At 41.5% G+C, this 53,178-nt stretch carries 48 protein-coding genes, 1 pseudogene and 2 CRISPR repeat arrays; of the genes and pseudogenes, 27 read left to right on the top strand and 22 right to left on the bottom strand.

The genetic code is table 11. From position 1 onward, the window contains the following. Nucleotides 1-39 precede the first annotated feature (39 nt). The 6 genes from H6G73_RS19965 to H6G73_RS19940 all read right to left on the bottom strand — a co-directional run bounded on the left by H6G73_RS19965 (nt 40) and on the right by H6G73_RS19940 (nt 5,430). On the bottom strand, nt 40-1,029 hold the full coding sequence (locus tag H6G73_RS19965) for a phosphate/phosphite/phosphonate ABC transporter substrate-binding protein (protein ID WP_190607642.1): 990 nt from the start codon (nt 1,027-1,029) through the stop codon (nt 40-42). A gap of 44 nt (nt 1,030-1,073) precedes the next feature. Further along, complete coding sequence (locus H6G73_RS19960) at nt 1,074-3,191, bottom strand: NERD domain-containing protein (RefSeq protein ID WP_190607640.1); 2,118 nt, start codon at nt 3,189-3,191, stop codon at nt 1,074-1,076. Nucleotides 3,192-3,504: 313 nt separating this feature from the next. Further along, a complete protein-coding gene (locus H6G73_RS19955) occupies nt 3,505-4,101 on the bottom strand; it encodes a hypothetical protein (protein WP_190607639.1) in 597 nt (198 codons plus the stop codon). Continuing rightward, complete coding sequence (locus tag H6G73_RS19950) at nt 4,101-4,850, bottom strand: hypothetical protein (RefSeq protein WP_190607637.1); 750 nt, start codon at nt 4,848-4,850, stop codon at nt 4,101-4,103. Before H6G73_RS19950 ends, H6G73_RS19955 begins: the two co-directional genes overlap by 1 nt. Before the next feature lie 31 nt (nt 4,851-4,881). After that, entirely contained in the window at nt 4,882-5,196 is a 315-nt protein-coding gene (locus H6G73_RS19945; RefSeq protein WP_190607635.1) for a hypothetical protein, read from the bottom strand. A gap of 3 nt (nt 5,197-5,199) precedes the next feature. After that, a complete protein-coding gene (locus H6G73_RS19940) occupies nt 5,200-5,430 on the bottom strand; it encodes a helix-turn-helix domain-containing protein (RefSeq protein WP_190607633.1) in 231 nt (76 codons plus the stop codon). Between the two features lie 431 nt (nt 5,431-5,861). On the opposite strand from H6G73_RS19940, the gene H6G73_RS19935 reads away from it, so the two are divergent. The 4 genes from H6G73_RS19935 (at nt 5,862) to H6G73_RS19920 (ending at nt 11,358) form a co-directional block, all read left to right on the top strand. Beyond that, entirely contained in the window at nt 5,862-6,245 is a 384-nt protein-coding gene (locus H6G73_RS19935) for a hypothetical protein (RefSeq protein ID WP_190607653.1), read from the top strand. Between the two features lie 417 nt (nt 6,246-6,662). Beyond that, nucleotides 6,663-9,389 carry a calcium-binding protein gene (locus H6G73_RS19930; protein WP_190607631.1) on the top strand — a complete coding sequence of 909 codons (2,727 nt, stop codon included), beginning with the start codon at nt 6,663-6,665 and terminating at the stop codon, nt 9,387-9,389. 418 nt (nt 9,390-9,807) lie between these two features. After that, entirely contained in the window at nt 9,808-10,359 is a 552-nt protein-coding gene (locus H6G73_RS19925) for a hypothetical protein (RefSeq protein ID WP_190607629.1), read from the top strand. 177 nt (nt 10,360-10,536) lie between these two features. Then, nucleotides 10,537-11,358 carry a DUF4351 domain-containing protein gene (locus H6G73_RS19920; protein WP_190607627.1) on the top strand — a complete coding sequence of 274 codons (822 nt, stop codon included), beginning with the start codon at nt 10,537-10,539 and terminating at the stop codon, nt 11,356-11,358. A 34-nt stretch (nt 11,359-11,392) separates the two neighbouring features. On the opposite strand, the gene H6G73_RS19915 is transcribed toward H6G73_RS19920, so the two are convergent. Then, entirely contained in the window at nt 11,393-12,358 is a 966-nt protein-coding gene (locus tag H6G73_RS19915) for a tyrosine-type recombinase/integrase (RefSeq protein WP_190607625.1), read from the bottom strand. A 130-nt stretch (nt 12,359-12,488) separates the two neighbouring features. Between H6G73_RS19915 and H6G73_RS19910 the strand changes: the two genes are divergently transcribed. Further along, nucleotides 12,489-12,842: a hypothetical protein gene (locus H6G73_RS19910; RefSeq protein ID WP_190607624.1), complete on the top strand. Its 354-nt coding sequence runs from the start codon at nt 12,489-12,491 to the stop codon at nt 12,840-12,842. 81 nt (nt 12,843-12,923) lie between these two features. Here the strand turns inward: H6G73_RS19910 and H6G73_RS19905 are convergent, their stop codons facing one another. The 3 genes from H6G73_RS19905 to H6G73_RS19895 form a co-directional block, all read right to left on the bottom strand. Continuing rightward, nucleotides 12,924-13,133 (bottom strand): hypothetical protein, encoded by a 210-nt coding sequence (locus tag H6G73_RS19905; RefSeq protein ID WP_190607622.1) that lies wholly within the window; start codon nt 13,131-13,133, stop codon nt 12,924-12,926. Nucleotides 13,134-13,188: 55 nt separating this feature from the next. Beyond that, complete coding sequence (locus H6G73_RS19900; RefSeq protein ID WP_190607621.1) at nt 13,189-13,641, bottom strand: hypothetical protein; 453 nt, start codon at nt 13,639-13,641, stop codon at nt 13,189-13,191. Between the two features lie 62 nt (nt 13,642-13,703). Beyond that, the gene (locus tag H6G73_RS19895; protein WP_190607619.1) at nt 13,704-14,351 is read right to left on the bottom strand and encodes a pilus assembly FimT family protein; all 648 of its coding nucleotides are present in this window, start codon (nt 14,349-14,351) and stop codon (nt 13,704-13,706) included. 522 nt (nt 14,352-14,873) lie between these two features. Between H6G73_RS19895 and cas3g the strand changes: the two genes are divergently transcribed. From cas3g to csb2, 4 genes are read left to right on the top strand one after another with little or no spacing between them, the layout of a single operon-like run. Next, complete coding sequence (gene cas3g, locus H6G73_RS19890) at nt 14,874-17,249, top strand: type I-G CRISPR-associated helicase/endonuclease Cas3g (protein ID WP_190607618.1); 2,376 nt, start codon at nt 14,874-14,876, stop codon at nt 17,247-17,249. Next, complete coding sequence (gene cas8g1, locus H6G73_RS19885; RefSeq protein ID WP_190607616.1) at nt 17,242-19,395, top strand: type I-G CRISPR-associated protein Cas8g1/Csx17; 2,154 nt, start codon at nt 17,242-17,244, stop codon at nt 19,393-19,395. Before cas3g ends, cas8g1 begins: the two co-directional genes overlap by 8 nt. 3 nt (nt 19,396-19,398) lie before the next feature. Further along, nucleotides 19,399-20,361: a type I-G CRISPR-associated RAMP protein Csb1/Cas7g gene (gene cas7g, locus H6G73_RS19880; protein WP_190607614.1), complete on the top strand. Its 963-nt coding sequence runs from the start codon at nt 19,399-19,401 to the stop codon at nt 20,359-20,361. After that, nucleotides 20,358-22,043 carry a type I-G CRISPR-associated protein Csb2 gene (csb2, locus tag H6G73_RS19875; protein ID WP_190607613.1) on the top strand — a complete coding sequence of 562 codons (1,686 nt, stop codon included), beginning with the start codon at nt 20,358-20,360 and terminating at the stop codon, nt 22,041-22,043. Before cas7g ends, csb2 begins: the two co-directional genes overlap by 4 nt. A gap of 250 nt (nt 22,044-22,293) precedes the next feature. Next, nucleotides 22,294-26,626: a CRISPR direct-repeat array (repeat unit 37 nt; unit sequence GCGATTCTGCCCGTAAAAGGTGCAGCCCCTTTGAAGC). A gap of 1,170 nt (nt 26,627-27,796) precedes the next feature. On the opposite strand, the gene H6G73_RS19870 is transcribed toward csb2, so the two are convergent. From H6G73_RS19870 to H6G73_RS19860, 3 genes are all read right to left on the bottom strand, one after another. Next, nucleotides 27,797-29,428 (bottom strand): hypothetical protein, encoded by a 1,632-nt coding sequence (locus H6G73_RS19870; protein ID WP_199317785.1) that lies wholly within the window; start codon nt 29,426-29,428, stop codon nt 27,797-27,799. Between the two features lie 49 nt (nt 29,429-29,477). Beyond that, nucleotides 29,478-30,671 (bottom strand): O-antigen ligase family protein, encoded by a 1,194-nt coding sequence (locus H6G73_RS19865; protein ID WP_313948682.1) that lies wholly within the window; start codon nt 30,669-30,671, stop codon nt 29,478-29,480. A 126-nt stretch (nt 30,672-30,797) separates the two neighbouring features. Then, nucleotides 30,798-31,427 (bottom strand): hypothetical protein, encoded by a 630-nt coding sequence (locus tag H6G73_RS19860; RefSeq protein ID WP_190607609.1) that lies wholly within the window; start codon nt 31,425-31,427, stop codon nt 30,798-30,800. A gap of 63 nt (nt 31,428-31,490) precedes the next feature. Here H6G73_RS19860 and H6G73_RS19855 point away from each other — a divergent pair, with 63 nt between their 5' ends. Further along, the gene (locus H6G73_RS19855) at nt 31,491-32,042 is read left to right on the top strand and encodes a thermonuclease family protein (protein ID WP_199317784.1); all 552 of its coding nucleotides are present in this window, start codon (nt 31,491-31,493) and stop codon (nt 32,040-32,042) included. A 1,028-nt stretch (nt 32,043-33,070) separates the two neighbouring features. Here the strand turns inward: H6G73_RS19855 and H6G73_RS19850 are convergent. Then, nucleotides 33,071-33,223, bottom strand: coding sequence for a hypothetical protein (locus H6G73_RS19850; protein ID WP_190607607.1), 153 nt, complete (start codon nt 33,221-33,223; stop codon nt 33,071-33,073). 170 nt (nt 33,224-33,393) lie between these two features. Continuing rightward, nucleotides 33,394-33,843, bottom strand: coding sequence for a hypothetical protein (locus H6G73_RS19845; RefSeq protein WP_190607606.1), 450 nt, complete (start codon nt 33,841-33,843; stop codon nt 33,394-33,396). 184 nt (nt 33,844-34,027) lie between these two features. On the opposite strand from H6G73_RS19845, the gene H6G73_RS19840 reads away from it, so the two are divergent. The 4 genes from H6G73_RS19840 to H6G73_RS19825 all read left to right on the top strand — a co-directional run bounded on the left by H6G73_RS19840 (nt 34,028) and on the right by H6G73_RS19825 (nt 36,332). Beyond that, nucleotides 34,028-34,228 carry a hypothetical protein gene (locus H6G73_RS19840; protein ID WP_190607604.1) on the top strand — a complete coding sequence of 67 codons (201 nt, stop codon included), beginning with the start codon at nt 34,028-34,030 and terminating at the stop codon, nt 34,226-34,228. A 78-nt stretch (nt 34,229-34,306) separates the two neighbouring features. Continuing rightward, the gene (locus H6G73_RS19835) at nt 34,307-35,107 is read left to right on the top strand and encodes an antirestriction protein ArdA (protein ID WP_190607602.1); all 801 of its coding nucleotides are present in this window, start codon (nt 34,307-34,309) and stop codon (nt 35,105-35,107) included. A 161-nt stretch (nt 35,108-35,268) separates the two neighbouring features. Beyond that, the gene (locus tag H6G73_RS19830) at nt 35,269-35,982 is read left to right on the top strand and encodes a hypothetical protein (protein WP_190607600.1); all 714 of its coding nucleotides are present in this window, start codon (nt 35,269-35,271) and stop codon (nt 35,980-35,982) included. Between the two features lie 116 nt (nt 35,983-36,098). Then, nucleotides 36,099-36,332, top strand: coding sequence for a hypothetical protein (locus H6G73_RS19825; RefSeq protein ID WP_190607599.1), 234 nt, complete (start codon nt 36,099-36,101; stop codon nt 36,330-36,332). A gap of 40 nt (nt 36,333-36,372) precedes the next feature. On the opposite strand, the gene H6G73_RS19820 is transcribed toward H6G73_RS19825, so the two are convergent. The 4 genes from H6G73_RS19820 to H6G73_RS19805 all read right to left on the bottom strand — a co-directional run bounded on the left by H6G73_RS19820 (nt 36,373) and on the right by H6G73_RS19805 (nt 38,829). Next, nucleotides 36,373-36,867 (bottom strand): hypothetical protein, encoded by a 495-nt coding sequence (locus H6G73_RS19820; RefSeq protein WP_190607597.1) that lies wholly within the window; start codon nt 36,865-36,867, stop codon nt 36,373-36,375. Between the two features lie 219 nt (nt 36,868-37,086). After that, nucleotides 37,087-37,296 (bottom strand): hypothetical protein, encoded by a 210-nt coding sequence (locus H6G73_RS19815; protein ID WP_190607595.1) that lies wholly within the window; start codon nt 37,294-37,296, stop codon nt 37,087-37,089. Nucleotides 37,297-38,109: 813 nt separating this feature from the next. Next, a complete protein-coding gene (locus tag H6G73_RS19810; RefSeq protein ID WP_190607593.1) occupies nt 38,110-38,400 on the bottom strand; it encodes a hypothetical protein in 291 nt (96 codons plus the stop codon). A gap of 57 nt (nt 38,401-38,457) precedes the next feature. Next, on the bottom strand, nt 38,458-38,829 hold the full coding sequence (locus H6G73_RS19805; protein WP_190607592.1) for a helix-turn-helix domain-containing protein: 372 nt from the start codon (nt 38,827-38,829) through the stop codon (nt 38,458-38,460). A gap of 254 nt (nt 38,830-39,083) precedes the next feature. Here H6G73_RS19805 and H6G73_RS19800 point away from each other — a divergent pair, with 254 nt between their 5' ends. From H6G73_RS19800 to H6G73_RS19770, 7 genes and pseudogenes are all read left to right on the top strand, one after another. After that, nucleotides 39,084-39,878 (top strand): hypothetical protein, encoded by a 795-nt coding sequence (locus H6G73_RS19800; protein ID WP_190607590.1) that lies wholly within the window; start codon nt 39,084-39,086, stop codon nt 39,876-39,878. Further along, a complete protein-coding gene (locus H6G73_RS19795; protein ID WP_199317783.1) occupies nt 39,875-40,369 on the top strand; it encodes a hypothetical protein in 495 nt (164 codons plus the stop codon). The genes H6G73_RS19800 and H6G73_RS19795 overlap by 4 nt, the downstream gene beginning before the upstream one ends. Before the next feature lie 138 nt (nt 40,370-40,507). After that, nucleotides 40,508-41,044, top strand: a pseudogene (locus H6G73_RS25180) (DNA cytosine methyltransferase); the annotation flags it as partial. Further along, nucleotides 40,944-42,011 carry a hypothetical protein gene (locus H6G73_RS24560; RefSeq protein ID WP_390840496.1) on the top strand — a complete coding sequence of 356 codons (1,068 nt, stop codon included), beginning with the start codon at nt 40,944-40,946 and terminating at the stop codon, nt 42,009-42,011. The pseudogene H6G73_RS25180 and the gene H6G73_RS24560, both read left to right, overlap by 101 nt. A gap of 64 nt (nt 42,012-42,075) precedes the next feature. Next, nucleotides 42,076-42,279 carry a hypothetical protein gene (locus H6G73_RS19780; RefSeq protein WP_190607587.1) on the top strand — a complete coding sequence of 68 codons (204 nt, stop codon included), beginning with the start codon at nt 42,076-42,078 and terminating at the stop codon, nt 42,277-42,279. Between the two features lie 117 nt (nt 42,280-42,396). After that, the gene (locus H6G73_RS24555) at nt 42,397-43,071 is read left to right on the top strand and encodes an HAD hydrolase-like protein (protein ID WP_242034252.1); all 675 of its coding nucleotides are present in this window, start codon (nt 42,397-42,399) and stop codon (nt 43,069-43,071) included. Between the two features lie 192 nt (nt 43,072-43,263). Further along, nucleotides 43,264-43,614, top strand: a complete 351-nt coding sequence (locus H6G73_RS19770; protein ID WP_190607585.1) for a hypothetical protein — start codon at nt 43,264-43,266, stop codon at nt 43,612-43,614. Nucleotides 43,615-43,758: 144 nt separating this feature from the next. Here H6G73_RS19770 and H6G73_RS19765 read toward each other — a convergent pair whose 3' ends face one another. Next, on the bottom strand, nt 43,759-44,088 hold the full coding sequence (locus tag H6G73_RS19765) for a CopG family transcriptional regulator (RefSeq protein WP_190607584.1): 330 nt from the start codon (nt 44,086-44,088) through the stop codon (nt 43,759-43,761). After that, complete coding sequence (locus H6G73_RS19760) at nt 44,085-44,729, bottom strand: AAA family ATPase (RefSeq protein WP_190607582.1); 645 nt, start codon at nt 44,727-44,729, stop codon at nt 44,085-44,087. The genes H6G73_RS19765 and H6G73_RS19760 overlap by 4 nt, the downstream gene beginning before the upstream one ends. Nucleotides 44,730-45,117: 388 nt before the next feature. Between H6G73_RS19760 and H6G73_RS19755 the strand changes: the two genes are divergently transcribed. From H6G73_RS19755 to H6G73_RS19735, 6 genes are all read left to right on the top strand, one after another. Further along, complete coding sequence (locus H6G73_RS19755; protein WP_242034251.1) at nt 45,118-45,522, top strand: hypothetical protein; 405 nt, start codon at nt 45,118-45,120, stop codon at nt 45,520-45,522. 11 nt (nt 45,523-45,533) lie between these two features. Continuing rightward, nucleotides 45,534-46,493, top strand: a complete 960-nt coding sequence (locus H6G73_RS19750; protein ID WP_190607581.1) for an ATP-binding protein — start codon at nt 45,534-45,536, stop codon at nt 46,491-46,493. Beyond that, nucleotides 46,493-47,536 (top strand): metal-dependent hydrolase, encoded by a 1,044-nt coding sequence (locus H6G73_RS19745; protein WP_190607579.1) that lies wholly within the window; start codon nt 46,493-46,495, stop codon nt 47,534-47,536. The genes H6G73_RS19750 and H6G73_RS19745 overlap by 1 nt, the downstream gene beginning before the upstream one ends. Before the next feature lie 69 nt (nt 47,537-47,605). Further along, the gene (locus H6G73_RS19740) at nt 47,606-48,688 is read left to right on the top strand and encodes an ATP-binding protein (RefSeq protein ID WP_190607577.1); all 1,083 of its coding nucleotides are present in this window, start codon (nt 47,606-47,608) and stop codon (nt 48,686-48,688) included. A gap of 37 nt (nt 48,689-48,725) precedes the next feature. Further along, nucleotides 48,726-49,904 carry a hypothetical protein gene (locus H6G73_RS24550; protein ID WP_242034250.1) on the top strand — a complete coding sequence of 393 codons (1,179 nt, stop codon included), beginning with the start codon at nt 48,726-48,728 and terminating at the stop codon, nt 49,902-49,904. Beyond that, entirely contained in the window at nt 49,813-50,829 is a 1,017-nt protein-coding gene (locus H6G73_RS19735; RefSeq protein WP_242034249.1) for a hypothetical protein, read from the top strand. Before H6G73_RS24550 ends, H6G73_RS19735 begins: the two co-directional genes overlap by 92 nt. 218 nt (nt 50,830-51,047) lie before the next feature. Here the strand turns inward: H6G73_RS19735 and H6G73_RS19730 are convergent, their stop codons facing one another. After that, nucleotides 51,048-51,524, bottom strand: coding sequence for a hypothetical protein (locus H6G73_RS19730; RefSeq protein WP_190607574.1), 477 nt, complete (start codon nt 51,522-51,524; stop codon nt 51,048-51,050). A 208-nt stretch (nt 51,525-51,732) separates the two neighbouring features. Then, nucleotides 51,733-52,981: a CRISPR direct-repeat array (repeat unit 36 nt; unit sequence GTGCTCAACGCCTCACGGCATCATAGGTTACTTCAC). Nucleotides 52,982-53,178: the final 197 nt, after the last annotated feature.

The following is a 53,178-nucleotide window of genomic DNA, read 5'->3' as shown; positions in this document are numbered from 1 at the left end:
AAAGGAATTTATAATCACAACTTAACTAATATATTTTAATTATTCGCCCAAAATTACCATATTTTGGGCTATTTTTATCTGATTTTTCTTAACATTCAACATTTCTGCATCAGGACAATAAAAATTAACAGAAGCTACAGAATTTTCTTTGGGAAATTTTGCACATTTTAAAACTTGCTCGGTTCTTTCAGAAATTTTAATTAACTGTGAATAATCAGCTTCTTCCCCAGCACCATAATTAGCATCTTTTCTAATGTTAGCTGGGGCGTTTAATAATACTTGTATAATTGTTTGACGGTCAGATTCAGAAAGGTTAGGAGACAAATAAACATTACCGCCAGGGATTTGTTTACTAAGATGAATAATCCTTAAATCTTTGTCATCCTTAACAGCTATATATGCCGCAGCACCTATATCAGCTTTTCCAGTTTTTACTAATTCTCTGATTTTAGATGATTTATGACCCATATTTACTTTCAGGGTTTTACCATATAAATCATAAGAAGCCATATAAAAACTAGATGCTGAATTAAAATCACCCATAGCAATAGTATGTGTTGGTTTTAAATCATTTAGAGATTTAATAGGACTATTAGCTTTTGTAAATAACGTAGCTTGGTAATATGGGGGACTATTGGGAAACATTCGGGCTGCAAAGGTATAACCATTATTTTTAGCAGCTATGGAAAGCATTGGTGATTGAGGAAAGGAAATATCCCACTCCTTATTAAGCATTCTTTTTCGAGCTTCTTCATAAGAAAGTTTTTCATCACCATCAATAACTATTTGGACTTTATTACCAAATTGCTGTTTAAGATAATCAGCTAATCCTTGATAGTATTTTGGAGGGCTGAGAATACCAATAGTTAAAGTGGTGGCTTGTAATTGTAATTCTGTACTGCCAGAAGCAGAAGATGTTGGGGAAGGTGTAGGTTTTGGGGGTTCTGTAGGACTACAACTGAATAAACCTAAGACTCCAACAAGTACAAGAAAGTTTATGAAATACCGACTGTTTCGATTTTTCAACATGAAAAATACCAAATATATGGTTAAAATTTTTAATTTAATCTGTGCTAATTCCAAGAGTTAGCTTGATTTTCTAGTGCCTGAATAGTAGTGGTTAAATTATCTAGTGTTGTGACTCTGTAAAATCTACTTATGTTGGACTGAATTCTATCATCAATACATGAACCATTTGGAAATACAACAACACCATATACAGGCTTTCTGGAAATACCTAGACTTCTATTGCTCATTACAGAATCACAGTAGGATTTTACCTGTTGGTAAGGATTTCTACCCCAGCATGACAAAATATTTAATCTTCTTCCTACCTTTTCACAAACCCATCCAGAGTTTCGTACATTATCAATAGGCTTAATTATTCCGGTATAAGATTTAGCTTCTAACACAATACAGCTTTTATTGGTTACAAGAAGAAAATCAGTAAACCTACTTCCCTGGTGACCACTTGCTACATCAAACTGTGTTTCAAGTCTGCTATCAGTAAAATTCTGTTTCAATAATTCCTGAATAGCAATTTCAAAGTCATTTAAAGGATGTCTACCCATATCTTCTTTAGCACGCGCAATTTCTTCAACTAAAGCCTCAGACTCGGCTTTTGCCTGTTCAGCACGCTTTTCTAGTAGCTTTTCTCTCTGTTCATATTCTCTGAGTGAATTTTGTAAACTTTCTAATTGAGTTTGAAGTTCTCGTTCCCTAGAATTTTGTTCATTTATTTGCTGTTCTAATCTTTGTACAGTTTCCTGGTAATTTTTTTCGTTTCTATGTAACTCTTCTAGTTGAGATTTAGCTAAACTACGGGCATTTTCAATTTCATTTATTTGTTGTTGTAAGTCCTGTAATTCATTATCTTTCTGTTCATTTTGTTGACTAGCTTGTAATTGTTTATTGTGAATAACTTGTAATTTTTGTGTTAATTGTTTTATATGATGCTCATATTCTTGTTTATGCTGTAAATTTTGTTGTGATTGTGCTTGAGCTTCTTTGAGTTCCTTTTGTAATTGGATAAAGTTAGCATTTGCTGATAAATTAGTGATTGAGGTCTTGAGTTTAATAATTTCACTTGCTAATTTCTTATTGGTAATATGCAAATTATTAGTTTCTTTTTCAAGTTCGCTACGCTCATCATCTCTTTGTTTTCGGAGCAATTGAAGTTCACTGACTCTTTCAGCTAATTGAATTTGTAAAATTTGGTTATTATTGATTAAATTTTGATTTCTTTCTTCTATTAACTCCAATTCCTGTTGAGCTAATTCAGCCTTTGTTTGAGCTAATTCAAGTTCCTGCTGTGCTTTTTCTTCCCTTTCTTTAGTTAACTCCAATTCCTGTTGAGCTAATTCAGCCTTTGTTTGAGCTAATTCAAGTTCCTGCTGTGCTTTTTCTTCCCTTTCTTTAGTTAACTCCAATTCCTGTTGAGTTAATTCAGCCTTTGTTTGAGCTAATTCAACTTCCTGTTGTGCTTTTTCTTCCCCAACCCGTTTTCTATAAAGAATAAACTCCAAACCACTCCAAATAAGCAAAGTAGCCCCAAAACAAGCTATGAGACTTGTGGTGTAAGTTTGAATCCTACTACTTCCAGAAAAAGGATTACTTATCAGTGTAATCAAATCCTCTTGAAATGTTGGCCTAACACCCCGAACATAGTAAACTCTGCCTATAACGCGACCTTGATTAGTAAAATTGGTAGCACTGCGTTCAGTAGCTCTGGAGTTGCTATAAGTCCACTGTGCAAAAATAGGTGGAGGATCAAGCAACACATCGTAAGGATGATTTTTTAATTGTTGTGGGTCGAGTGCTGCTTTCCAAGATAAGGATTTACCAGAGTCTTTACCAGAATAAGCAATAATTTTCTGTCCACTAGCATCTGTGACAATTAGCCCAAATAAACTATAATTACTATCTAATGTACGCTGTACTTCCTGGGGTTGCTTTTTGATTAAAGCGTAGGAAAGTTTAGTAGGTAATGTATGAGATAAAATATTAAAATCAACAGTTTGTACACGGAATATTGTTTGATTCCAATAACTGTTGTAACGGTCAAAAGTGACTGCACCACCAATACCAAAACTAACTAATCCTGTTGCCGTTAGTCTCGCCAATACTTTGACAATTGCGCCTTTGCTTTTACTGACTATTTGATTTGTTTGGGTATTTTTTATCTTAGACATTTGATGCTCCTGAAATTAATTAATAAATTAAAAATGTAGATGTTGCGATTACTTGATTCCGCTTAACTTTATTTCCCCTAAGAATTGACTGCTAATTCCTTAATTAATGAATTTACATTGAAATAACCAATATGCCATTACTTTTTTACCTCAAGAATTTAGCGAGATAGGGCAGGGCGATCGCATCCTCTTATCCCTTAAAAATTTAGTAGAGCAGTATAGCAATCCTACCCAATCTTGAAAAAATACGTAAATAAAAATCCTTTGAGGCCGCTTGAACTCTAACGTATTATTTAAGATTGCTATATCTATATTAGTAATCCACTGTTGAATAGCCATTTTTCAGTTCAAAACCAGGCTTATTCTGCAATGCCTCATCAATTAAGGTATCGTATTTATTGATATTTTCTGGTTTTAACCCTCTTAAATAACCAGAATTAATCGCACCACTTAGCCCAAGTTTAAAGTAATTAGAATTTACTAGTCTGCCTTGGTAAAATTCTTCGACTAACAAATCAAAGCGTCCCACTTGCCTAAAGCGAACTGTACTGCTTCTTTGCGTAACAAGTTGTACAGTCTCTCCTTTTATAGTTCTTTGTATAATGCTTCTCACTTCTCCTTTAAAATCAAATGTACCTCTATATCTATAACTTCTTGTGAAATTAATTGTTTTCCCTCCTCCGCCAAAAATTGGCATCATTAACATCAGAAAACTAGCAACTTGATTAATTGTTTTTTCTTCTATATATTTTTTTTCTTCTTCACTTAAATGTGGTGCTAGTTCATCCAACTTATCAATTGGATAACGAGGTTGAGCAATTGCTGGATAAAATAAAAGGCTAATCCAGACTTGACAAAATATTATTGAACTCAGGCTTATATAGGCAATTTTTTTTAAGTTAGTATTCATTATTTTTCACCTATTTTTGTTCTACGTGCATCAATAATAATAGTGCCATAAATATTGGTATCTTTCCCACCGCTTAATTGTAAAGCTCTTTTAATTTTTTCTTCTGAAGAGTTCATTATGGGACTATCCTCAAGTAAAAGAATTTGATCTCTTACGATAGGCGACATTGACATAGCTGTGAAAGTATTATTAAATCTTTGACGATCTCCTCCAAATTCATTGGTTATAAAAATTACTACTTTATGTCCTCTATTAACCACTGAGATTGCATACTGGGCAATATCTAAAATTTTGGCATCAGAAATTTTCAGTTTTGAATATTTTTGTAAGTCCAAGCATAAATCTTGAGAAAAAGGACATTTAGAGTTAATATTTATCCTCTGAAAAAAATATTTTACTGGCACAACTAATATTTTGCCCTTAGAAATATTTCCTTGAATATATGCTTCACTATCTTTAGTTTGATACCAAGTAACGATTGTATCTTGTTGTTTTGGCGATAATGTTCTAATGTAATCAGTTACTTTCCAGGCATCAGTTGATGATAAAGATTTTAAATCTATAGAAATAGGAAAACCTGTTTGGGCTGATAGCTCTAAGGCATTTCTTACAATTTGTCTAGCACTGAATTTTGATTTTGGTTTCTGTTGTTTAAAAGAATTGTGCAAGTCCGCATAACTGGTTTTATTATTTTGAGCATTACTTGAATTAGGTAATAATGTAATTACTATTAAACTAATAGCTAACACTGCTGCCTGGATTCCTTTAAATGTCTTGTAACTAATCTTCATTGCATTCTTTTTTTGAAAGTTTACTAACGTTCTTGAGAATAGCGATCGCTCTCATGCGACTACTAGCAAAAGTCCAATCATCAGGATGTAGTTGAAATAGTAATACTTGCAAACCGCCGTTATCCTGGTCAGCAATGAGGTATGAATCATAAATAGCCTCAGTGCTACGGGCTGGGAGGTGTAAATCTTCAATATTTAAAAGTTGAGCAACAGCGTTATAACCCAGCTTTTGAAACAGGGCTGCAATTTTGTCAGGACTACCAATAGTTTTTAAATCATCTAATTGCAATAAACGCTCTGGCATTTTTTAATTACCTAAATACTTCTCTAGCAGTTCCTTACCCTGTTCCCCCATCTCCTCAAGCCTCTGCTGAATTAATTTCATAGCAATTGGTGAAGGTTGAGAACGTCCATTTTCCCAGCGATTAATAGTGCTATAGGTGACACCTAAACTAGCTGCAAATTGTTCTTGTGTCAGTCCAGTCAGCAGCCTCAGTTCCCGAATCAGCCCCCCAACGGGTTGTTTGACTTTTAACATCTGGGTTGCCTGATGTAGCAAGTGATATATCAACTAACATATTAAATTCACTTAAACACAGTTGTAAATAGAGAGGCTAGCTTATGTTTTGTTTAGTTTCTTTGTTTAACAAAGAATTAATGTAATAAAACTTCAGTAAATACCCCAGCGAATACAATATGCTCAGGCAATCACAGCAACTGAGTTGAATATTGTTGTTTCGTGTTAGATTCACAACAAAGTCATACAAGCACCAAATATAGAAGGTTTCAATATTTCCTTACTTCTTTGCTATGCAGCTATGTTATACCGTAAATATACAGGGTTGCCTCTTTATCAAAACTTCACGTTATATTTGAAAATTCTTAGAGGAAACCAAATTTACCTCTGTGCAAATGATTGCGGAAAGCGATCGCCTAGCTAACCTGTTGACTTATATAAAAATTGATATTATGCCTAAAATACCCGAATGTAGTCGCTGTCTCCTTTATTCACACAATCCCCACCTTGTCTGCGCTGTTCATCCTGATGGTGTGACTGGTGATAGTTGCATGGATTTTAGAGAAGACCCCAAGGCCGAACCTGTAGAACTGTGGCAACCAGAGGGCGCAAGATATATTGGTGATGAACTGGTGCTGGAATGCACCTTTTACAACGGTGAAGAAATCATTCAACCGAAGCAACGCTGGACACGAGAAGAACAATTAGAGTTGATTGACTGGCATCCATTATTTACCGGGAAATGTCCCCAGTGCGGCGCGGAATTCATTCGTGATTATGTCTCGCGGGTGCATTGGGATTGTGACCAGTGCGGCTGGATGGACGATACTATTTGATTCATGGGGAATTTACCAGTAAACGATTGACAGTAAATCAGAGTAAAAACGTATTCACATAAAACATAAATATTGTAGGCAGATTAAATCAAGCGCAGCAAACAGAAAATTTATTCTCTTCACTTTGTCGGTCAATAATTTACCAACAACTTTCAGGTAAAACCTCTGCTGCTATTCACAAAGTTGCAGATGGAATAATTCTTAGGGGAAATTTTTATTGGGCGATCGCTACACAGATATGTCTGTTGCTCTCCTAAATTAACTTTATGTATAGCGTATTTAAATTTACTATAAATTTATTAAGATACATTAAGAATTTCCAGACCAATCAATTTAATATAAAATCAAGCGTTTCTGCTCGTATAGTTCGCAATCCTGCGAAAGATAATATTTCACGACCTTTTTAAAAGAATTCACATGGCTAATTTATTGGGCAGCAACATTAACGATATCCTGAACGGTACTATTAGCAACGATAGTATCTTTGCCTTTGATGGTAATGACGCTTTGAATGGTAGTGATGGTGATGACTACCTTGATGGAGGAAATGGTAATGACACTCTTAACGGAGGAAATGGCAATGATACCCTCGTAGGTGCTGATGGAAATGACCTGTTTCAAGGAAGCAGCGGGAATGATACTGTAAATGGTGGTCTAGGCAGCGATACTGCTGATTACAGTCAACTAAATACAAGCATCACTCTCAGACCGACAGGGGTTTTGAATAAAGGTGTTTTTGGTACAGATCAACTGGTAGGAATAGAGAGAATTATTGCTAATTCTAGTGTTGCAAATAACACGATTGATGCCTCTACAGCAGTTGGCGCATCTATTACTGTCAATCTACAAACCCAATCTTTAGCTGTAAATGGTGTTCCTGGTGTTGGATCATTTACTGTGGTGAACTTTGATGATGTCAAAGGTACAAATTTAAATGACACCATCACTGGAGACAGCCAGAATAACCTTCTATCTGGCAATGATGGAAATGACCTGTTTCAAGGAAGCAGCGGGAATGATACTGTAAATGGTGGTCTAGGCAGTGATACTGCTGATTACAGTCAACTAAATACAAGCATCACTCTCAGACCGACAGGGGTTTTGAATAAAGGTGTTTTTGGTACAGATCAACTGGTAGGAATAGAGAGAATTATTGCTAATTCTAGTGTTGCAAATAACACGATTGATGCCTCTACAGCAGTTGGCGCATCTATTACTGTCAATCTACAAACCCAATCTTTAGCTGTAAATGGTGTTCCTGGTGTTGGATCATTTACTGTGGTGAACTTTAATAATGTAAAGGGTACTGCAAATGCTGATGTCATTATTGGTAACAATCTAGGAAATGAACTCATTGGTGGTGCTGGCGATGATGCCCTTTATGGCGAAGGAGGAGATGATCGTCTAATCGGTGAAGATGGTAATGACACAGTTGTTGACGGTGATGGAAACGATACCGTTTTCGGTAGTAACGGTAACGATACAATCGTCGTCGGTACTGGTAACAACTCCATTGATGGAGGGGCTGGTATAGATATCGTCAACTATATCAATTCTGCTGATCCTATGCGAATTGATTTACTAAATGGAGCAACTACATCTTTTATCAATCTCGCTCGACGTGATACCTTACTCAACATTGAGAATGCAGTTGGAACAGTAGGAAATGATACATTTGTTGGAAATGCCAGCAATAACACGCTTGTAGGAGATCGTGGTAACGACACTTTTATTTCCAGCACTGGTATTGATACGTTTGAAGGTGGTGAAGGCTCAGACAGCGCAGACTACAGCAATCTAGGACAAGCCATTACCTTGCTGACTCAAGGAGAACTATCTAAAGGAACATCTGGAAGAGATAAGTTAATCGGTGTGGAGCGCATTGTTGGATCTGTTGGTCAGGCAAATGCGATTGATGCATCTGCTGCAACAGGTAATGTTTCAATTGTAGCTGATCTTATAGGCAATCGTCTTACAGTCAACAATGTTCCAAATCTTGTTCCCCTCACTGTAGAGAACTTCACTCAAGTAACAGGAACTATCAATGCTGACACAATTTTTGGGAACAGTGTCAATAATGTGTTGAGTGGTAATGGAGGAAACGATTCAATTTTTGGTGCAGGCGGTAGCGATCAAATCTTTGGCAATGATGGTGACGATACACTTAACGGCAATGATGGCAATGACTTTCTGTATGGAAATGCTGGTAGTGATCGCATTTTTGGCGATGTAGGTAATGATTTGCTCAATGGTGGCGCAGGTAATGATAGTCTGTATGGCAATAGTGAGGATGACTCACTCTTTGGCGATGTAGGTAATGATTTACTCAATGGTGGCGCAGGTAGTGATAGTCTGTATGGCAATAGTGAGGATGACTCACTCTTTGGCGATGTAGGTAATGATTTACTCAATGGTGGCGCAGGTAGTGATAGTCTGTATGGCAATAGCGAGAATGACTCACTCTTTGGCGATATAGGTAATGATTTACTCAATGGTGGCGCAGGTAGTGATAGTCTGTATGGCAATAGTGAGGATGACTCACTCTTTGGCGATGTAGGTAATGATTTACTCAATGGTGGCGCAGGTAGTGATAGTCTGTATGGCAATAGCGAGAATGACTCACTCTTTGGCGATATAGGTAATGATTTACTCAATGGTGGCGCAGGTAGTGATAGTCTGTATGGCAATAGTGAGGATGACTCACTCTTTGGCGATGTAGGTAATGATTTACTCAATGGTGGCGCAGGTAATGATAGTCTGTATGGCAATAGCGAGAATGACTCACTCTTTGGCGATGTAGGTAATGATTTGCTCAATGGTGGCGCAGGTAGTGATAGTCTGTATGGCAATAGCGAGAATGACTCACTCTTTGGCGATGTAGGTAATGATTTACTCAATGGTGGTACTGGAGCAGATACATTTGTCTTCAACTCACTATTTGAAGGTATTGACATCATAAAAGACTTTAACCAGATAGATGGTGACAAAATCCAAGTTTCTAGAGTTGGATTTGGTGCTTCCTCCCTCAGCCAGTTTAGTTACAACAACATTACTGGTGCGTTATCCTTCCAGAGTAATCAATTCGCTACTATTGAAAACAAGCCTCTTAACTTCGCTGTCTTACTAGATATTGTGCTGGTTTAATAGCTTGTTGTATAGCAATCATATTGGGGATTGAGCCAAGATGTGCGACGTAAAAGTTGTGCATAGAGGCAGTAGCCCATTTTACTGAGGGGCCGTTTTCTGCTGAGGTTCCTTCCCCTCAGTCCCTACATAAAAGGGTCACATCAGTAGTCAGTAATGAATATGGCTCCTTAGCCGACGTTAACAACTATGGAAATTAAGGATAAAAAGGATTGTCATAAAATGATTTGCTGTACTTCTTTGTACGCAACAGTATGATAGATAATGAGAAAACAAGCTTTGTCAAATCCCATCCTATTTTTTTGTGCTTATCTCGAAAACATTGCATTGATGCACTCGGCTCAACTATTAAAACCTCTCCTTAAAATTCTTGGGGGAAACTTTGGGTTTATAATGGTCGATATCAATTATAGATATCATGACTATCAACAAGACCCCACCCAGCGAAATGATTCGCGTGCCTACTGTACTAATTCCCGTAGTACGCCAATTAGCAAAAATCCACCGCGAAGGACACACAACTGCACTGCTGCAAGCATTACAGGAATTGATAGCACAATTTGATAGCAGTGCGGAACTGGGAGCAACCACCGAATTACAGCAGGTAGAGGAGAAACTAGAATCGCTGGAAACCCACCTTTCCCAACAAGATGAACTGCTGGCCTCTAAGTTGGAAATCGTTGCTAAACACTTAGAGAAAATAGAGCGATCGCTTGCTTCTGGCAAATACAGTAACAACAGACCCCGGCGTTCAGGGTATCCATATCAGTATCAACAAGCAGTAGAAATCAGCGCCTTCCCCAATGACAATTTAGCTCAGAGATTAGGCGTTACCCCCCATAGTTTAACTACAGAGCGGGAAACCAAGAGTGAACAGGAATTTATTAGCTGGTCTAGGAATCGTGACCCAAGTGGGTTGGGGTGGAAATTTCAGCCTAAAGATGGGTTGTATTATCCGGTGAGGCAGTAGAAATTAGCTAGGTGCTAATCGTACCATTTATTTCATTTAAACAAAGACTCAAAGCTTGCTTTAAACCCACTTAATGCTCATCATCAATGATGATTAATTAATAAAATTAACGCTCTTTATTTTACCTAATACCAGTATAATATCTATTAAATAACTATCTTTAAATTAATTACTAAATTGAGCTACGATAACGCTTGTAAATTTTTATCTGAACAGTATCCCGCCGAATTTATCCGGTGGTTGTTGGCAACAGAACCACAGCAAGTAGAAATTCTAAAAACCGAACTAACATTAGAACCAATTCGCGCTGATTCTGTAACTTTCCTGAAAGCAGATAACCGAATCATGCACTTGGAATTTCAAACCTTACCTAAATCCAAAACTCCACTGAATTTTCGCATGTTGGATTATTCTGTGAGGTTGAAGCGCCAATATAAATCTCCTGTAACCCAGGTGTTGATATTTTTACAAGAAACTGATAACAAAGTAGCTTTTACTGAAGAATTTAGAGATGAAACAACTATACATCACTACCGTGTGATTAGGATGTGGGAACAAGACTCAGCAATGTTTTTGCAGAATTCAGCATTATTACCACTTGCTCCACTGACCCGCACCGATTCACCGTCTAAATTACTAGGGCAGGTTGCTGAAAAAATTGCTAAAATTCCTAACAGGGATGAAAGACAGAATATAGCAGGGTGTGCAGAGATTCTAGCAGGTTTAAAATTTGAAAAAGATGTTATTCGTCAATTTTTACGTGAGGATATTATGCAAGAGTCAGTAATTTATCAGGATATTTTACAAAAGGGCAAAAAAGAAGAGGCTATAATATGGATTAGCAGTTTTCTAAATTATCGCTTTGGTGAAATTAATTCATCACTAATAGAAGAAATTCAGGTTTTGCCCTTACCAAAGTTAGAAGCCATGAGAAATGTTTTATTTGATTTTTCTACCTTAGCAGATTTACAAGCTTGGCTAAAAGAACAAGGAGATTAATTGTCAGTTGTTAATTGCTAAGTGAGATGTCCTTCTATTTTCTTCTCGGCACACTAATAAACTGCACCGCTTGACGCTTGGTTTCTTCACCCCGACGGTCATATCTTGATGTTAACTCTGGTGAAGTGTGACCCGCTAACCGTTGCACTGTGACAATATCTACACCAGAATCTAACAACTCAGATATAAAAGTTCTGCGGAAATCATGGGCTGAGAAATTCTCTACTCCAGATTCTTGACCACGCTTGTCTAAAATAAATAATACCGCTTGGGGTGTCAGCCGTCTCAAAGTCACCGCCCCAGCTTTATTGATATGGCATAACAAGGGGCCTGGCTCCCTACCGCGCACTTCCAACCAATCTTGCACCGCTGTCAAGGCTGCATCTGGTAGGTAAACTGTGCGGTCTTTACCCCCCTTAGCTGCATATATTTTGACGCTGCTAGAGTGCAAGTCACTCAAATTTAACTTCACCACTTCCCCCCGGCGCAAACCTGCACCCCGCAAAATAGCTATTAATGCCGCATCTCTGTAACCAATAGGGGTAGGGTCAGCAAAACATACTTGCATTAAGGCATTAATTTCTCCTGCTGATAAACAACGCCCCTGTAACTCCTTGGAAACTTTGACATTAGCAATATCCACCGCGCGGGCGAAGTCTCTCGCATCCATGAATTCCAGCCGCAAAGCTTCTTTCAAAACCCTCCTTAGTGCAGCCAGCATTTTATTGGCCGTAGCTGGTGCGTATCTCTCCATTAGTATACTACGTAATGCTGCTGTGTGCTTATATCTGAGCGCAGCCCAATCAAGAGTAAGCGCATCGCACTGATTACTGGTTAAGGTTCGAGCGATCGCATCAAGAGCTTGTCTCATTGCCGGACGAGAACCGGGGGACAGGCTGGAAAGATACACGGCGGCGGGGTGTTCAGTCAGAGGTAGGGGAGCAGTTAAGGCTAGGGAACTGACTGCACTTATTTCACCTATTTCGGTAGACTCACTCATTTACTTATCTGAATGCACCTTCTGGCAAGTTATATTCTGATAAGTAATATTTTACCGCTATCCCTTACGAAAATTTTGCCCCCTAATCACCGCTGGTTTTACACTATGAACAATTGCGTTCCTCACCCTCATGAAAATCTTAAATTTCTTCAAACCCAAACCAGCCCAACCAACTATCGACAGCTACGGGCAATCAAGCAGTGGTGTTGAGCCAGAACAGATGCAATTGGTAATGGAATGGTTGTTTGCAAGTCTTTTGAATGCGGGTTACTTTGGTAAGTCCCATCTAATTTGGCATAACAGCGATCGCCTAGACCCCAGCCTAGAGCAAACGATTAAAAAAGTGATGAAGCGGGACGAGCCAGTTTTTTTGTACCGCTGTGGTGCTAGTGTGTCACCACTACCCACTGGGTATTACTGGCGGATGATGGACGAACACCCATCTATGAGGATCTATCAACTAGAAGTTAAGCCAGAACGTTGATGATATTATCTCTGCAAGAATACAACTACAGCGATCGCTCTGCCAATTCCCCTAGTTGCACCAGTAACGATAGCAACTTTTTTACTCATTTTCCCATACCTGCATAAATTTCTCCCATTCCTCATCAGTTTCTGGGGGTTTATTCTGCACCATTCCCACAATGCGCGTTAACTTCCTGGCCTCTTGTTGAGTTTCACCGAGTGCCATCAGTTCAAGTTCTAAATCGGGTTCATAGCCCTGTGCTACTAGCTGGGCATATTCGGTATCTGTCATGTTGAGGTCGTGAATCATCGTTTCCCTTAAGAATTTTGCGGGGTTGTGGGGCGATCGCTAAATCAAAACCAAACTAATCTTGAGATTTCCAAGTCCGCAGTTTAGTTAGTGTAGGTTTATTAACATTTGCAAAATTGAGCCGATATTCGTTCATAGGTACACGCGAACCATTACCTTCACGAGTTACAACAATAAATGCTGTTTTATTGCGCGTATCTTTGGCAACTTTGTCAATGAAATTAAACTGTATGGGTTTTAACTCATTTAAAGTCCGTGGCTTTTTGAATCCTGGTTGAGAAAGACAAAAAATTACTCCGCCGTCTAGATATCTACCTGCATAAAACCAATAACTCTGTCCTTTGGATTGAAAATTTGATTGATAGAAAACAGTAAACCTATCATCTTCTTTTAATGATTGATTTTGTTGACAATTGTTGTCAATGTATTTTTCTTGGGCATAACTAGGAATTGAAAAACCCAAGGTTAAACTTAGAGTTAATATGGCTAATAATCTTTTTGTTTTCATAATTGTCTGTGTTTTGGATATAATTGGGTGATACAAACTCTCCACGATTCTTTGCACCACCGCTATTTACACTGATCATCTTTTTCTATTCGCATCCCTCCAATCAAACTTTCTATAATCACGCAACGTCTCAAGGTGCTAGCTTGATTAGTTCCTGACTTAGGTGAAGATACCATAATAATTAATGGTGTTACAGGGTCATTACCATTTATTTTTGACAAAGCTCCTAAATAATCAAAGGTAATTCTTCCAGATCCAGCTTGAGTATCGCGCACTTTTTTATCTGCAAAAGCTTTATTTTCAGATTCTATATTAGTGTATAAAAGAACTTGTTTGGGTTTGATTTCAATGTTTCTACCCAAATTTTGCCAACCAGAAATAGGGCGATTGTTGGTAGGATAAACTAAAAATTGGGGAATATTATTCTCTATTTTAAACTCAGCACTATAGCTAGTTTTGGTTCTTTTGGCTTCTGTTTGTGCAGTGCGGAGAGCAGACAAAATTCCATCATTAACTTGACCTAAACGCTGTCTATTACTGAAACCTAACCAGCTAGGGGCAATAATTGCTGATAACACACCAATCAGCAATACCGCAGTGAGAACTTCCAATAAGGTAAAGCCAATATCAAGGTTGTAGGGCTGATTTTTTTTAAAATAACTTATTAACAAGCTTCCTACATACTTAGGCTTGCCATCATTAGCAGTCATGAGCTAATCCTCTGATTGATAATTTTTAGCGAGATAAATAACCTTGTACTTCAATAATGACACTAGCTGTGGGGAAAAAGCATCTTGGCTTTTGCTGTATTTGGGCATCCGCCGAGGTATGTGCAAATTGGGACACGTTGTAAACAAATGTTACGGAACGTAGTTTAGTGATTTACTAACTTGCCCAAAAATGGTATAGGGACATTCAAATTTTTACACACTAAAATCAATTGTTCGCGCTATTCAGTCCTTATGAGAAGGTACTGCAAACTACCGAGAACGAAGCGTTAGCGTAGCTGCTTAGTCAGAGTTTACCTAAACTCCGTTCCTTATGAAAGACGCTCTTGCAGAAGTTGATCTATAAAAGAATATTTATGTATACTGGATTATGTGAAATGTATTCTAAGTATTATAAATAGTAACTTAGAATATATTAATTTTATTTTGTTACGGTCAAATAAAAGCATTCTGTGCATAGATACAAAGTGTCAAGATGCATAAATTAAATTTAATAATGCTGTTATGGCTAATTTTGCTGACTGGTTTCTAAGGATTACTGATAAACCACCGTTCCCCTATCAGGAGCATCTTGCTACAAAATCAGAGTTACCTCTCCTGTTAGATGTGATTACAGGTGCAGGTAAAACAGCAGCAGTTGTTTTGGCTTGGCTTTGGCGGAGAAGATTTCATCCAGACCAAACAATTCGGCAAAAAACTCCAAGACGACTGGTTTACTGTTTACCCATGCGAACCTTAGTTGAGCAAACCTATGCAGAGGTGGAAAGGTGGCGACAAAAGACTCTCTTAAATGATGAAGTGGAGCTTCATTTGCTTATGGGAGGAGCCGTCAGTCAGCGTTGGGACATCTATCCAGAAAAGGACTGCATTTTGATTGGCACTCAAGACCAGCTACTTAGTCGCGCTCTTAACCGTGGCTATGGTATGAGCCGTTACCGCTGGCCCGTTCATTTTGCACTATTGAACAATGATTGTCTTTGGGTAATGGATGAAGTACAGCTAATGGGAGCAGGGTTAAGAACGTCAGCACAACTTCAGGGGTTTAGAGAAGAGTTTAAGACTTACGGAACAGCTAAGTCATTGTGGATGAGTGCAACTCTGAACTCAGAAATCCTACAAACGGTGAACTATCAGCCCGACTTCAGTCAAGTCCAGAAGTTAAGTGAGGAAGATAAAATCCATCCAGTTCTACAACAGAGGATAGAGGCTAAAAAACAGCTAATAAAAGCCAAAACAATGCTAGCTAGTAATGAAAAAGACTATGCCAAAGCATTTGCTCTGGAAGTAGTTCAAGCCCATACCCCCGGTACATTGACATTAGTAATTTGTAACCGAGTCAGTCGTGCCCAGGCAGTTTATCAGGAGTTAGAGAAACAGAAGCTAGTAGAAGCTCCGCTATTGTTAATCCATTCACGCTTTCGAGGGCAGGAACGTGAGGAACTGAATAAAAAATTGTATGGGTTCCGTTCCGGTATCCTCGTTGCTACTCAAGCTGTTGAAGCTGGTGTAGATATCTCCGCTCAAATTTTGTTTACAGAATTAGCTCCTTGGTCATCCTTAGTTCAACGGATGGGTAGGTGTAACCGTTATGGAGAGTGTTCTGATCATGCCACAGTGTACTGGGTTGATATTGATTTAAATAAGAAAGAATCTGCCAGTCCATACGAAAAAGAGGAATTGGCAGAAGCGCGAGAGTTACTGATTTCTTTAGAAGATGTTGGGCCCAAATCTCTAACAACCATTAGAGTCAAATCACCAGAAGTTGATGGTTTAATTCCTCGCAAGCATGATCTGTTACAACTGTTCGATACTTCAACAGACCTAGCTGGTCATGACATTGATATCTCTTCATTCATTCGGGAAACCAATGAGACGGATGTTGTGATCGCATGGCGTAATTGGGAGGGCAATCGGCCAGAACCTGAAAGTGGTGCTTTATTACAAAAAGAACTCTGTCGTGTCAGCATCTATCAAGCGAGGAAATTGCTGGAGAATCTCAAAAAACAGCAACGTTTCGCTTGGGTTTGGGATGGGCTACAAGGAAAATGGGTAAGAGCTACAAGCCTGTATCCAGGAATGTCCTTACTACTACATTGCTCGGATGGTGGCTATTCTGTAACTCTGGGTTTTACTGGAGACACCAAGGATCTGCCAGAGCCAGTGAAAGCAGAGGTAATTGAAGCTGATCTGGATGGTGGAGATTCACTTACCGATTTGCTTGGGGCATATATTACCTTGGCAGATCATTCACAAGATGTTGCGAATGAAGTCAGAAGACTTTGCGAAAATCTTTCAGAGTATGATCTAACCACAGATTTACTAGCAAGGGCAGGACAGTGGCATGATTTGGGCAAAGCCCATGAAGTTTTTCAGGAAATGCTAACTCGTAATCGTCCTGATTTAACTGGTAATGAATATTGGGCAAAATCTGACCACAAGTGTCAAATGAAACGAGAACGTCAAGGGTTCCGCCATGAGTTAGTAAGTGCTTTGGTGGCATTACAACAGGGAGAGTCGTTTCTGTTAACTTATTTAGTTGCAGCACACCACGGCAAGATTCGCTTGAGTATCCAAGCACGTCCCCAAGAGTTCAAGCCACCAGAACCAAACAGAAAGTATGCGCTGGGAGTGTGGGATGGTGATGATTTCCCTGCGATTAATTTGGGTAATGGTGTAGATATAGAAGCGCAAAAATTGTCTCTAGCTTGTATGGAAATGGGAGAGCATGAATCTGAGGCATCTTGGACAGGACAAGCGATCACTCTTTTAGAAGAACATGGGCCTTTTCAACTGGCATTCCTAGAAACCATTATTCGTGTTGCTGACTGGTGTGCTTCTGCTAGATATGCTCCTGACATTTTTAGGAGAACTGATGCCTGAAATTATTCCTTTGCCAGGTTGCACGGCAGAACCCTTATCCAACTACCTGAAAGCCTTGGGTGTATTACGATTGGTCGTTGAACAAAAGAAAGACCCCGTAGCTAAAGGTTGCTGGCGCAATAATGCGTTTGCATTAATTACCAACTTGTCCAAAGATGAGCTAGTAGAGTTCTTTTTGCAGGATTATCAACCTAGCCCATTAGTTGCTCCTTGGAACGGTAGCACTGGTTTTTATCCAAAGGATAATAAGAAAACAATAGAAGCTATCCTCTACTCGCAAACCGAGCGATTGGCAGACTACCGAGAAACTGTTCATAACGCCCAAAAGCAGGTAGATAATCTCAAGCTTACTGTCCAACCCAAGGACAAAGATGAGAAAAGGAAGTTGCTAACCAAACTGCGGAATAACCTGCCAGACCGAGCCGTCAAATGGCTAGATAGTTGTACGCTGATTAGTTCTGAAGAATTAAAATTTCCCCCTTTAACTGGTACAGGAGGAAACGACGGTAACTTTGAGTTTAGTCGCACTTTCATGCAGCAGTTACAGGAGCTATTCGACTTTCAATCAGGGACACCAAAGGAGAACGCAGACTTACTGCTGCAAGCTGCCCTCTTTGATGTCACAGTTCCTGGACTATCTTTTGCTGGAAAAATTGGACAGTTCAACCCTATCGCCGCAGGGGGAGCCAACGCAGCACCAGGCTATGATGCGGACTCTAGAGTTAACCCCTGGGATTATGTACTGATGCTTGAAGGTATCATGCTGTTTACTAGCGGTGCAACTCGTCGCTACGAGCAGTCAGAAGCAGCAGACTTTGCCTATCCTTTCACAGTTCGTCCTTCCAATATAGGGTATGGCAGTGCTGCTGATGGCGATGAAGCCAGAGCAGAACTGTGGACACCCCTCTGGTCAGCACCAACAGGTTTAAAGGAATTGGAACTGTTATTTAATGAGGGACGGGTAAAAGTAGGAGGGCGGACAGCACGCGATGGTCTAGACTTTGCCAGAGCAATTTCCAGTCAGGGAGAACAACGGGGAATTAATGAGTTTATTCGCTATAGCTTCCAAGTTCGCAATGGTCTTTCATACTTTGCCATTCCTTTGGGACGTTTCCAACCAATTGTCAATCCCCAGGTTGATCGATTAGTGGAGTTAGATGGATGGTTATCTCATTTCAAACGCGCTGTGAGTGATGAGAAAGCCCCAGCTTCGGTGAAACGGGTACACCGCAGGTTAGAAACAGCAATTTTTGAATTGAGCTTAGGCAGAAAGCCCCTACTTGATGTACTAATTGCCTTGGGAGAAGCAGAAGCAACTTTGGATCGTTCTCTAAAATTCACCAAAGACAAATTTTTGCAACCTATACCAACACTTGATTCCCAATGGATTGAAGATTGCAATGATTCATCAACGGAATTTCGCTTGGCATTGGCTTTAGCAGGTAGAGAATTGCGCCAAAGATTAGTGCGGGTCAGGAAAAATAAACACGGTAGAAATGAATGGCTGGAAAATGACGATAGTATTACCACCTGGCAAGTAGGAACTTTAGAGAATAACTTAATCGCTCTGCTGAGGCGAATCACTATTGAATCTGAGCAACAATCAAAACAGCAGGAACAAAACCTGAATACTGAGTCAGGAACAGAATGGACTTTTCCTCAAGCCCAACTAGATGACATTGTGCGCTGGATTCAAGGTGATGTTGATGATGCGCGAATTGAAGAAATTGCTCGTGGACTTTCTTTAGTCAACCTCCCTAAACAACGTCCACATTCCAGTCTTCCCACTTTACCAATTCCCATTGCCTATGCTCTTGTAGCTGTTGTCCATCATCGGACTCTGAAACGAGATGCCCTACAAATCGTTTTCGATCTCAATACCCTGGCTCAAGACCTCACCTTACCTCCAGTACCTGCACTGCTTGGAAAATTGGCAGTTGGAGATTGTTATACAGCTACTGGATTAGCTGCCCGTCGATTGTATGCCAGCGGTCTTAATCCAGCTATTAGGGAAGGAATGTTTGAACCCGGCGATCGCACTCGACGTATTGCCGCAGCCCTAGCATTCCCAATTTCTGATGTCAGTATTGCTCGTTTACTCAAGCAAATTAAAAGATTTGACCCCAACACTAATTCAAAGGAGTAATCAATGAATTTTGAATTGCTAAAAGACGAATCGCGGCTTTTAATTGAAGCTGAACTTGTACCAATGCAAGGAACTCGGTTTCAGCCCACAGGATTCCCTGATTTGGGAGCAGCAACTTACCAACTGCCTGGTGATAAAACTTCAATGTTGCTACTGGAATCCGCCCAAAGCGTAGCAAATCGTTTAGAAAGCACAATTTGGGAAGAAGTAGCCCAAGATGTCGTTCAGCCATTGCGGGGTATACCCTATGTTGTAGTCAAGCAAGAAGACAAGGTGCTAACCAATTCTTTACTAGAAGCCCATCGTCTCAACTCGTTCTACATTTTGGAAGGCAAAGACAGAAGCTTCTTTGATCGATTAAACAAAGAACTTGATGCACCAAAAGAAAGCCCCGTGGACTTTCACAAGCTGGCTACAGTGTTGGCAAAGTATGATATTAACTCGCTACTTCATGGCATTTTTATTGCCAAAAAAGAAATTGCTGCCGGACGGTTTAAATTAGCCCGTGCGCTCTCAGGCTTTATTGAAGCCAGGAATGTGGGCATAGTTAGTTCTGGTGGTGTGAAGAATGACCGGGTAAACCCATCAGCTGATGCGAAAAAAGGTGGTGGTAATATTCCTTACCATCGGGAAGAATACACTGCGGAAGAAATTAAAGCTTATTTCAGTCTAGACCTAGCGCAAATCCGTGGTTATCGTTTAAGTCCAGAAGTTGAGGATTTGCTGATTGCGATCGCTCTCTACAAAATTCAAAGTTTTTTAGAGCGAGGATTACGTCTACGGACTGCCTGTGACTTGGATTATCTCAGTATAACTGTCAAGCGTCCAGTAGAATTTGCACTGCCAGACCTGACAACTCTCACCAAAGCACTACCAGACCTAGTGGCAGCAGCAAAACCTGCCTTCGCTAACCCACCAGTGACTACGGTTAAGTACGAAGCTGAAGAGGCTGGAAAGAAAAAATGAGTGTTGTAATTTCCATTCAATTTCTCACCGGACGTTATCACGCTACCCCTTGGGATCATCAAGTTAATGAAGGGGTGGTGGAGTGGCCTCCTTCTCCTTGGCGCATTCTGCGTGCTTTAGTCTCAGCTTACTATCGCTTACCACAACCTCCCACCAGAACTGAGTTGTGTCAATTATTAACCTGTTTAGCGAATTGTCTACCTAGTTACGTAGTACCAGAACGTACCATAGCCCATTCTAGGCACTATATGCCTATATGGAAGGAAGGAAAAGCCACTACAACTAAAGTATTTGACACTTTTATAGTCTTACCAGGAGGAACGCTCTCCCCTGATGCAGTGGTAAAAGTAGTTTGGACAGATGTGCAATTAAATCAGTCCCAACTAAATTTACTCAAACAACTATGTCGCCAAGTGAGTTATCTGGGACGTTCTGAATCCTGGGTAGAGATGCAGGTAATTGATGATTTAGTTCTTCTTGGTAACTCTGCCGCCGAATGCAATGCTGTTCCTGCCAAATGGGAAGACAAACCAGAGATACAACAGGAGCAAGTTAAGGTATTAGTAGCACTGACAGATCAGGAACTGGAAGGATTTAAAGCAGCGATCGCTGTTTTGCCCAAACCCAAAAAAGGTAAAGGTAAATGGAAAGCACCTGCGGATATTTTAGAAGCCCTGGAGTTAGACATTGGCAACTTGCATCGAGAAGGTTGGAATGGTATTCCCGGTAGTCGCTGGGAGGCATATATCATTAAATCTCAGCCAAAATCCCTCCATCCAAAATTCAATTACTCCAGCAGTATTAATTCACAACTACCTACTTTTGCTCGATTTGCTCTAGCTTCCAATGTTTTACCAAATCTCACAGAAGCAGTATCCTTGGGCGAAAGGTTTCGTCAAGCATTGATAGCATGGAGTAAAGACGAATTACAAAGACCAGCAAGCGTCTTTTCTGGCAGAAAGCCTGATACTAGTATTCAGCCTGCGGACAGAGAGGAGTTATATTTAAAGGGACAACAACACGCTTGGTATCTGCCAGAAGTAAATCGACAGGGGAAGATTGACCATGTAGTAGTTTATGCAGCAAAAGGGTTTGACTTCCAGCAAGCAGTACCTGCCCTGAAAAACCTGCCAAAAGTATGGGGAGATGAAGGATTTGAACTCCAGACAGTTTTAATCTCCTTGGGACGAGTTGAGGATTATGCTACAGATACCAGGCAGCAAGAAGGGAAATACCGTGTTATTGGTAACAGCAGAAAATGGCGCAGTTTAACTCCAATGGTGCTGCCTCGCTACCCCAAATGTTATAGTAATGGTCAGAAAAAATTTATTCCTAACACTGAATTTCAGATTGATGGGCCAGAGGATCAGGCGTTGAAATTACTCACTTGTCTTAAGTATTTGTCCATTCCTGATAATTGTATAAAAGAGGCAGAATCTGAATGGCTATGCTTAAAAAGCTCAGATAATACACCATTAGTTAAGGTTAAATGTTGCGATAGTGGTATTACCCAGTACCGTTGGCAAGCATTTCAGCGTCGTCGTCATCATGGTAATGGGCGTAAATCATTAGATCATGGCTATTGGTTGGAAGTAGAATTTGCACATACAAAACAAGGGCCTATTGCTCTTGGGTATGCAGCACATTTCGGACTGGGAGTATTTGTTCCTATAGAGGAGTAAATTGCGCGGATGGGTAGGTGTAATTCTGCTTTATTGCGTCTACGGCTGGAAATCATTGCTGTGTAAGGATTATAGACAAACACCCTCAAAACAGATCCGCGCAAATCCTAAAACACTTACTAATAAAAGATTTGAGCCTTTTGAAGTCAAGTAGATATTGGATATATGTGGGGTAAAATTCATTAAATATATATCATCCGCGCAACTGAACCTTGAAAACTTTATATAGTAAGCTTTTAGAAAGTCCGCAGCGATTCTGCCCGTAAAAGGTGCAGCCCCTTTGAAGCAGCCCCTTACGGCAATTAGGAATTTTGTAATCAACAGCGATTCTGCCCGTAAAAGGTGCAGCCCCTTTGAAGCACTGAAATTCCTCAAAACTGGCACTGGGGGCAGCCATTACCGCGATTCTGCCCGTAAAAGGTGCAGCCCCTTTGAAGCTTATCCCCGCCAAGGTGACAGTCACAAAACAAGGTGGCGATTCTGCCCGTAAAAGGTGCAGCCCCTTTGAAGCAAACAGGTAAAGTTCTGTGTCGCTGGGGTTGGGTACGGTGAGGCGATTCTGCCCGTAAAAGGTGCAGCCCCTTTGAAGCTTAGCCTGACCAGCTATCGGATTTTTGCATGGTTGCGATTCTGCCCGTAAAAGGTGCAGCCCCTTTGAAGCAAAAGGGAGCACTACCAATCCTAAATCCTTCACCGAAGCGATTCTGCCCGTAAAAGGTGCAGCCCCTTTGAAGCCCATTAAAGTCGGGTAACTTGTTTAAAGCAGACGTGTGCGATTCTGCCCGTAAAAGGTGCAGCCCCTTTGAAGCTAAAAACCCTTGTAGACAAAGGTTTTAAGCCGTAGTAGCGATTCTGCCCGTAAAAGGTGCAGCCCCTTTGAAGCTCTGTAAATGTTCCATTGCTGCTTTATTAACCCATGGCGATTCTGCCCGTAAAAGGTGCAGCCCCTTTGAAGCTTTCGTGTACAGCTATCAGTTCCTCAACGCTGTTAACGCGATTCTGCCCGTAAAAGGTGCAGCCCCTTTGAAGCCAAGAAAATCCGATTGAAGATGTGGTTACAGAAGCCGCGATTCTGCCCGTAAAAGGTGCAGCCCCTTTGAAGCAGTTGTGCAGCATAGTTACCTTGAAGTTTATGGAGATGGGCGATTCTGCCCGTAAAAGGTGCAGCCCCTTTGAAGCAACTGAAAACCCGCTACTGTTGTTAGGAAAGAGAGCGATTCTGCCCGTAAAAGGTGCAGCCCCTTTGAAGCTTCGTAAGTCGCCAAAACCGCTTTTTAACTCGCCAACAAGCGATTCTGCCCGTAAAAGGTGCAGCCCCTTTGAAGCAGGCTGGCAGAAGCTAGTCATCGATTAGTAATGCGATTCTGCCCGTAAAAGGTGCAGCCCCTTTGAAGCGCGAGAAACCCTCACATGCTTCCTTACTGCTGCGCGATTCTGCCCGTAAAAGGTGCAGCCCCTTTGAAGCTAACATCTGGCGGATTGGTGCTATTGTCAATCGGCGATTCTGCCCGTAAAAGGTGCAGCCCCTTTGAAGCTAGGTTAGGTTTATTTTGCAATGCCTCTCTGTAGGCGATTCTGCCCGTAAAAGGTGCAGCCCCTTTGAAGCTTCTACAGTTAGGGCAAAGTCTTCTAACTTATCAAGCGATTCTGCCCGTAAAAGGTGCAGCCCCTTTGAAGCTAATACTATCCCGTAGTATCTGTTGAGTAGCCTGTAGGGCGATTCTGCCCGTAAAAGGTGCAGCCCCTTTGAAGCTATGTCTATCCCCGCAAACTTAGCCAATAGTGAAAAGCGATTCTGCCCGTAAAAGGTGCAGCCCCTTTGAAGCGGCATACGACTAATTAATTAACAAATAAAAAGATGCGATTCTGCCCGTAAAAGGTGCAGCCCCTTTGAAGCAAATATCTCCGAATCTGCCTTGTAGCCCTCCAATTGCGATTCTGCCCGTAAAAGGTGCAGCCCCTTTGAAGCCATTGTTTGCGGTCTCTTGGTAGCTCCAATTCGTGCGATTCTGCCCGTAAAAGGTGCAGCCCCTTTGAAGCACAGTCTGTCAACGAGGCGATCGCCTTTCGCTGCGGGGCGATTCTGCCCGTAAAAGGTGCAGCCCCTTTGAAGCGCGGAAAATTGCAACCCTTGGAGAGGGAAGCCCTGGCGATTCTGCCCGTAAAAGGTGCAGCCCCTTTGAAGCGAGCGATCGCCGCACCTCCTGAGTTATGCTCAACGCGATTCTGCCCGTAAAAGGTGCAGCCCCTTTGAAGCCTGACCGATTTAGGTGCGTTACCTTCCCGGAGTTTTGGCGATTCTGCCCGTAAAAGGTGCAGCCCCTTTGAAGCCGTAACTCAAGCAATCCCACAATTGCAACCAATCCAGTGCGATTCTGCCCGTAAAAGGTGCAGCCCCTTTGAAGCATCATGTGTCACGGATAATAACTACTAGAGTCCAAGGCGATTCTGCCCGTAAAAGGTGCAGCCCCTTTGAAGCGGTGGTGGTAGCAAGATAGGTATAGCTGCTAACGCGCGATTCTGCCCGTAAAAGGTGCAGCCCCTTTGAAGCATAGCGTTGCTGTAGCCGCAGTTGACGGCAAGACTCAGGCGATTCTGCCCGTAAAAGGTGCAGCCCCTTTGAAGCTTATATCCTTGCTATCACCCTCCTTCCACCCTGCTAGCGATTCTGCCCGTAAAAGGTGCAGCCCCTTTGAAGCTTCTTGGTGGATGGAAGAGGCTTGGTAAAAACCGCGATTCTGCCCGTAAAAGGTGCAGCCCCTTTGAAGCTGGTGTAACTTGCGGTAATCATTGCTTCGGGAAGAGCGATTCTGCCCGTAAAAGGTGCAGCCCCTTTGAAGCCATCTGCACCCCTAGCTCTATCCTGGTTGTCCCAAGCGATTCTGCCCGTAAAAGGTGCAGCCCCTTTGAAGCATTAGCCCCAAGTCCTCTGATTTATAGCTTATCTTGCGATTCTGCCCGTAAAAGGTGCAGCCCCTTTGAAGCGTTGACACCGGGCTAGCATCCCAAAATAATCCAGGGCGATTCTGCCCGTAAAAGGTGCAGCCCCTTTGAAGCGGCACTGAGAATAAAACGGCTGTTCGCGGTCAAATGCGATTCTGCCCGTAAAAGGTGCAGCCCCTTTGAAGCCGCTGTGTGCGAACGTATTGCAGATATTCACCTTTGCGATTCTGCCCGTAAAAGGTGCAGCCCCTTTGAAGCCGCATCCCTCTAGGCGATTCCAATTTAAGGGCAGGCGATTCTGCCCGTAAAAGGTGCAGCCCCTTTGAAGCAACCACAAAATACCCGCCAAATCCCGTTACTGTTGCGATTCTGCCCGTAAAAGGTGCAGCCCCTTTGAAGCAACACTGGCGACTAAGTGATCGCTCGTGTGCAGATGAGCGATTCTGCCCGTAAAAGGTGCAGCCCCTTTGAAGCATTGTTAATGGTTTTTGATTAGCTTGTCTATCCTGGCGATTCTGCCCGTAAAAGGTGCAGCCCCTTTGAAGCAGCCATTGCAGGAATAGAAAGCCCACCAACCATTAAGCGATTCTGCCCGTAAAAGGTGCAGCCCCTTTGAAGCGCCTCTAATCCTTCGTGAGTTGCTGCATGGGTGTGCGATTCTGCCCGTAAAAGGTGCAGCCCCTTTGAAGCAGCATCTACCCACCAAGTACAAGGTTCTTCCCTGTCGCGATTCTGCCCGTAAAAGGTGCAGCCCCTTTGAAGCTATCGTATGGCTTGCGTAATAAATGCAAAGGCACATCACCAGCGATTCTGCCCGTAAAAGGTGCAGCCCCTTTGAAGCCGCGTTAGTGGCAAGTGGGTGAGAGTTTGGAAAGAGAAAAAGCGATTCTGCCCGTAAAAGGTGCAGCCCCTTTGAAGCAACTAAGTATTTGATGCCAGCAAACAATATTTGAGCGATTCTGCCCGTAAAAGGTGCAGCCCCTTTGAAGCCTCTCGCTACTGGTAGCCTTGCTGCTAATAGCGGAGCGATTCTGCCCGTAAAAGGTGCAGCCCCTTTGAAGCTGTGTGTCGGCGGGTGGGGGAGGTTAACTGCGGTCATGCGATTCTGCCCGTAAAAGGTGCAGCCCCTTTGAAGCACCCATGACGAGATGGAAGAATATCTTTACGGCGGCGATTCTGCCCGTAAAAGGTGCAGCCCCTTTGAAGCCAAAGAGCGGGTTTAATTCTGTATTTTCTAATAAGCGATTCTGCCCGTAAAAGGTGCAGCCCCTTTGAAGCGTTCCCTCTAGCCTGTAGTTGGGGTTGGACTTGGGTTGCGATTCTGCCCGTAAAAGGTGCAGCCCCTTTGAAGCCCTCTACTAATCCCTCGTAATACGCCAACCTTCCGCGATTCTGCCCGTAAAAGGTGCAGCCCCTTTGAAGCACTGGTTCAATTAACATCAACTCTCGCGACAAAATGCGATTCTGCCCGTAAAAGGTGCAGCCCCTTTGAAGCAATTTTATTCCATTTGATTGTAGCCATAGCGGTTTTGCGATTCTGCCCGTAAAAGGTGCAGCCCCTTTGAAGTCCAAACTACTAACGCAGATTTAGAAGATCCAGGATGCGATTCTGCCCGTAAAAGGTGCAGCCCCTTTGAAGCAGCAGGAGTGAATATTTCTAGGGCAGGTCTAATGATTATCTGTAGCGAACTGCAAACATAAATCCCCAAAACCGCAAACAAGGGAATTTTGAAACCACATTATCTGCAAATAAAAATAGACTCAAAACCACATTATTTGCAAATAAGACCGAATGAAACTGCAAACAACGACTTTGAAACCACATTAGCTGCAAATAGTCTGAAATCCTTATCATGTATGGATTTGCGCTTAATGACCACTTTGGGAATGAAAGTGTCCAATTTTAAAGATGATGACCAAAACCTAACACGACACTTAATAATCTTTACCAAGCAAGGAAAGCAGGTTGGCGATACTTGCTGTTTAAAACCTAATTCATAATTTTATTGGACGGATATCGTTCAGATTAAACCACATTATTCGGGTATAAGTGTTTGACTAATTGGTTCTTTTTTTCTGGACACTTCTGGACGACAATTTCTCCAAAGGCTGACTACATCAGGGTTACAGCTTATTTGCAAATAATGTGGTTTCAAAATCCTTGTTTGCGGTTTTGTGACTTGCTGTGACTTGCACTATAAAATGAGCCAAATTGTGAACCATAAAATGAACCATAAGTAACGCCAAATTAAGCTTTATAGCCACAAAAGATATCAAACTTCGCATCAAATAATGAGCTAGAGTTAATTTTTTGCACCATAATATGAGCCTAAGTTTAAAAAACACTTGTGGGCAAAAATTGAAATAAACAACACTCAAAAAGCAGCACAATTATCAACTTTCATTTCAAGATATGGTTCACAACGGTCTAATTATGATTCAGAACCATTGTTTTTATAAAAATTGAGTCTACCTATGATAATTCTGGTGGGCGATCGCTATCCTCTGGGTTCATTAGATAAAAATAATAATCAAATTAGGGGGTGGTGTGGGATAGTAGCTCATAAGGCACTTCTTACCCCCTACGCGATTATCATTATCATAATAAACTCAATACCACATACTGAAGCATAAAATGAATACCTACTTTGTGAAGCAAATCTTGAGCTAAAAGCTCGTTTTATGATTCAAGTCACAGGTTTCGTTGCCTCTTATTTGCAAATAATGTGGTTTCAAAAATGCCTTGTTTGCGGTTTTGACCATTTATGTTTGCAGTTCGCTACAGTTAAGCCATAATATTATTTTCTAGTTCATTTTGGTATCGCGTAACTTGATGCCAAACCATTAATAATAGTCTCCAACTTCCCTGATTTATAAGCCTGATAAATTGGCGCTTTGTTGTCACTGCGATAAACATCATAATGAGTTCGCCAATCGTGGTAACGTCCATCTCTCCACACTTTAGGTAACTCTTGCCCCTGGTGATGTACTTTCACCTTTTTCTTAGAGGAAATGTATTCAGCAGTGGGTAGCTTGCCGCCGTAGGCATCGCTATTACTAACTTTTAACTTGGAATTTAATAAAACTGACCTTTTAAACTGTTCATAATTCCCATAAGTTTCAGTTTCACCTACTTCAAGTGCAAAACCACTAACCCCTTTACCTGTAGCACTGGCAGTTAAAATCTGGTCATTTGGGTATCTATCTAAATTACTGTTGACTGCACCAAATTCTAAATTGATGGGTGCAATTGCTAACCAAGTTTTCTCCAGTTTGATAAACAGTTTTCCTCTAAGAATTTCTATAGTTGCAGACTTAGGCACGAAAAACTGAAATGGTGCAGGTTGATCATTTAACCAAATAACCAAATTCTGATACTGCCCCACAGCATTATTACCAGCAGAGGAAGTTGATATTTTGTTATCCGTACCCGATGCTGCAATAAAATAATCAACCCCCCGGCGCGAGTTGTACGCCATCAGCTTAAATCCATTCCAATCACCGCCGCTACCCTGTGCCAAAGTACCAAGCTGGAAGCTGTGACCAAAATACAGAGTTTCGTGAAACTGTGGCCGTTCATCTTTTCCTGGCTTCCAGTTTTCATACTGTGGTTTTGAGTTCAGCAATTCTAGAGGTTTGGTGAATTGTTTTCTCGCTAGTGCTACAGCCGCCATTGGTGGCCTGTAACTACTGGTGATGAGATGAATTAAATCAGAATCCTTGGTGGTGTCCTTGACTGGTGAATCTCCAAAATACAAACCCAGCGCACGGGATGCACCGGAACACCATACACAGTTACCACTACTATAGTCACGTTTGGAGGGGCCACCAAACCCACCGCGCCAATACTTTAATGCTCCAGTGACAGTAAACCAATCTAAGGCAGATTTAGCAGTTGCCTTCGCTTCCTCATCTTTGGCAAAGTCATACAGATTTAGATATGTGCTGATGCCATGACCGAGATAGCTTTCACTATCCCACTCTCCCTGACCAATCATGTAGAGCGATCGCACCCTATCTTGAATCCTCTGTTTGTAGATTTGCCGTGTACGCTCGTTTCCAGTCTCTTCTGCCATCAAGTAAGCTGATGTTTCACGCATAGCTCGGAGGTTATCTGTATTTCTGCAATCAATCCAAGTGTCACAGTCATCTGTTGACCTTGCCCAGAATTTGCGTTTTGTAGGAAAGCGTTTAGTTAGTGGGTCTTGCGCGGTAAATATCCTCATTGCTTCCTTCATCCTGGTTTTGTAACTAGGGCTGAGGAACTGTCCAAAACCAAAATACTTCCTGATTTGACCTTTTAAGGTAAATCCTGAGTAAAAATCAAATCCTAAAATGTGACTATTCTTAGAGGAATCTGCATCATCAGATTGGAGGAAAGCGATAGCTGCGCTAACCTGCGGTAACGCTCTCTCCTTGTTTCCTCTAAGAAAATCAATCATCGCCTTGGGATATGAATTTTTCTCATATTCATAGGCGGTAGAACCATATTCACCGGGCTTGAACTTTTCTAAATATTCTCTTGACCTTTGCTGGAACTCTGCTTCTAGCTGTTGATTCCACGCTGCTGCTGGTTGTTGAGTCAGCAGTAAAGATAAAATTATTAGTATTTTTTTCATAATTAAATAGGCTTAAAACCCACCATGCAATATGCGTAAACTGTCCTGATTCAAACCAGGTAAGGGTATAAATTAAATATACAATTGCAACAGCTAGCAATGGTGATTTATTTGTAAAAAAGCAGTATCCAAAAATTAATAAATATAGAATACATCCAGAAATACCAATAGATATAGCCCAGTCCAATGCTAAATTGTGTGACTTTGTGTAAGGAGTGAAAATAATCTCTTTCTTTATATTCCTCATTTGGGGATGAGCAATGGTGAATCCATCCATGCCATATCCAAAGGGATTTTCACTGATGGCATCCTTTGACATCTTCCATATCCACACTCTATCCGATGTTAGTTTATTTAATATAGGTATGCCCTCTATATTTCTAGTGGTAGAAATACTCATTATTAGTATTAAGGCTGCGATCGCACTTATCCCAACTACTCTTTTATCTCCTACTAGAAAAGCTATGGCAGCGAACAAAGCTAGTATTGCTGCCCTAGTTTGAGTCAATAATAGTGCAGTAATTATGATTGGTAAAAATAGTAAATATCTACTAGTAAGTATCTTGTTTTTCCAACTTCCTAATAACCCAGCAGCAGCAGCAGCTAAAACAAATGCTGCATGACCTCTGTGAGAGTAAAGACCTATAGGTTGATAGCCTTTACGAATACCACTATATAAAATATGTCCATTGTAAAAATGCCCATTTGTAATTGTGTAATCAATTGTCCAGTGAAAAATTTGGGGAAATATTGATATTGCCAAAATTACACTGCCCCAGATAAAGCCTTTAATCTGCTGTTTTAGTAGTTCTGGTTTGATTGATAATACAAGTGAATTAGTTAAGGTGAAAACTACTATTAATAACCAATAAACTAAGCCTGACCTGTGGAGAGGATGGCCAACAAGCGATCGCACCAATCCAGCAGGAGACAGAATTGAGGCAACTAAACAATCCTCTAAGAAAATCACAAAAGCGATCGCTACTACCCACCAAGAGGTTGATAATTTTACTTGCTTATGTTCACAAATTATCTGGAGATTGTAGGCACACAGTGTAATCAACACTGCTATCTTAGGCTGAGTCCAAATATCTCCTAAACTCCTTCCAAGAGGATTTATTATCAAAATGCTTAAAGCATAAAGTACATACATAAAAAAATATGGGGCTTGGTAGCCCCAACTGAAACTATACTAACTACCCCAAGCAGTAGGCTGATATTTAATTCCACCCCTACATACCGGTGGATCTGTAGGCGAGGGAAGAGAGGAGAGAGAGTAAGAATTGTTCCCTATCGTGAAGGCTGAAGGAATACTAAATGAACTACTGTTCTTCAGTGTTCCGAATCCACAGGCGTTTAACCTTACTGTTTTATTAGTATTTTTAGGGATATTTATCAAAACTGCGGACGCTGGAACCTGACCCACGATTATTACATCTCCAGACGGAGATCTAAAGTTTTGCGTTCTCGCTTCCACGAAGCTTCCATTGGTGCATGATGGCAGAAGCTGAATTGGCAAGGAGGAAAGAGTCACATTTGAACTATTAACTTGAATAGAGGGCGTACTACCTAAAGAGGAAGAACTGAGCTTGATTTCCCCACAACTGCCAGCGATTTTGCTGCTAATCTTATCCACGAATCCCAATTGAACTTCGGCGCTGCCGCTGGGAGTGCCGTTAACATAAACTACCGTATCTCCATTTATAGAGACTTTGTAAACACTTTGCCCTTGGTAGGGGATTTGTGCCAAGGATGGAAATGGAAATGTAGACAGTAAAGCTACTGCTACTCCTACTGCACCTATTAATTTGGATGTAGCCATAATAATCCTAGAAATATCCTTATCGCTCTTATATAATGTCTTATATTTATTATTTTTGACAAGATGAATACGACAAAAATTTTACTTTTTATTATTGCTTTTTTGCTTCAATCTTGTATGGTAAACAACTCCACCAGACAATCAGAAGTGTCTGGTAAAAATGAAAAAATTTCTTCTATTGATTGGATGGTTGATAGTCAACCTTACGATGGAGATACTATTAATGTTTCTCGTAATGGTGAAAAATTAAAAGTTCGTTTTGCCTGTATTGATGCACCAGAATTAAAGCAACCAAAAGGGAAAGAATCACGGGATTATCTGCGATCGCTAATCTCATCTAGCAAGGGAAAAGTGGGACTAGATATTATCACCAGCGATCGCTATGGACGCACAGTAGCAGAAGTGTGGATTGATACGGAACGGGGAACTGAATTAGTTCAAAGTCTAATGGTAGTAAGCGGACACGCCTATCCTTATGAACAATACAAAAATGATTGTCGAAATTGGGAAGCTGTGACTGATGCTCAAAAATATGCCCAATCTCAAAAGCTAGGTGTATGGTCAGGAGATTTTCAAAAGCCTTGGGATTATCGAAAAGATAGGAGCAATAGATAAGTTTTAGGTGCGCCCGGCTTCACCCGGCTTAACTTTTGAGAGGAGCGATCGCTTTCTACATCAGCAAATTTATTAGATAAGTTTTAGGTGCGCCAGGCTTCACCCGGCTTAAGCTTCAAGGTAATTTTCAAGAGAGGATAATTTCTTGAAGATTAACAGCGATCGCTAAGAGAAATTTGTACAAAATTTCTCACTTAATCGTATGCTCAAAAACGTTCCGCTCCCGGCGCTTCGTTCCGGGGTGGCTGGCTGCTGGGTGGCCAGCATTTCTCATTCTCCACAAGTCAGGCCGCCAGCCACACCCTACACTACACTCTGGTCACTCCACTGGAAACAATGTTGCTACGCATTTTTATGCTTTTTGTCTGCTTCTCCATATTCTTGGTGAAGTGGTGAAATCCTGGAAGAAGCAGCCAAAAAGCGGTGCGAAAAAAGCAGCGATTTCTGATCTTAGCATCTCCGCTTCGCTCCGATGCTGGACATAAATCTTGGGCTGCTTTTTTCGCGGGGAGAAGAATCAGAGAAAGAGAAAGGAGAGGTAAAGGTATCTCTGCGTTGTTTAAGCAGGTGGGTTGGTTGGCGGCCAGAGTGTCTTAAAAAACTGGTTCTCCGGCCTGGCGGTTCCTGTCGCGGGCTACAGTTCCCGGTGGTTGGTTTTCCTAGCTGCCTGTCGTTTCCCCCTCGCCCGCGTTCGGGTTCTTTGCCCACCGGCTTCACGTTGTTTAACTTTCCACTATTCCATTATAGCAAGACGACATGCTATAATGGGCTATTTTTACAAAACTTTACACGGCTTTTCACTTAATCTCATCGCTAAAGAAGCTCCGCTCCCGCCGCTTCGTTCCGGGGTGGCTGGCTGTTGGGTGGCCAGCATTTCTCATTCTCCGCAAGATCAGTCCGCCAGCCACACCCTACACTGTGCTCTAGTCGCTCCGCACATACAGAACCTGCCCCGGCTGCGCCGGGGCAATCCGGCAGATAAAAACACCGCATTATAGCAAGACGACATGCTATAATGAAGATATAATCTATTTTATATAGACCATGCTTTCAGCTATTTTTTCCCAGTTTTCCTGCTTCGGTTTTTCTGGTTCCCGTCGCTGGGGTTGTTCGCCTGCTCCTTTGTCTGCGGCTGCGGCGGCCGTCCCTTCTGGCTCTCGTGTTCTCGTCGGCTGCGCCAAGGGGGTTGATGCGTTTTTCCGCTTGGCATTTCCTGCCGCTGAGGTGTTCGCCGTTTCCAGTGGCCAGTGGGGCGTGGGCCGTGGAGCTTTCGCGGCTCGCTCTGCGGCCTGTATCCGGGCCGTCTCTGCTGCTGGTGGCCTGTGGGTATCCTTCCCCACTTCCCCCTGTCCTACTGGCCTTGTTCCGTCGTCTTCTCAATCCCGGTGCTTTTCCGGCTTCGGGTCTGGCTCCTGGGCTTCACTGGCGTTTGCTTTGGGTTCTGGCTTGCCTTGCGTCGTTTTCCTGGGTTCACTCCCTGTTCCGGCAGCGTGGGGTCTGTTCCCACTGGCTGGACTTCCTGGTTGGTTTGGGTGTGCTGCTGTGGTTGGTCAGTCGTCATCAGTTCAGTTGTCTCTGTTCTAGTCAGTTCGGCGGCCTGATGCCGCTCTATCTTTTCAGCGATCGCCTCGCGCACAAAATCAAGGTAATTTTTCCCCAAATCTTTCAAATTTTTCATCATTGAAGAGGTAACCCTCAACGTCAGCTTTTCGGCCAAAGGCTCTCCACCTTTAGATATATATTGATGGGTTTTCAAATTCGGGTTACCCCCCCGACGGCCACTATTTAAAGTTCCTGGCATAGTTTTACACATAGTTGCTTTCACCTCAGTTCGGGTTAAGGGTATTTTTGAACCTACTTAACGAGAGAATAGGCTTTTCAGCCTACAAAATATTAAGGGTTTCAGCTTATCTCGAAACTCAGGTTGCTTTATTATAGCGTGTCGTCTTGCTATAATGAATGAGTAATACAAAGGTATCCGACCAATGACACCTGATAAAACTACACCTGCTGTTATTTTTATTCCCAGCCTCAACGACTATGTAGAAATTGTTGGCGGGAAGTGTGAATTAATTGATGGGAAAAGATATTTAAGAATTGTTTGTGCAGATTCTAAAGGAAAAGAAGTTCTTTTAAATCCTTCAGATTTGCAAGTTTACTTTGAGCGTTTCGTCATTCCTTTCTAAATAGCCAAAAGCGATCGCACATATCCAGCGATCGCTCTCTCGCTTCATTTCCTCTAAGAATTTTAAGGTATCCGACCAATGCAATTAATATTCAATTCAGAAGCAGAAGCTTTAGCTGTAGCTGAACAGCTTTACAACGTGCAACAGGTAGGTAAAATTTTAATTCCTGCTGAAAAAACAATTGATTATCAGGCTTTAGAATTAGCTGTTAATTTAGTGGGGGTGACCTTCCCTACTTTGGGTTTCCCTATCGTCAGCAGTTTAAAAAGCCGTCTACCATTCCCACGCCACGAAAGAGAATGTACAGACGAAAATACACCTAAGATTTATGTGGCTTGCTTGTCAGCTTACAATAACGGGCATTTACACGGGATTTGGATTGATGCCACCCAAGAACCGGAAGATATAGAAGACGATATTAAATGGATGTTGTCTTGGTCACCTACCACTGATTACGAAGCTTGCGAGGAATGGGCGATACATGATTATGAGAATTTTCATGGCTTCTCCTTGCGTGAATATGAAAATCTGCAATATCTCAGTAAATTAGCCCAAGTGCTATATTTTGCTGATGATGCTGATGCAATGGCAGCATGGTTAAACTATGCAAAAGATGTGATTAATGATCCAGATATTGAAAAATTAGCAGAGGAATTTGGCAGTTACTACTGCGGACATTGGGATTCAGAGACAGATTTTGTTTTAAAATCTGATGAAATTGAAGAAATATTTAATTGGAAAGAATTTGAGGAAAAGTTTAAATTTTGGTCTTTTCATATTAACTGGGATTCTGTCGCTCATGAGCTATTTATACAAGGTTACGATTCAGTAAGAGCTAAACCATATGGAGTTTATGTTTTTCGTGAATATTACGGCTAATTAAAAGTTAAGCGTCCAGGTAGCAGCTTCTCATCCACTCGGACAGAAAGATAAAGAACTATAACTTTATCTTTCTCTATTAATTAAATAAAAATCTTGATTATAGCAAGACGACATGCTATAATGGCTATATTCAATCCTTAGAAAAAGGTATCCGACCAATGACACGCTTTTCTGCTAAGGCTCACATCAAATCCAACTACAACTATTCTAATTTTCATAAATCCTTGCTGCACGAAGATAACAGCGAGGACTACGCTTTAAGACATATTTACTCATTAGAAAATACAAAATCTCTATTACAAAAATGGGGATGGACAGCAGAAGAAATCAAACAAGGTATAGATTACGCAACCATTGATGTATATCAGCATTTTGTTTATGTTCACATATCCAATAAAATTATTAGAGAATATAAAACCCCCGCTCCTCATACTACAGTAAAAAAAATCAGAGGCTTATCACGCTTTGTTTCTAAAGCTGATTTTGTAGAAGTTTTAGTTAATCGCTCTTGGCAGAAAGCTGACCCCTACAAATTACAGCCGGGCGATAACTGGGATGATTTGATCGCCAGAGGAAACACAGGCGAATTTTACGAGCTTAAATTGTGCAGATACGAAGTAACTTGTACTTGCCACGCCTATTCAGGATTAGAGAAAGCTTTTAATCAGGATGCAGTTGCTAGCAAATACCTGATGATTCACTCAACTGCACAGGGACAAATTCCAGATAAGCATATATTTGCAGCGTGGAAGTACCTGGGCTGCGAAACTTTACGCCAATATGAATATTGCTGGCTCGAACGTAAGGAAGCAGCATTGAAAGAGACATGGCAATTTGACCCTGACCCAGAGCCAGAGATTTTGACTTGGTAGTTTACTGGCCGCCAGCCCACAGCCATTAAGAGAGGGTTTAATCGGGGAGGTATCCGACCAAAGATGTTTCCCCGATTGCCAATAGGCAATTTAATGATAGCAAACAGAACGAAATTATGAACGAGGAACTGAGTGAATTAATTAACGCTGATTACCCCTTACCTGATCCAAGGTGGGATTATTCACAGATTTGGACTCACTCTCAGGAAGCAGCCGCCCAGTTGCAAGAACTCCTGACTTACATGGCAACAATCGAGGACGCAACACCAGAAACAGACCGAAAAATTAAATCTCAACTTGACAGCATTGGCCAACGGCTAAATACAGCACGTAGGTTGGTGGATTCATAAATCTATTTCGCAATCGCCTGTTTTAGTCTAAACTCCAGTTTTAAACTAAAACTTTTCTGATAGATAAACTCCATCTTTCATGGTTTACTTTTCTCACACCATGAATAACTTTATTGTTAAATTCAATCACTTCTCCATTACTTAATTTATAAATATTACCGTCGTAATAAAATTCAATATTACCACCAAATAAGCTATCTTGGCTAATGTTGACAACAATAACTTTATTATGAAATATTTCTCTATCAATATGGTTTTTGAGGGAGCATCCAGCCTGATATTTATACAATAAAATGCTGTTCCAGTCGTCACCGCACCACAACTGATTACATCTTTTTCTCAAACCATCATCAATTGCCATTCCTTCAAAAACCTTACTTTTAACACCTAAATTTACACCAACACCAAACCATAAACACTTTCTACCACTAATATTCTCTTTGCCATTCCAAGTTTCATTTACTAACTTATCTTCCCAGGTTTTAACCCAAGTCCAAATTTTATTTTTATCAACAAATCCTTTCTTAACTAACATAAAAAATTTCATTTATATCTATAATTTTATACAACTATTATAGCATGACGACACGCTAAAATAACTCATAAACCTCAACACAACTACACCCAAAAAAACCGACTGCGGTGTTAACAGATTCTTTCTTAAAGCCAAAAATGCACATAGGCTTGTAACCAGGCCAGCAATGTGAGTAACAGCCGCGTTTGGGCAGCAGTTTCTTTTTTTTGCTGTGTCTGGTTACAAGGGCTGGCTCAGGGAAAGTGCATTTTTGGCTTCTCCATACTGCGATCGCTCATTAATCCTTACTCCATAAAAAGGGGGAACGCGCCCCCAAACGACTAGAACAGCGACAACTGAGCAGCTGACGGCCGACTCAGCAGCCACCACCCACCACCAACGCCAACGAGCAGGCCAACTCAGTAGCCAACGCCACTGCCGCAGCCCCACGCCCAGGAACCCGCACACGAAACCGGCCAACCCTCACCGACCGAGGCCGCAACGCCAGCACCAACGAACCAGGAGACAAACACGGCACAGACACCCGAAACCGCCGACAAAACCGGCGCACCACCACAAACGCCCCAGCCCCAAAGAACCGAGCCACCGCAGCACAACCAAAAGCCCGCGCCACCGACTCAGACGCAAACGAGCAAACGCACACCCAACCAGAGAACGACCGAGCAGAAGGACGCACAGCCACAACCCCAAGACCGGGGAACGAACGCGCCAACTCACAAACCTCAACAGCCAAGGGAGCAGGACAACCAACAAAAGAACGACGAACAACCGCAGACATGGCAAAACCTCACCGCAAAACGACCAGCCAGAAACAACCCCGGCTATTTTTTTCAAGCGAAGGGAGTCAAGGGCGCAAAAATGCGGAACGAAGTGGAGCCAAACATAAAATGCGAAGCAACCTCAAGTTGCGTGCATTTTACCCTTGACCCCGTAGCCACAATAGAAAAGCCGGGGTAGCCCTGCGGCGACTGAGCGCTCCCTTGGGCGGGGGGGATATTCGACCGACGTTAGGAGGGAGGCAAGAAAAGCGAAGCAACATTATTTCTTCAGTATGCGATCGCTTTTGAAAAAATGATTATATGAGGCGTACACTCCATTCATGCTAATATCGTGTCTTACCAGAATACAGCAGACAAGAAAAGCCTACCCAATTGTAGAATAGAATCATCTTTTGACCAAAGTGATGATTATTTTTAAAGTGTGGCAATGCCTTCGACGGGATACGCCTACGCTATTTTTCCTCTAAGAATTTTTCTCACGTTGAGCGCGGCGGTAGTCCACCAAGGCTTCTAAAATCTTCTCAGGGTCGAAGCCAGAGGTATCTTGTATATTTATCGCCACCTCTGAATTTAAACAGATAAACGACCCCGTTACCAAAGTTAAGCCAGATTCACTTAAGCCAAGTACGCGCAATTTGGTCTCTGGTGATAAATTCTTTATCTGTTCAGTTAAGAGGGCTTCCCTTTCCTGGGGAGACAGTTCTTCAAGCATTCGCCGCACATCCTGTGATGTCACAAATAATCCCTCTGGCATAGTGATTATGAGCAACCTGACTATAGAGAATAATAATCATTCTACGCTTCAATTAGACTATACAGCAATCGCTTCACTGAAATTAACTAAGTTATGTTGTACTTCCCGCGACCGCTTCATTTTCCTGCCAATCGCCAGCATTATCTGGTCAATCGTTTCGTCATCTGCATCATCTATAAGCTGTATTAAGTCAGTATTCTCCCGCAATTTCTCACCAGCTAATAATTGGCAAAAATGTTTCTTGGCTCCAGGAGAAAGGTGATCCATACCTTCAAGAAGCTCCTCAAAAACTTCTAGGCTCACAGATTTCTTGCCATTTCTGAACTCCGATAGGTGAGTAGTGCTAACTCCAGTGATTGCCGCTAGCTCCTTGCCTTGCACACCATATTTATCCATCGAATTTTTAAATAACTGGTGAATTCGAGCCATGATTTTTCTTGCTTAATTATACTAAGAGTATAATAATCGTATTATACTTCAACTGACAGTTAAATCGAATTTAGCTAAAAGCTCAATCCGATCTTATTCCAATAAAACAGCCCCGACAAGTGTGAAACTTTTCGGGGCATGTTGAAACCATAAAGGAATGATATGGCAATTCAGTTTTTTCTACAAACGTTAAAAGACGGAACCTTAAGACACAAAGCTGTCACCTTTAAGACTTGCAATACTAAGGTGGCAGCATGATTAATGAATCTTTTTACCCCCTGACACCAGCAGTTGGCAAAAAACTTCGCCAGTCCAATTTAACTGCTGCTGAATGGAGGATTTGGACTTATCTAGTGGAGATTGATTCCTGGGGTGATCACTACTGTGAATTTAATACACTAGCACTTTTGCAAGAGTGCGAGATAAGCAAAGCTACATTTTATAGAGCGCTTGCTAAGTTTCAAGAGCTTGAAATATTTGATTTTCAAGATACTGGTTTCAGTATTCGCAACCTATACGGTGTATCCAGTCTCAAAAATGAGAAGCAATTCTCAGATTTGAAACAAGATTCTCAAATTTGCGAAAGTAGTCTCAAAAATGAGAAGCAATTCTCAAAAATGAGAAGCAATTCTCAAAAATGCGAAAATCAACACTCAAAACACTCTTGTAACAAGGCTTCTAGGCCGTCTCAGACTATACAGACTTATCAGACTTATACAGACTCTCTCTCAAAAGATGAAAGAGAGAGTTTTGAAAAGCTTTGCTTTGAGAGGGCAAGAGGTTTACCAAATCCACCAGTATTACCCCAAAAGTGGATTGAGGCTAACTTTGAGGAGTTGCGATCGCTCTGGGAATCTTCAAGAAAGAAAGCCTCCAAATCGAAAGCTGCTGAGTGGGAAAATCACCCACAACGGGAGGAGTGGTTAGAAAAAATACGCCAACTTGGCCCTGCTGGGTTTCAAGCTGAAGATATGCCCAATCAAAAGTTGAGGCGTGAATTTTATCAGTGGGCAACCGAAAATCATCTGATTTGGGGGAATGAATTATGACGAACTTACCCCAATTTGACAGAATGCCCATAAACCCTAGAACTGAGGCAACAGAAAAAGGGGTTTTTTACCCAAGGTGGCGCTGTTTTTGTTGTGCAGATAGTGGTTTTATTCAACTGAACCTAATTAGGTTGATTATTCCTGATTACAATCCCCATCAAGACAAAAATGTAATTTGTCAAAATCATGGCTGTAATGAGTTTGACAATAAGTGGGGAAATATCCCACTAGAAAATTTCGATACTAGATTTGTACCAGAAATTTGTCAAAAGCTCGATTTCATTAATCGTGAGAATTGGAGCAAGACAGTACAAAGGCAGGTGGAGATTCGCCAACTTGCAAATTCTCTAAAAATGCCACACCAGATTTATGAAAGAAGCGCCAATGATGAGCGGGAAATACTGCAAAGTAAAACAGAAATAGAAGCATATGACTGGGCGGGTATGGCCAAAGCATACATAGGAGGCAGTGATGAACAAGGAAGAGAATGATGGTACAGCTTTTCCTAAATTCTTAGAGGAAAATGCAAATTTAACTCTCACCGTAGGCAATCGCACTCTAAACGTTGCAGAAAGTGGGTATGCAAAATTACCCATAGAGAAAACTAAAAATTTATCCTCTAAGAATATATGCAACTCACACAACTTGACCTCTGCTCAGGAATCGGTGCAGGATTCTGCCTTGCTGGGCTGCAACTTGGATTTAACCTCGTCGGAGTCGCAGAAATTGATGAATACTGCTGTGATATCCTCTCCAAACGATATCCAAACGCTCAAAACTACGGCAACGTCCGAGAGATTCCAAAATGGGCAGAACGCAGACTTGGATATTATATGCACCCAGGAAGGATCGACATTATCACAGCTAGTCCCCCCTGCCCTCCATTCTCCACAGAAGGTCAACGGCTTGGAGCAGAGGATGACAGGGACTGTTTCCCCGCAGTCATCCAAATTATTAGAGAATTGCAACCCAAATTTGTTGCCATTGAAAACGTTACAGGACTCCTCAACTGCCCCTACAGTCCAGGCACAAAACACCTCTATTTTTCACACATACTCAGACAGCTTGCCCTCGGCGGGTACGATGCGGAATGGCTTGTTATCGGCAGCGGCCACTTTGCCAGTCCCTTCATTAGAGAGCGAGTATTGTTGGTTGCGATCGCCAGGAGCGTTGTCATCGACTGGGAAAGGGCGGCCTCCTGGACAGACCAAGCAAGAAGCAGAACTGAAGGGATTAGGGCTAATAAACAAAGGCGAGGTATTAAACCCGGCTATCCTTTGTCAGTGGTACGAAATCCCAGAGAGTTGGCTAGACCCCTCGGAGTCAAGAGCCGCAACGGAATTATTAGAAATCAACGCACGGCAGCAGGAAATCTTCTCGATCCTAGAGTCGCAGCCGTCGCATTACAGCGAATCCTCTACCTCAACTCATTGTTTAGAGAGCCAGCAGCCAGTCACCAGGGCTAATGGTAAGACCGGAACTTACATTATTGATAAATCTGAATCACTGGGAATTATCAAGCAGAATTTAGGATTTGGGTTTGTTGTGGATTGGCTTGAATTTGGCACAGTCAAAAATCCCCCATCTGGAAAGGACATAACTTACAACTGGGAAAGAGATACTCATCTGATTGCTGAGATAGCGATCGCCCCCCAATCTCTAATAGATAAATTCTTAGAGGAATGTTTACCTATGCAGTGTACACAACAATCAAAGGGTGTACGTTGCCCTAGCTGCGAATCTCCTCTGCTCAAATTAGATGATGGTTGTGGGGTGTGTGGATGGATACCCGAAAATTTCTTAGAGGAAAAGCGGGAAGCTATGCCCTCTATACAACAGCCGAAACCCAGTAAGCAAAAAGGTTGTCTGTATAAGTATATTGAAAATAAGAAGTTAAAAGATGGGAGTATAGTAAGCTATCCCCGTGTAATTGGACACCGGGAACCTGAGAATCCTAACCATTGGCGATGGGGCTTTAACTGGGAGGAAAAGATTGATGGCGAGTGGAAAGGCCGCAGCATTAATAGTATTCCTGTAGGTGCAATTCCATTAATCAAATCTATGCAAAAAGAAGGTGTGCCGCTTAAAGAAATTATTGGCTTTATTAAGAGAGCAAAGAGTAAGAAATCTTAATAAATTAGGGGTGTGATTTATGCAATTAATTTGTGTATAAAATTCCCTATAAGGAAACGAAACTATGGATAAATTAACAGCAGATAGACGAACTAGATTAGCTCCAAAAAATCAGCAATTTTTAATGCTACACCCAGATGATCATCCCTTACTAGGCAGGGCTGAAAAGAGAGCGATTAGCGTTATTGAAGCCATACATACAGTGCATTACATGAGCTATGAAAAAATAGCAGCCCAGACTGATACCAATGTCAGCACAGTTAAATAAATTCTGTATGCACTGTCTGAGGGAGTAATTAATTTTAATGTAAATAAATCTGGTAAATGGCAGCCCCCGAAAGGGGTACGAAATAGAAGGCTTCCAAAAGTATAATGAGGTCAATTTATGCAGAAAGGATTATTTTTAAATTTGGATGGAACAGTCAGAGAATCAACTGATGGTAAATTTATTCAAACACCATTAGGGCAGCGAATAATGACAGGTGTGCATGAAGCGATTGCACATCATAAACGACAGGGCTATACAATAGTTGGTATTACTAATCAGGATGGATGCGGTATAATTAACCGCGATACTGGCAAGCCATTAAAAAGTATAGAGGATGCGATCGCTGAACAACACTGTACACTTGAATTAATTCCTCATCTGGAAGCAATATATTTCTGTCCAGATATGAAGGGATTAATAGTTTACAGAGTTACTAGCAATGGTTCTGTTAAATTAGCTGATCACACACTAGATAGTGATTTCTTAGAGGAAAAATTCAGATACAGAAAGCCTGGGATTGGAATGATTTATCAGGCTGTATTTGACTTTGGAATTGATTTAACTACCTCATGGATGATTAGTGACAGGGCAGAGGATGAACAAGCAGCCGCCGCAGCCAATATCAATTTCATCTGGGCTGATATTTGGCGTATGCACTTTACACCTGGGAGGTATGAAATCAATCCAGTAACGCCACAAAAGCTAGAATTTCTAGAAGGAATATCTGTATCAAAAAATCTGCTTGATATACCAGAGATTAACAGCTTATTACAGCCACCCGATCTAAATTAAAAGCATAAGTAAAGGTGGTATTATACCACCTTTACTTATGACATTCATTAACTAATGAAATAGTTAATATTAATTATCAATGTATCCTAATAATTGAAAAAAATCTACTTCTAATTGACAAAGATAGAACTTCAATTCAAATTAGCAAATATAATTTTTAGAGGGAATTAAATATAAAGTAGGTGATGAAAATTGAAATGCCCGAATTGTGGAAGTAATGATACTTATAGAAAGGGTAAGCATGATTTAGTCGTATGGTGCGATCGCCGCCGTTACCACTGGGAAGTTAATCAACCAGCACACACTATTCAACAGTTTTCACTGCACAAGAATAAAGAACCATTAAGAGGTTATCATCATGTTGATATATGGTTATGTCCAGAGGATAAAACTAAATACTCATTTGCACTAAGATATCAAAATTCATTACCTTATAAATTTTCTAACCCTGATTATCCTAAAGATCCTTTTTTAAAAGGTAAGTTTGATAATCCCCAACTTGCTATCAATGCTGGGATTGAAGAGATTTATAAGGATTCTTAAGGGAAATAATAAAGCAATCACTCCACATCTTCTATGATGCTGAACTGAATTACCAATTTTCTTAGAGGAAAGGGCGATCGCAGTCATTACAACTAGATCGCTTCACAAATACTTGATTACTGCATTACTGCATCAATTACTGCATTACTCTTCTATATCCTTAAGTGCTTCATCCAGTAAAAGCCGCACAATTTCAACCTTTTTCCTGCTTGTTTTAGCTGCCAATACAGACAGCTTGCGGTGCATTGATTCTGGTAAGTCAACAGTTAGTCTGATTGTGGGTTCTTTAGAAGGTTGTTCAAGCTGAGACATAATACTAGGTTTAGTTGGTTGAGGCGTGGGTGCTGCTGTTGGATAGGTTGGTAATTCAGGCTCTTGTTGGTTTTGTTCTGCTGGTTTTTCTTCCTGTTCATCCTTACCATAGACAAATTCACGAGCTAGGGCATCATCTAAGGATTTTCGTTTTCTATTCATTTCAACATCCCCAAAATTTCCTTAAACAGCCGCTCATATTCCCGTGCTGATTCTGTAGCCTGGCGACCTGGCAAATCCCAAATCGTAGCAGCTTGACCGAAGGTGTCAGCAATGGCTTGTTTTTGATGAATCACAGTTTTCAATACTGTTGCTTCCTTAGATTTGCTCAAAAGTGCGATCGCTTCACTCAATAACTTTGTACCTTTAACTGCACGGCTAATAAATATTGCAGCTTGGGGCGCACCACCACGCACAGACTGAGCTTGTCTGATTAACCTAACAGCATCACTTGCTGACTGTAAATCTAACCCTGTAGGCTGACAGGGAACTACAGCTAGATCGGCTCTAAATAATATTGCTCTGCTGGCTTCAGATAAACCAGCCGGGCCATCTACTATTAGATGATCACATTGTGCTGCTAACTCTGGAATTTGCTCTAAGAGTTCGTCTGGCGATTGAAGCACAGTTATAGGGATGTTGGCATCATCCATCGACTTGAGCCAAATTGAACTACTGCGTTGAGCATCAGCATCTAGTAAATGAACCTTGTTACCCTTACGAAATAGCCAGCAAGCAAGGTGTACGGAAGATGTAGACTTGCTGCATCCCCCCTTTTGATTAACAAAAGCAATTACTGACATACTGCATTACTGCATTGATTACTGCACTCAGTATATACTGAATGTCCCACAACTATAAATAAATATTGAGTCTGTTAAAAACTTGTAGGGTGAAATTGATAAATCTTTACCAGACATTCCGTAACTTCACAATATAGCTGCCCGATTGTATTGCTGATAAGATATGTATAAACTGGCATACAACGCTATTCATAACGCTATTCCTATGGCAGACACTCAACCCGATACCCTCGAAAACGAGACAGAAAATTTCAAAATTTCCATATTAGAATTACAAAAAAAATATGGAATCGGGCGTGATCCTTTGTACGCTCGAATGAGGTACTTAAGGATTAAAACCTATAAGGTATTGGGCAAGGCTCATTTGGATGCCGAGCAGGTGGCGCACATGGATGGCTTACATGAACACATCAAGGCTAACGGACGGATGGAGGGCTACCCAGTACCGCAGCCATCTGGCCCAATCGAAGAGGAACAGACAACGCCTACAACTTTAACTGTGGCACAAACTCAAGCCCCAGCACCAAATACAAATTACAGCCCACAAGGAAAGCGATCGCAGTCCTCCCCAGTAGACGACGTAGCAGCAATTATTGCCAGCGCACAGAGTAAAGCGGCCGGTACACTCATAGCGGAGAATGTGTTGGCCCAACACTTCATTCAAAATCCTGAACTCTTGCCAGATGAGTTAAAAGCCAAAATCCAAGAATCTGCACAGATGCCTAGCGTTGACCCTTTCGCATACGCGGACTCATTGATCAACATCGCAATGGGTTCTATCAACGCGGCCTGAAGTTTTTGGGAATGCTGGCAACTGGAATAGGAATTGCCATCGCTGGACTAAACCCCTTATCTCTAGCAGCTTTGGGGATTAGTGCAGTGCTGTCATTTCCAAAATTTTCCTCTAAGAACGAGACTGAGCCAACTGAACCGGAAATAACTGCACCTGGGGAGTTCAAGATTTACCGACAGGCTGAACTCAACCGGACTACAGCATCATTGCTGGCTAATGGTGCAATTCTCATTGCTGGTGAAGACGGGAGTGGTAAATCTGTACTAGCTGCTGCGGTAGTGGAGAAGCTGCAAAATGATGGTTTCACTGTGGCCTTCATCGAACCGGCGACACCTAAGCAGATGCTTTTGGAGATTGCTCATCAGTTTGATATTGCGACTGAGGATTTAGAGGGAAAATCTCTCACTGCTGACAAGTTAAAGAGAGCGATCGCCACTTTCTTAGAGGAAAACACAGCTTTTCTCGTCCTCGATGACGCTCACTGCTGCGATGCTAAATTTAGAATGTGGCTCAAACATCTACGGCGAAATGGCGTACCAATGCTACTGCTGGCAACTGACCCACCACGCACCGACATCTTTATCAATATCCCCCGTATCGAATTAAAACCCCTGCCGGAGTACGCAATCAGAGAAATCATGGTGCAGGCCGCAGCCGAGAGGGAAATAAACCTTAAACCCTCTGAACTAGCCAAGCTGCAAGAACGCGCCGGGGGAAATCCGATGTTAGCAGCGCGGGCAGTAGATGAAGAATATCTTGGATTAGAAATAGAAGGTGCTGACCACCGCCGCTATTTTGACATCACACCCCTAATACTCCTGGCGGGAATTGTGTTTGTAATTATGCGATTTATAGGGCTTGGAACCAGCGACCAAGCACTCTACATTTTTGGAGGTATCGCCGCGGCTATCTTCCTTGGGCTATCACGACTGTTATATAACTTGCCCCGCGAAAGCCAGAGGATAAGGTGATGTTAGGGATTTCGCACCTACTGATTAGTGGTACTGCTACCAGCTTATTGCTTGGAACTGCTAACCCTGCTGTTATTGCTGTGGGTGCGATCGCTGGTCTTCTCCCAGACATTGATATTTCTACATCCCCAGCCGGCCGGGTCTTGCCTTGGGTTAGCAGCTTCTTTGAATCAAAAATGCCACACCGCAGTTGCACCCACAGTTTAGTTGCCAGTGCAGTTGTAGCAGTTGTTGGATATGGTGTAGCACTGTTTCATCCTCAGTTTATTAATCTCGTTCATGCCTTAACAATTGGTTACACTTTCGGTTGGTTTGCCGATGTTTTCACACGGGGCGGTGTAGAAATGTTTTGGCCATCACCCGTCCGTTGCGTTTGCCCAGGTAATCGAAATTTACGCTTACGGACTGGGAGTAATGCTGAGTATTTTGTGTTGGTGTTATTGATAGCGATCGCCCTGGCAGTTTTTAACATCAACAACTCAGGGGGGCTTTTCAACCAATTCAACAGATTAATTGCTTCTACCTCTGGAGCAGTACAAATCTATAATCAATCTGGTAGCACTCACAAAATTATTGCCAATATCAAGGGTGTGAGGTCTGGAGATAGGGTCAAGGTTGACAGCAAGTTTTTAATTATTCAAAGCTACGGTCAAGGTTTTATAGTGCTTGACCAGCAAACCGATAAACTATACAAGGCTTCAACTGAACCAGATGCACAGATAATAGTTGAGCAAATTACAGCAGATGTGGGGACTAATGCTATCACCACTATTGAAACTATTTTCTTAGAGGATGAACCGATTGGGGCAGCGATCGCTAAGTTTAACCGCGCTGGAGCAATGGTATTTATTAGTGGTCAGTTATCAGCTGATGATTTTGACACTTCTATTATTCCCCGCGACCCTTATCAATTCAAGTTTATTGATGCAACTTCTACCAATATAAATTTAGAAGCTGCTCCACTACAGATAGTAATAAAATTTTTAGGGGATGAATTCGCTACGGGTTCTTTGCAAGTGCGGTCAATTGTTAGTAGTAGTTAGGAGGCAGCTATGCAGGATTAATTAGTCACCAATTACTAATCACTAATTACCAATTACCAATTACCAATCATGAAACCATTACCACAACCCACACTCACACCAAACCAAACTAAGAAAAAAGCAGGTGAGCAATTGCAACCTTCAGGTATTTTCTTAGGGGAAAAATGCTGTTGGAATCCGTCACAGCTTCCTAATGGTCATGTAGCGATTATTGGTACTTCTGGAAGTGGTAAAACACAGACATTAAAATCAATAGCCTATGAACTACCTAAGCTCTTTTCTAATGTACGCTGCATACTGATTGATTTCCACGGTGATCAACAATTACCAGGAGAGGTTTGTTATTCCCTGGATATGGAATCACCACATGGTATTAATCCCCTCACCATTGATTTAGATACTAAAGGTGGTGGCCCAGCACTGCAAGCGATCGCTGTAGCTGCCACACTCCGAAAAGCTTTAACTATGGGGGCAAATCAAGAGGGTTTAATTATCGAAATTCTAGTGGGATGCTATAAAAAATGTGGAATAGTTCAAGATAACCCTAGCACCTGGACTAGGAAGCCTCCTACATTTCAAGATTTACGTGATGAAATTGATTCAAGAATCCAAGGTGGTTGTAAAGAATCACAGAAATTAGCTTTGAAGCTAGCAGCGATGTTTGAGTATGGAATATTTACTAAACCACAGCCAATCTTAGATTTACCATTAATTAGATTTGATTTATCAGCCCTTGGTAAAGTGCCAGGACTTGGTGCAATTGCTGCTGAATCTATTATCAAGCAAGTGATGGATACTCACAGAATCTTAGGGGAAGCTGCTGATAAATCACCACGTACATATTTATTTATAGATGAAGCCAAAGAGGTTAAATTATCTAAAACTCTGAATATTATTCTTGCAGATGGTAGAAAATATGGATTATCGGTAGTGGTAGCTTCACAGCGCGATTCTGAAATCAGTAAAGAAGTTATCGCCAATACTGCTACTAAAATAGTGCTAATGGTTGACCAAACTGAGGTTAGATATGTATCTAACAGATTTAGATTTTCACCTAACTTGGTTTCCCAATTACAACCATTAGAAGCACTCGTTAGAATGGGAACTGAAGGTATAAAAACTAAAATTAAGCCGTTTTATGAACGCTGCTAGAACTAACTTTTTAATTAATGTAGGGGTCATAGGAGCGATGGCTCTATTCTTCATTCTGGGAGGAAAATCTAGAAATGTAGAAAAACCTGCTGTAGCGGAAGCTGTTATACAAACGCCATCAGTGCCTGACAAGGAAGAGGAGGAACAGTTAACAGCTTCAGTTCTGCAAAGAAACCGTCCCTTGAGAATTAATATATCTGTTGATGACCCTAGCTTTTTAAAGGTTAAAGTAGGGGATGAAATTAAAGCTGGCGATATAATTTCTGATAATTCTAAAGAGCGCGAACGCTTAGAAAGACAAAAAAAATCAATTAAACTGCAAATTGAAAACCTCACCTCTAAGACTTTGATTGCTCCTACACCACCACCACCCACACCATTAATTAGGAGCTTACCACCTAGTGCTTTTGAAGAGGAGCAAGCTAATATATCCCAAGCTGAACTTAAATTAAAACAGGCTAAGGCAGTTTTAGCTAGTCGTTTCAAACTTTTAACAACAGATAACCCAGAGCGCCGCGCAGAATTTGAAAAAGCTGGGGCTACTTTTGCGATCGCATCTCAAAAAATTCAAGAGCAAGAGCAGATGATAGCTGCAATGAATGATATGAAAATGCAGTCAGAAATCTTGCAGCATGAGCAGTCTAAGCTTAAACAGTTGCAATCTGAACTTGATCAGGCACAATCAGCAGTTGATCAAGCTAGAGCCAAATTAGATAATTCTGCAATCCTCCAGAGCCAGGAATTGGAACAATTAAAAACTAATATTTCCTTGGCAGAATCGGAACTGAGTGTAGCTAAATCTAGGTTAGAAGCGGCTAAAAATCGCCGACAGATGCAAGAGTATCAAGCATCGGTGGAGGAGAATAAGAGAATTCAGTCAGAAACCCAAGCTAGACAAGATTACGAACGCGCTAGATTGCAATATGAAGAGGCATTAAGAAATAAGGAATATCAGTTAGCACAGTTAAATATTTCATTAACATCAATAGAGGATAAAATAGCTGAAATTCCTGTTATTAGAAGCCCCAAAAATGGTTATGTTAAAAAAGTCAAGCCTTGGCTTGGCAAGGATGGAAAATACTCCACTACTATTACTATTGTTAGCAATAATTTTTCCTCTAAGAATGGAGGAAGCGATCGCTTCAATTCCACAGATAATAGTTCAAAATCAACAACCCCGTCAAAAGCCGACAGTAAACCCACAAACCCCCGCTAACAAAGCTCCAACAGATGCGATAGAGGATGAGGAAACCGAGGATAAGCCAGCTAAAACAACTCCGACACCTACAAATAGTGGTGAGGATGTTGACCCGCAACAGGCTGAAGAGGAAGCTGATCAAATTTCCCCTAAGAATCAGCAGAATCCTTTTGTCAGGCCAGATATTGATAAGTTACTGACTGACCAATTTAATGATGATATGTGGCGGATTATGCGGGGGGCGCTGCCGTGTCTGGAGATTTCTGCTAGTTGTTTAGAGCAGTTACAGACTAAAGCTGTCTCGCAGTCAACACTATTAAAAGAACTAGATACAAGGATTCAAGAAGCAAATGATAAAATTGCTGAAGCTCAAAGCCGAAATGCTAAAACTGTGCGGTTATCTATTCTTACACCAGCATTACAATATTTACTTGGCCCAACTCCTACTGCTGGACAACCTCAACAAGGTAGAGGATTAATAGACAATTTGCTTGGAATATTTCGCGGGGAAACTGGACTAATTAATGGGCTGCTCAATGTGATTGGTATTCCATTATTTCAGGGTAGCCAAGGAGCTAATACAGAAGCTAATAGAAATGCGATCGCTATCTCTGACTTACAAATTAAAGTTGCAGAACTTCAACGCGCCCGCGCACAACTAGCAGACACCACACGGGAAAAAGTAGCGATCGCACTTGTTAAATTTGATGAGGCAAGAACTGATTTTCAAGTAGCTCAAGTTGTGGGAGCAAGGGCTGTAGATCAGTTTAAGGTATTCGAGCTTAGATATATTCGTGGCAACAACGACACAGAAAGCTATTTGGCTAAACAATCACAGTTAGATAAAACAAAAGCTGATACTTATTCTGCCTGGGCGAAAATGAGGCGCTCTCTGTTTGAGATAAAACTTTTAGTGTTGGGTGTTAAAGATGCTGAACTGTGATTCTCAATCCTGTTGCTGTACCTCATCAACATCGAATCTGCCATAAATAAGCTTTGAGTTTATTTAGGCATTGAGCCGATATACGGGTATTATTGACAAATATACTATACATTTGAACGTGCAAGCATTACGTAAGCAAAAGCTGCAAACTTTCACTGCGGCGTTTAAAAACGAAAGTCAGTAGACCGAAAAGTGAGTGCGATCGCCAACTTTAAAATCTACTGAACAGTTGTTTGTCCTGGCATTCTGGGTGGTGCTGGTGGTGGTGTTCTTGGTAAAGATGGTGAATTAAGTTGACGAGCCAGTTTCAGCACGGTAGACCTAAACCGCTCTACATCTTGGGTCTTTTTATAGAACACGATAATACTAATGGTTCCGGTATAAACTATTAGCCAATTTTGTCTGATGAAGCAGTAAAGAATAATAAAGATAATGCCAATACCCCAAAGAAGGGTTAAAAACCCCAAAACCAGTAACCAATTAAGGGGACCAGAGGCAATTTCGATTGATTTGACATCCTGAATTCTAGTTTGAATATTCCTTTTTTCTAGTCCGTAAGATGATTGAATATTGGTTTGTAATAAATCACCAACGATTTTAACTGTAATTTTTGACCTGCCAGCAGCCGGAACAATTAAATTGCCCCAGACTAATCCAGGTTTACCGTTGATTTCTATATTTGCATAATCGCTCATTTTGCACCCTATAAATTTTCCTCTAAGAATTACCCTGCAACTTTTGATAATGCTGACTTAACACGGTTGGTAAATTCTGATGACTGATAGCAGGTAATAATTAGTTGGTCAATAGCCCTGGTCATCGCTACGTACATTAAACGTGCTTTCTCTTCTGGGTTTGAAAGCTCGCTACTTTCCGCCCTACTAATTCTGCTGCTGTTTCTAAGTGCTCAACACCTCACGGCATCATAGGTTACTTCACCAGCTTCACCCTGGATGATTGTATCAAGATGCTCGTGCTCAACGCCTCACGGCATCATAGGTTACTTCACTCGCCTCTCTTCAGTTCATTAATAATTGTGTCCGCTAGTGCTCAACGCCTCACGGCATCATAGGTTACTTCACAAGAGGAACTGGACAGAATTACGCCACTGATAAACGTGCTCAACGCCTCACGGCATCATAGGTTACTTCACTGACACACATCGGTCAATTAACATTGCCAATTTACTGTGCTCAACGCCTCACGGCATCATAGGTTACTTCACTTTTTAAATCCCCAAATATTCTGATATTCATCAATGTGCTCAACGCCTCACGGCATCATAGGTTACTTCACACACGTCCGGTTACACTATAAGTTGCACTGTAAGAGTGCTCAACGCCTCACGGCATCATAGGTTACTTCACCCGTCCATCCGAAGCAATAGCGTTGACCTGGGATGAGTGCTCAACGCCTCACGGCATCATAGGTTACTTCACCTCGTACATCTCGCGTGATAAATTCCCACCACCTTGTGCTCAACGCCTCACGGCATCATAGGTTACTTCACATGCCCGAAGTGGACAGGGTTCCAAGGCTTTAAATGTGCTCAACGCCTCACGGCATCATAGGTTACTTCACTCAAGTCTCGCTTGAAGTTTTTAAGCGTGATATCCGTGCTCAACGCCTCACGGCATCATAGGTTACTTCACACAAAGAAAAAGATTTAGTGACTGTATCGATCGGAGTGCTCAACGCCTCACGGCATCATAGGTTACTTCACTTTTATTATTTCCGTATCAACTTTAGGGATTTGTGCAAGTGCTCAACGCCTCACGGCATCATAGGTTACTTCACGGTTTGCGCCGGGTAAACAGGTCGTCAATTGCCTGTGCTCAACGCCTCACGGCATCATAGGTTACTTCACAAAATCCAGTCCGGCTCAATTGCAGGAATAGGAATTAGTGCTCAACGCCTCACGGCATCATAGGTTACTTCACTTCTTAATTGTCGTTTTATTTCTTCGCAACAATCGTGCTCAACGCCTCACGGCATCATAGGTTACTTCACATGAAAACGCCTAACCCCTTCGCTATCGATAGAGAGTGCTCAACGCCTCACGGCATCATAGGTTACTTCACAACTTCTGTTACTAGTCTAGGTACTCCTATTGGTAGTGCTCAACGCCTCACGGCATCATAGGTTACTTCACGTTTTGCTCTGTGTAATAGACATCTCCGAAAACAAGGAAACCCTTACCATGACTGCTTTTAAGAGGGGTAAAGGCTAAGTGCAAAGATAGTCAAATTATACGCTAAAATCAGTGTTTGAAATGCGTGCTGTTGCTAATTAGCTAAAAAATAGCAATCCTTAGATGAAACTTTATTCTCTGGAAACACAAGTTTTCAT

The sequence above is a fragment of the Richelia sinica FACHB-800 genome (genome assembly GCF_014698825.1).
In the GTDB taxonomy this organism is placed as follows: Bacteria; Cyanobacteriota; Cyanobacteriia; order Cyanobacteriales; family Nostocaceae; genus FACHB-800.
This window is presented reverse-complemented; position numbering and strand designations above follow the sequence as displayed.

Bases quoted from the DNA above. Each gene is read 5' to 3' on its own strand.
- H6G73_RS19745 (WP_190607579.1), top strand. From the start codon at position 46,493: ATGTTAGGGATTTCGCACCTACTGATTAGTGGTACTGCTACCAGCTTA.
- H6G73_RS19820 (WP_190607597.1), bottom strand. From the start codon at position 36,867: ATGTTAGTTAAGAAAGGATTTGTTGATAAAAATAAAATTTGGACTTGG.
- H6G73_RS19755 (WP_242034251.1), top strand. From the start codon at position 45,118: ATGGATGGCTTACATGAACACATCAAGGCTAACGGACGGATGGAGGGC.
- H6G73_RS19925 (WP_190607629.1), top strand. From the start codon at position 9,808: ATGACTATCAACAAGACCCCACCCAGCGAAATGATTCGCGTGCCTACT.
- H6G73_RS19800 (WP_190607590.1), top strand. From the start codon at position 39,084: ATGATTAATGAATCTTTTTACCCCCTGACACCAGCAGTTGGCAAAAAA.
- H6G73_RS19910 (WP_190607624.1), top strand. From the start codon at position 12,489: ATGAAAATCTTAAATTTCTTCAAACCCAAACCAGCCCAACCAACTATC.
- H6G73_RS19730 (WP_190607574.1), bottom strand. From the start codon at position 51,524: ATGAGCGATTATGCAAATATAGAAATCAACGGTAAACCTGGATTAGTC.
- H6G73_RS19945 (WP_190607635.1), bottom strand. From the start codon at position 5,196: ATGCCAGAGCGTTTATTGCAATTAGATGATTTAAAAACTATTGGTAGT.
- H6G73_RS19830 (WP_190607600.1), top strand. From the start codon at position 35,269: ATGACACGCTTTTCTGCTAAGGCTCACATCAAATCCAACTACAACTAT.
- H6G73_RS19765 (WP_190607584.1), bottom strand. From the start codon at position 44,088: ATGAATAGAAAACGAAAATCCTTAGATGATGCCCTAGCTCGTGAATTT.
- H6G73_RS19740 (WP_190607577.1), top strand. From the start codon at position 47,606: ATGAAACCATTACCACAACCCACACTCACACCAAACCAAACTAAGAAA.
- cas7g (WP_190607614.1), top strand. From the start codon at position 19,399: ATGAATTTTGAATTGCTAAAAGACGAATCGCGGCTTTTAATTGAAGCT.
- H6G73_RS19860 (WP_190607609.1), bottom strand. From the start codon at position 31,427: ATGGCTACATCCAAATTAATAGGTGCAGTAGGAGTAGCAGTAGCTTTA.
- H6G73_RS19825 (WP_190607599.1), top strand. From the start codon at position 36,099: ATGAACGAGGAACTGAGTGAATTAATTAACGCTGATTACCCCTTACCT.
- H6G73_RS19905 (WP_190607622.1), bottom strand. From the start codon at position 13,133: ATGATTCACGACCTCAACATGACAGATACCGAATATGCCCAGCTAGTA.
- csb2 (WP_190607613.1), top strand. From the start codon at position 20,358: ATGAGTGTTGTAATTTCCATTCAATTTCTCACCGGACGTTATCACGCT.
- H6G73_RS19835 (WP_190607602.1), top strand. From the start codon at position 34,307: ATGCAATTAATATTCAATTCAGAAGCAGAAGCTTTAGCTGTAGCTGAA.
- H6G73_RS19750 (WP_190607581.1), top strand. From the start codon at position 45,534: ATGCTGGCAACTGGAATAGGAATTGCCATCGCTGGACTAAACCCCTTA.
- H6G73_RS19915 (WP_190607625.1), bottom strand. From the start codon at position 12,358: ATGAGTGAGTCTACCGAAATAGGTGAAATAAGTGCAGTCAGTTCCCTA.
- H6G73_RS19900 (WP_190607621.1), bottom strand. From the start codon at position 13,641: ATGAAAACAAAAAGATTATTAGCCATATTAACTCTAAGTTTAACCTTG.
- H6G73_RS19810 (WP_190607593.1), bottom strand. From the start codon at position 38,400: ATGCCAGAGGGATTATTTGTGACATCACAGGATGTGCGGCGAATGCTT.
- H6G73_RS19855 (WP_199317784.1), top strand. From the start codon at position 31,491: ATGAATACGACAAAAATTTTACTTTTTATTATTGCTTTTTTGCTTCAA.
- H6G73_RS19895 (WP_190607619.1), bottom strand. From the start codon at position 14,351: ATGACTGCTAATGATGGCAAGCCTAAGTATGTAGGAAGCTTGTTAATA.
- H6G73_RS19965 (WP_190607642.1), bottom strand. From the start codon at position 1,029: ATGTTGAAAAATCGAAACAGTCGGTATTTCATAAACTTTCTTGTACTT.
- H6G73_RS19840 (WP_190607604.1), top strand. From the start codon at position 34,028: ATGACACCTGATAAAACTACACCTGCTGTTATTTTTATTCCCAGCCTC.
- H6G73_RS19955 (WP_190607639.1), bottom strand. From the start codon at position 4,101: ATGAATACTAACTTAAAAAAAATTGCCTATATAAGCCTGAGTTCAATA.
- H6G73_RS19735 (WP_242034249.1), top strand. From the start codon at position 49,813: ATGGAGGAAGCGATCGCTTCAATTCCACAGATAATAGTTCAAAATCAA.
- cas8g1 (WP_190607616.1), top strand. From the start codon at position 17,242: ATGCCTGAAATTATTCCTTTGCCAGGTTGCACGGCAGAACCCTTATCC.
- H6G73_RS19780 (WP_190607587.1), top strand. From the start codon at position 42,076: ATGGATAAATTAACAGCAGATAGACGAACTAGATTAGCTCCAAAAAAT.
- H6G73_RS19795 (WP_199317783.1), top strand. From the start codon at position 39,875: ATGACGAACTTACCCCAATTTGACAGAATGCCCATAAACCCTAGAACT.
- H6G73_RS24550 (WP_242034250.1), top strand. From the start codon at position 48,726: ATGGCTCTATTCTTCATTCTGGGAGGAAAATCTAGAAATGTAGAAAAA.
- H6G73_RS19845 (WP_190607606.1), bottom strand. From the start codon at position 33,843: ATGCCAGGAACTTTAAATAGTGGCCGTCGGGGGGGTAACCCGAATTTG.
- H6G73_RS19960 (WP_190607640.1), bottom strand. From the start codon at position 3,191: ATGTCTAAGATAAAAAATACCCAAACAAATCAAATAGTCAGTAAAAGC.
- H6G73_RS19805 (WP_190607592.1), bottom strand. From the start codon at position 38,829: ATGGCTCGAATTCACCAGTTATTTAAAAATTCGATGGATAAATATGGT.
- H6G73_RS19940 (WP_190607633.1), bottom strand. From the start codon at position 5,430: ATGTTAAAAGTCAAACAACCCGTTGGGGGGCTGATTCGGGAACTGAGG.
- cas3g (WP_190607618.1), top strand. From the start codon at position 14,874: ATGGCTAATTTTGCTGACTGGTTTCTAAGGATTACTGATAAACCACCG.
- H6G73_RS24555 (WP_242034252.1), top strand. From the start codon at position 42,397: ATGCAGAAAGGATTATTTTTAAATTTGGATGGAACAGTCAGAGAATCA.
- H6G73_RS19930 (WP_190607631.1), top strand. From the start codon at position 6,663: ATGGCTAATTTATTGGGCAGCAACATTAACGATATCCTGAACGGTACT.
- H6G73_RS19870 (WP_199317785.1), bottom strand. From the start codon at position 29,428: ATGATTGATTTTCTTAGAGGAAACAAGGAGAGAGCGTTACCGCAGGTT.
- H6G73_RS19760 (WP_190607582.1), bottom strand. From the start codon at position 44,729: ATGTCAGTAATTGCTTTTGTTAATCAAAAGGGGGGATGCAGCAAGTCT.
- H6G73_RS19935 (WP_190607653.1), top strand. From the start codon at position 5,862: ATGCCTAAAATACCCGAATGTAGTCGCTGTCTCCTTTATTCACACAAT.